Raw genomic sequence first — 57,671 nt, forward strand, 5'->3', positions numbered from 1 at the left:
GTTTGATAGGAGTTATGTGACAAACTTGGAAGATGAAACCACGTATGCTATGCTACACTCTTTAATCAATATGGCAAAAGAGTTACACGTACAGACGGTGGCCAAGTGGGTCGACAATGAAACCCAGGAGAACAAACTCAAAACGCTGGGTATTGACTACATACAGGGATTTGGGGTAAGCAAATCCATCAATGAAGAAACATTAATCAATAGATACAACTAAAGGAAAAACAATGAAATACGGTGAAAAAGAGATACTGGAATTTGATATTCACAGTGAAGAGAATTACTGGCCTAATGAGCATCAAAAAAATTATACGATCAATATTGAACTGCCTGAGTTCATGTGTATGTGCCCCCGCTCAGGATATCCTGATTTTGCTACGATCAAACTCAGCTATCAACCAGATCAGAAGGTGATAGAGCTGAAAGCACTCAAACTCTACATCAATTCATTTATGAGAAGATATATCTCTCATGAAAACTCTGCCAATGAGATCTATGATACTCTTTACAGCAAGCTGAAGCCTAAATCTATGAAACTTATCGCAGACTTTAACCCCAGAGGGAATGTGCATACCGTCATAGAGATAGACAGTACAAAAAACTAAAACATTACAATTTGACATACATTTAAATTCTCTTCAAAAAATCTATTATGATACGCTTATATGAACAGTAAGGACACCCATGATAGATTTTCATGAAGTGATGCAAAGAGTCAAACAGATCCTCTCTGCACAGACCAAGAAAGAAAAAATACTAGACCGAGATATAGCTGACTCTCTGAAACTCGATCCCCAATACTTTGCGGTCATCAAAAGACGCAAAAAGATCCCCTATGAATCACTGGCCCATTTCTGTGAGAAGCATAAGATCAGTCTGAATTGGATACTACTGGCACAAAAACCTCAGTATTTGACCTAAAGGGTATTTATAGCTATAATAAAAAGCGTTATAAAATCTTATTAAAGGGACATCATGAGTAAATTAGATGAAAAAATTGAACACTATGTGGCTGTTTCCAAAGAATTAGGTTTAGGTCTCCCAGAAGACCTCATTGCCAAAGTTACGGCTGGATTAGGGCCATCTATCTATCAACAGGATGCGGAAACGGTATCCTGTTCGGACCGCGCAGAACTTGACACCGTCAAAAAGAATTTTTTAGGGAATAAATTAGGGGTTGATGCAGATGATGTCACATTAGATGCTGCGATCACAAAAGTATGTGAAGCGATGGGCACATCGAACAGACATAAATACAGAGCGCTCTTCTATGCACTCCTTACCAAAGAGTTTGGCAAAGAATCTCTCTATGATTAAGTACTAAAAGAAGTTTTATATCTTGATGAACAAGATATATCTCTTCTGCGCATCATTTTTACCAAATCCAACGATCTCCATATCTTTATATTGGGCATTAACATCCATTTTAAGCTCAAATAGCATTGCCTCCATATCCAGTATCAAGATCGAGGGGATAAGCTCTCCTATCGTCAATTTCTTATCACTGCCGTCTATCTTGAATCTCAGTTGTCTTTTTTCTCTCTCTAGATCCACAGTGTTTAAAGGTGCTTCTCCCGCATAGATAAGTTTTTCACTATCGCGCGCATCTGTTTTAAGCAGGCCGGCCATCACCTCATAGGTTTCATGGTTACCTATCTGCTCTCTTACATCTTCTATAAGGTCAATAATTACTCTCATGGATATCCTTTAAATACTATGCTATGCCAATGCAAAAGATTAAAATAGAATAATATTTAGATAAAGTTTAAATTTGGTGTTAATTTGCTGTAGATTCGATTGAATGGATTTTGTGTAGTGAGGGAGCTTACAGATAGTAAGTGACCGAACGGAGTAAAATCCATTCGGTCAAAGATATCGTAAAGAAACGCTAAATTAGCTGTTTCTTTTTTCGATGATCTCTTTAGCTACGTTAGACGGAACCTCTTCATAGTGATCGAATTCCATAGCATACGTTGCACGACCTTGAGTCATTGAACGTAGGTCTGTTGAGTAACCGAACATTTCAGAAAGTGGCACGAAGGCATTCACGATCTTGTTACCAGCTCTGTCATCCATACCCGATACTTGACCACGTCTTTTAGCAACATCCCCGATAACATCACCCATATAGTCTTCAGGTACTTCAACTTCAACTTTCATCAATGGCTCAAGGATGACTGGATTCGCTACTTTACAACCCTCTCTGAATCCCATAGAACCAGCAAGTTTAAACGCCATTTCAGATGAGTCAACATCATGGTAAGAACCATCATATAGAGTTACTTTTACATCCTCAACAGGGTATCCTGCCTGAATACCTCTTGCCATCGCTTCCTGGATACCTTTGTTAACCGGCTGGATAAATTCTTTTGGAATAGCCCCTCCTTTAACTTCATCAATAAACTCATACCCTGCCCCTGCCTCTTGAGGCTCGATTCTAAGGTAAACATGACCGAACTGCCCACGACCACCAGACTGTTTCGCATACTTGTATTCTTTTTCCACAGATTTTCTAATAGTCTCACGGTATGCAACTTGCGGTGCACCAACTTCCGCTTCAACTTTAAATTCTCTTTTCATTCTGTCTACAAGGATCTCAAGGTGAAGTTCACCCATTCCAGAGATAATTGTTTGACCAGACTCTTCATCCGTATTCACACGGAAAGATGGATCTTCTGCAGCAAGTTTACCAAGTGCAAGTCCCATTTTTTCCTGGTCAGCTTTTGTCTTAGGTTCAACAGCGACAGAGATAACCGGCTCAGGGAAATCCATTCTCTCAAGTACTACTTTATCTTTATCAGAACAAAGTGTATCACCTGTTGTTGTATTCTTAAGTCCAACAACAGCACCGATCTCACCCGCATAGATCTCAGATACTTCTTCACGTTTGATCGCGTGCATTTTCATGATACGACCAATACGCTCTTTTTTCTCTTTTGTAGAGTTGAGTACATAAGAACCTGATTCTAAAGAACCACGGTATACACGGATAAATGTCAATTGACCAACAAATGGGTCTGTCATGATTTTAAACGCAAGTGAAGCAAATGGGCCATTATCAGTTGAATCAACAATGACCTCTTTCTCCTCATCTTCCATCATAGTACCCTTGATCGCAGGTGCTTCAACAGGAGATGGAAGGTAAGCAACAACAGCGTCAAGTAGTGTTTGAACACCTTTGTTTTTAAATGCTGTACCTGGGAGCATTGGTACGACATGCATACCGATCGTTGCAGCTTTGATACCAGCAATGATCTCATCTTGAGTAAGCTCTTCACCCTCCATGTATTTTTCCATAAGCGCTTCATTACCGTCTACTGAAGAGATCTCTTCGATCATCTTTTCACGGTACTCTTCAGCTTGTTCCTGAAGCTCAGGACGAATCTCTTGCTCACTGTATGCAGAACCCATTGCAGCTTCTGCATCCCATACAACTTCTTTCATCTTTACAAGGTCAACAACACCTTCGAAGTTCTCTTCAGCACCGATAGGAAGCTGGATAACCAATGGGTTACCTTTAAGTCTTTCACGGATCTGTCTCTCAACTTCAAGGAAGTCTGCACCTGTTCTGTCCATTTTGTTTACAAACACAAGTGAAGGTACACCATAACGGTTTCTTTGTCTCCATACTGTTTCTGATTGCGGTTGAACCCCGCCAACAGCACAGAATACTGAAACAGCACCGTCAAGTACTCTCATAGAACGTTCAACTTCAATAGTAAAGTCAACGTGACCCGGAGTGTCGATAATGTTGATCTGTTTACCTAGCCACTCACAAGTTGTAGCCGCAGAAGTGATCGTAATACCTCTTTCCTGCTCTTGTTCCATCCAGTCCATAGTCGCAGCACCATCATGTACTTCACCAATCTTGTGTTCAACACCTGTATAGAAAAGAATTCTTTCCGTTGTTGTCGTTTTTCCTGCATCAATGTGAGCAGCAATACCGATGTTTCTTACGTCTTCAAGTTTGTGCGTTCTTGCCATAACTTAGTTCCTTACCATCTGTAGTGAGCAAACGCTTTGTTCGCTTCAGCCATTCTATACGTATCTTCTTTCTTCTTGAAAGCAGAACCTTTTTCAGTTGCAGCGTCCATAAGTTCATTACTTAAACGCTCCATCATTGTTCTTTCATTTCTTTTTCTAGCTGCATCAACGATCCATCTGATTCCCAGTGATTGTTGTCTTACAGGTCTAACTTCGATAGGCACTTGGTACGTTGCACCACCTACTCTTCTAGATTTTACTTCCATGACAGGTTTCACGTTATCCATCGCTTTGTTGAATACGTCAATACCTTTTTCTCCAGATTTTGATTCAATTCTCTCTAACGCAGCATACATTACTTTTTGCGCTGTGCTTTTCTTACCATCAAGCATTACTGCATTGATGAACTTTGTTAATACTTTAGAACCGTGTACTGGATCTGGCAATACCGGTCTAACGGGAGCTTTTCTTCTTCTCATTATGTTTCCTTCTTCAATCTTATATGGTTGATTTACTCAAGTCTTGTCCCCTAAGGATAAATGACAACACCTGTTTCAAGTCTATTTCTAGACTAAACTTTACCTTTAATACGTTTAAATAATCTAGGATTATTTAGGTCTTTTAGTACCGTATTTAGATCTTGCAACTGTTCTTCCAGTTACACCTGAAGCATCTAGTGCACCACGTACAATGTGATACTTAACACCAGGTAAATCTTTAATTCTTCCGCCTCTTACAAGTACGATAGAGTGTTCTTGAAGGTTGTGACCTTCACCACCGATGTATGAGATCACTTCAAAACCGCTTGTCAATCTTACTTTAGCAACTTTTCTAAGTGCTGAGTTAGGTTTCTTTGGTGTTGTAGTATATACTCTAGTACATACGCCTCTTCTCTGAGGACATTTTACGAGTGCAGGTGATTTTGATTTTTTCACTTGCTTTTTACGTTCTTTACGAATCAATTGATTAATTGTAGGCAAATCGTTTCCTTTCTGGTTAGTTTGAATTGAGATCATATCTCTTGAATCTGGGTTCTTACACCACATCAAAGCACTCACTGCAAATGCTTTGATCTAGCTGTCCGCACAGATTTTTGGAGGCATATTATACTGAAATATTCTTTAGAAATTCTTATATAAAAAGAAATAGAGGAAGAAGAAAGTGTTACTGCTTCTAGTCTAAACTAGAAACAGTATGGAAAATTACTTTGCAGCAGAAAACTTGATGTCATTGTTATCTATCATCCCCGTACCCACTGGGATAAGACGTCCGATAACAACGTTTTCTTTAAGATCTTCAAGTGTATCGACTGTTCCTGCGATCGATGCAGATGTCAATACCTTTGTTGTATCCTGGAATGATGCAGCAGAGATAATACTGTCTGCCCCAACCGCTGAACGGGTAATACCTACAAGCATCGGCTCGGCGATAGAAGGTTCTCCTCCAAGTGCGATCACCCTTTCGTTCTCTTCTTGGAACTTACGACGAGATACGATATCTCCTGCGATAAACTTAGAGTCACCGCTCTCAACCACTTTCACTTGTCTCATCATCTGAGAAGTCACGATCTCGATGTGTTTGTCTGAGATGTTAACCCCTTGTCTACGGTAGACCATCTGTACCTCAGATACAATATACTCGTAGAGTGCTTTTTCACCAAGTGCTGCAAGGATATCATGACTTGAGACAGTACCGTCGGTCAATTTTTCACCGGCATGTACATACTCACCAGTGTGTACCAGCGATACTTTGTTCTTGTCGACGAACTGTTCAGTGACCTGACCGTTATCACCCGTAATGATCAGTCTCTCTTTACCACGTAATGGTTTACCGAAACTGACCACACCATCGATCTGCGCGATCAATGCGATATCTTTAGGACGTCTGGCTTCAAAGAGTTCAGAAACTCTCGGAAGACCCCCGGTAATATCTTTTGACTTGATCGCCGCTTTTGGTGTTTTTGCCAAGATATCCGCGATACTAACGTCATCTCCGTCTTTTACAAAGAGGATCGTTTTCGCATCAAGCTGATAACGGATCAACTCACCGCTTTCAGTTGCCAATACGATAGCCGGTTTATAAGCAGCAGGGATATACTCATTGAGTTCCAGTCTTGTATCACCCGTCACTTCGTCAAACTGCTCAACCACGGTCACACCCGGAATGATATCTTCAAACTTCAGTTTCCCTTGCTGTTCAGCAATAATTGGCTCTGAGTATGGGTCCCATTCAGCGATCACTACCTGCGTAGATGTTTCAGGTGCAGAAAGAAGATCACCTCTTTGTACCATCGCATCATTGTCCACTTTTACTACAGACCCTCTTGAGATATAGTGTCTTGCTGCTTCTCTGTTGTTTTCATCAACAACCACAGCAAAGAGACCTTTTTCTACTACTTTTGTACCCTCTGTGATACCTGTATGTGCCTCAAGATAGTCCCCTTTAAGCAAGAAGAACTTCACCGTACCTTTTGACTCAGAAACCACATTTTGTGTCACCGGCGCACCATCTTCTACTTTAAGTTCAGAAGCGAATGGCACACGGCTTGGTACAGACCACCCCTCGTTGATCACTTCAACAATAGAGTCACCCTCTTTTACTTTATCACCGTCCTGAAGCGGTAAGAAAAGTTTTCCTTCTACTTTACCTGCAACACCTGCAAGTTCGTTTGACTTCGCCACATCCGATTTTCTAAGGTTGTACTTGATCTCATCCGCACTGCCTGCATTCACAGAGATCACATACTCGTCATGTGTCACAACCAGAGAAACGGTACCGTCAACGGTTGCTTTGATCTTAGGTTCAACCAAAAGTACCCCGGCATTTCTTCTGTTGGCAACGATAAGGTTACCCTCTCTGTTACGGTATACATTCAGGTTATAGTATCGAATGAAACCTTCTTTGCTTGCGATAACCTGTCTGTCCTCTTTGCCTGCTGTTGCCGTACCACCCGTGTGGAATGTACGTAGTGTCAGCTGTGTACCCGGTTCACCGATCGATTGTGCGGCGATAACCCCTACCGCTTCCCCACGTTTTACCATTTTGTTGTCAGCCATGTTCAGACCATAACATTTTGCACAGATACCTTTTGGTGCTTTACATGATGAAGGTGCTCTCATAACCACTGAACGTACTCCTGCATCTTGTACTCTTGCAGCAGTCTCTTCATCTATCATCGTACCTTCGCTGACCAATACTTCAGAAGTGATAGGATCGATCACATCTTCAGCGAGTACTCTACCGTAGATACGGTCTGCCAATGGCTCGATCATCTCGTTACCCACAACGATATCAGATACTTCTACACCTTCGTGTGTACCACAATCTGTCATAGAGATCTTCACGTTTTGTGCCACATCGATCAGTTTTCTTGTCAAGTAACCCGCATTCGCCGTCTTAAGTGCTGTATCGGCAAGACCTTTTCTTGCACCGTGCGTTGAAATAAAGTACTCAAGTACGTTCAGACCTTCACGGAAGTTTGACGTAATAGGCGTTTCAATAATTGACCCGTCTGATTTCGCCATAAGACCCCTCATACCAGAAAGCTGTCTGATCTGCGCTGCCGAACCTCTCGCTCCCGAGTCTGCCATCATATGCACCGAGTTAAATCCGTCTTTATCTTCTTTGATAAGAGACATAAGCGCTTCTGCAATACCATTGTTCGCATCCGTCCAGATATCGATAATTTTGTTATAACGTTCCTGATCCGTTAGAAGACCCGCACCATATTGTCTCTGGATCTCTTTTACTTCTTCTTTGGCAGCATTTACATTTTCTGCTTTTATCTCAGGTATCTTAATATCATCAATAGAGATTGATACCCCTACTTTGGTAGCATATTTGAAACCCATATCCTTAAGATTATCAAGGAAACCTGCAGCTTCAGACACACCGCCTATTTTATAGATATAGTCAACCAATGCACCGATATCTTTTTTCTTCAAGATCTTGTTCCAGTATTTTTCCGGTACATAATCAGGAATGATCGATTTTAAGATCAGTCTACCTGCAGTCGATTTAGCAATATGCCCATCGATCACGGTTCTGATACGTGCGTTCAGATCCAGTGACTGTTGTTCAAATGCGATCTCTACCTCTTCTACGTTGGCAAAAAGTTTATGTTCACCTTTCACATCATTTTTTTCAAGTGTCAGGTAGTATAGCCCTAAAATCATATCCTGTGAAGGTACGGCGATCGCCTTACCTGATGCCGGAAGCAAGATGTTCATTGATGCAAGCATCAATACTTTTGCTTCAGCGATCGCTTCATCAGAAAGTGGTACGTGTACCGCCATCTGGTCCCCATCGAAGTCGGCGTTGAACGCAGAACATACCAGTGGGTGCAATTGGATCGCTTTCCCCTCGATCAATCTTGGGTGGAACGCCTGGATCGACAATTTGTGAAGCGTCGGTGCACGGTTCAGTAAGATAGGATAGTTATCAACTACTTCTTCCAGACACTCCCATACTTCATTCTCTTGTTTTTCGATCATCTTTTTAGCTTGTTTCAGTGTGGTTGCATACCCTTTTTCTTCAAGCTTTGCCATCAAGTGCGGCTTAAAGAGTTCGATCGCCATTTTCTTAGGCAATCCACACTGATCCATACGTAGATCCGGACCGACAACGATAACAGAACGACCAGAGAAGTCAACCCTTTTACCAAGAAGGTTCTGTCTGAAACGTCCCTGTTTCCCTTTGATCACTTCAGAGAGCGACTTCAATGGTCTTTTGTTCGCACCCTTAACCGCATTCCCTCTTCTACCGTTATCAAAAAGTGCATCTACCGCTTCTTGAAGCATACGCTTTTCATTTCTAACGATGATTTCAGGTGCATCCAGTTCTACCAGTCTTTTAAGTCTCTGGTTTCTGTTGATCACCCTTCTATAGAGGTCATTCACATCAGAAACTGCGAACTTACCGCCATCAAGACTTACAAGAGGTCTTAGATCCGGTGGAAGTACCGGAAGTTGTGTCAACATCATCCACTCTGGTCTGTTTCCTGAATGAAGGAATGATTCGATCACTTTAAGACGTTTAACGATCGTCTTTCTTTTGGCTTCAGATTTTGTCGCTTCGATATCAAGTTTAAGCTGGTTGAACATATCCACAAGGTCAAGGTCTGCAAGCAGTTCCTGAATGACCTCTCCGCCCATTCTTGCATCAAGGTCTGTACCACCGAAACGTTGCATGATCTGTTGATACTGCTCTTCGTTCAGTACATCATATTTTGCCAGCGGTGTTAGACCTTCACTGTCATAAGATGCTTCACCAGGGGTTTTAACGATATAGGCTTCATAGTAAAGTACTCTCTCAAGGTCTTTCATCTTGACACCCAAAAGTGTACCGATACGTGATGGAAGCGAAGAGACATACCAGATATGTGCAACAGGAGCGATAAGATCGATGTGCCCCATACGGTTTCTTCTTACTTTAGAAGTCGTGACTTCAACCCCACATTTTTCACATACCACGCCTTTGTATCGCATCTTTTTGTATTTACCGCACAGACACTCATAGTCTCTGATTGGTCCAAAGATCTTCGCACAGAAAAGTCCGTCTCTTTCCGGTTTTAGGGTTCTATAGTTGATTGTTTCCGGTTTTTTTACTTCACCGTAACTCCATGAGAGTACCTTTTCAGGACTTGCAACTCTAAGCTGTAGGGCTGCGATATCATTTGGTCTCTCTTCACTGTTAAGATCTATTGGTGTTAAATTCTCTAAAAACTTACTCATTTTCACCCTCCACTTCTTTTGTGTTCTCATATAATTCTGTATCAAGACCCAATGCTTGAAGCTCTTTCGTCAATACGAACATGGTTTCAGGTACACCTGACTCCGGTACAGGTTCACCTTTTGTGATCGCTCTGTATGCTCTTGCTCTACCTTCAACATCATCTGATTTGATCGTCAACATCTCTTTGAGCGTATGTGCCGCACCATAGGCTTCAAGTGCCCATACTTCCATCTCTCCGAATCTCTGCCCACCGAAGAGTGCTTTACCACCTACCGGCTGCTGTGTGACAAGTGAGTAAGGTCCAGTGGAACGTGCATGCACTTTCTCATCAACCAAGTGGTGAAGTTTAAGCATATACATATATCCTACATTGACTCTTTCGATCATCTCTTCACCTGTTCGACCATCATAGAGTTTCATTTTCCCGTCAGAGTCCATCTTCGCCATTTCAAACAGTTTGTCGAATTCAGCCTGGTTCGCTCCTTCAAATACCGGTGCAGCAAATTTCACACCTGTTGACCAGTCTCTACCATATTTGATCAACTCTTCATCGCTCATACTCTCTAGTAGCGCTCTTGCATTCATCAGTTTTGCTACATCTGCGATCGCGATCATTTTCTCTCTGAGGTCTTTGATGAAACTTTCTTGTTGGTTTTCGAACATTGCTTCGATCTGCTCACCAAGGTTCTTACCGACCAGTCCCAAGTGTACTTCAAGGATCTGTCCGATGTTCATACGAGACGGTACCCCTAGCGGGTTCAAGATAAGATCTACCGGTCTTCCATCTTCCTGGTATGGCATGTCGATCTCTGGTACGATATTGGAAACGATACCTTTGTTTCCGTGACGCCCTGCCATTTTATCACCTACTTTGAGTTTTCTCTTTGTAGCGATGTAGATTTTTACGAGCTTCGTAACACCTGAAGGAAGAATGTCATCTTTTTCAAGTACGCTCAATTTCTCTTCATGTTCTGTCTTCAGTCTCTTCTTCTGTTTCAAGAAGTAGTTTTTCAGTGACTCATACTCATTTTGTACTTCATCTGTGAAAGACTGTACCACACCTCTGAGTGCAAATCTGTTCACACCTTTGATCGTCTCTTCATCAATCTTGGATCCTGCTGCATACTCAGTTTCACCGATCGTTACAGCTTTCATCAACTCTTGTTTTGAAAGATAGTGTGCGATACGCAATATCTCTTCCCTGTCTATCATCAGAAGCTGGTCATGGTGGTCACTGTCCAGGATCGCTTTCTCTTCTTCATAGGCTTGGATCGCACGTGCGTCTTTTTCATACCCTTTTTTCGTAAAGACCTTGATATCAACGACCACACCTTCCATGGATGCCGGGCAGTAGAGCGATTTATTGACCACATGTCCTGCTTTTTCACCGAAGATCGCTCTTAGGAGTCTCTCTTCCGGTGTTGGTTTGATCTCACCCTTAGGACTTACTTTACCTACAAGGATCATACCAGGTTTTACATAGGTACCGATCTGAACAATACCGCTTTCATCCAGGTGCAGCAACTCATCTTCACGGATGTTCGGGATATCACGCGTGATCTCTTCCGTACCGTGTTTGAGTTCTCTAGCTTCTACCTCTTTTTCATAGGTATGCACAGAAGTAAAGGTATCTTCACGGATCAGTTTTTCAGAAATAATGATCGCATCTTCATAGTTGTACCCATACCAAGGCATAAATGCAACACGGATATTTTTACCGATCGCAAGTTCTCCCTGATCCATATTCGCACCATCGGCGATCACCTGTTTGGCTTCGATCTTGTCACCTAATTTTACGATAGGTGTTTGCGTGAACGTTGTATTCTGGTTGGTTCTCATGTTCTTTTCAAGCGGATAATGGTCTATGAATACACCGCTCTCGTCTTCACCCATGATATAGATGTTCTTCGCATCGATCTTTTCAACGGTACCGGCTCTCTCTGCCTTCACACATTCCCATGCATCACGGCTCACGATCGCTTCCATACCTGTACCGACTACCGGTGCTTCAGTTTTAAGAAGTGGTACCGCCTGACGTTGCATGTTCGATCCCATCAGGGCACGGTTCGCATCATCGTGTTCCAAGAATGGGATCAATGCCGCAGCAGAACCTGAGATCATCAATGGAGAGATATCAATAAGGTCAACCCTTTTTGCTTCATTAAGCTCGATGTTCCCGTTCAATCTTGTCTCGATAAGATCTTCAACGATACGTCCATTCTCATCAACCACAGTGGATGCAGGTGCAATACATTTATCTTCTTCCTGCGTCGCAGTAATGTAGACGATCTCGTCTGTTACCTGGCAATCTTTTACCACTTTATACGGTGCTTCAATGAATCCGTGCTCATTTACTTTCGAGTAGGTAGCCAATGTATTGATCAGACCAATGTTCTGACCTTCCGGAGTCTCAATTGGACAGATACGGCCATAATGCGTAGGGTGTACATCCCTTACTTCAAATCCGGCTCTCTCTTTGACAAGTCCACCCTCACCCAGGGCTGAAAGTCTTCTTTTGTGTGTCACTTCTGAAAGTGGGTTCGTCTGATCCATGAACTGTGAAAGCTGTCCGGATGAGAAGAATTCCAAGATCGTATTGGTGATCATTTTAGAGTTTACCAGATCATGCGGCATCAACTCATCCAATGTTCCAGATACCGTTGTCATCTTATCTTTGATCGCTTTTTGCATCTTCACAAGACCACTGTGAAGTTCATTCCCAAGAAGCTCACCGATCGCTCTGATTCTTCTGTTACCCAAGTGGTCTCTGTCATCTATGTGACCTTGCCCGTTCTTTACTTTAATAAGGTATTTCACGGTATTAATAAGATCTTCTGCAGTCAGTACCGTAGCATACTCAGGGATATCCAGACCTAACTTGTGGTTCATCTTCATACGACCGACTTTAGTCAGATCATATCTTTCCGGATCAAAGAAGAGTTGCTGCAAGAATGCTTTTGCTGCATCAGGCGTAACGGGTTCACCAGGTCTCATGACTTTATAGATACGGATCGCTGAAAGCACATTTTCATCATCGATCTGTTCTGTTTGCTTTAAGAGTCTTAAACTTTCATTATCTGCGATAAATGCATTAATGATAGACATATCAGCACCCTCAGCAAGGTCATTGATGATCTCGATCGTATCAATACCCTCTTCGATCATCTTTTTAAGTTTGTTCTCATCTAGGGGTGTCACTACATCATAGAGTACTTCACCGCTCTCCTGGTCAATGATAGGCTTAGCAAGGTGTCTTTCCATCAATATCTCAAGTGGGTATTCTATCCATTCTAAACCATCTTCGATCAGTTTTTCTGCTTTTTTCTTCGTCAGTCTTTTCCCTGCATTGACAACGGTATTACCATCGATGTCCTTGACATCATACTCTGCTCTACCGCCAAAATCATTCGCATCAAATTTTACAAGGAATCTGTTGTCTTTGATATGGATCTCTTTTGTTGCATAGAATAGTTTTACAATATCATCTTTAGAGTAATCCAATGCTCTGAAAAGGATCGTTACAGGGATCTTTCTTCTTTTGTTGATACGTGCATAGAGGATATCTTTAGAGTCATACTCAAAATACAACCATGAACCGCGGTCCGGGATGATCTGTGCAGAATAGAGCATACCGCTACCCGCAGTCGTCCCTTCTTCTTCTTTAAAGATAACACCCGGAGATCTGTGAAGCTGATTGACGATAACCCTTTCAACACCGTTGACGACAAATGAAGTTCTATCTGTCATCAATGGAATATCACGTACGAACACCGCCTGCTCTTTGATCTCTTTTGGATCAAGTTTTTCACCTGTTTTTTCATCTCTGTTCCAGATCGTCAATGCAATGTTCATCTTAAGAGATACAGAGTAGGTCAAACCTCTCTCCATGCACTCTCTAACGGTATATTTCGGTTTAACGATCTCAGAATTCTTATAGGTAAGGGTAAGCCTGTTTTGTTGGTCATGGATAGGGAAAGAAGATCTGAAAACTTTCTCTAATGTAGAGTTTTTTCTGTCTTTTTCACCTAACATCAAAAAGTTTTCATAACTTTTTTGTTGAAGCTGGAGTAGATTTGGGATTTCAATTTCTCTTGGTGTTTTGGAAAAGTCAACACGAAGTCTGTTACCAGAATGTAAAGAATTTAACATGGGTTATCCTTATTTCGGTTTTAGTTTGGTTTATGTAGTGTGTTTAATGTGTATATTGGGTATACAAAAAAACTATTGCCATGAGGGTATGAAAATGTCTCCGAATAGTTTATCGCTATATCCAATGAGGTTAGTAACATGAGCTTAGGCAAACTGCCTAAGCTCTCTTAAATAATAGTAATTATTTAAGCTCGCATTTAGCGCCAGCTTCTTCAAGTTGTTTCTTGAAGTCTTCTGCTTCTTCTTTAGAAACACCTTCTTTAAGTACAGATGGAGTCTCTTCAACAGCAGCTTTCGCTTCTTTAAGACCAAGACCAGTGATCGCTCTTACTGCTTTAATAGCGTTGATTTTTTTATCACCCGCATCAGTAAGTACTACGTCAAACTCAGTTTGCTCTTCAGCAGCTTCAGCAGCTACTGCACCACCACCGGCTACTACTGTAGCTTGTGCAGATACACCAAATTTCTCTTCAAATTCTTTTACAAGCTCAGAAAGCTCAAGTACTGACATGTTTGAGATAAACTCAAGAACATCTTCTTTAGTTGTTGCCATAATTAATTCCTTCAATTATCATTATATGAGATGAAACATTTTACAGTTTCAAATTAAAAGAGCCTCGTGGCTCTCACCACTCTACGCCTCTTCTTCTTTTTTTGCTGCTAATGCATTCAAACCAATTGTGAAGTTTTGTACCGGTGCATTCCAAACATTAAGGAGCATACCGATAAGCTCGTCTCTAGTAGGAAGTTTAGCCATTGCATTAATGGTTTCCAAACTAGCAACTTCACCCTGGATCAAACCAGTCTTGATTGCAAAACTATTTTTAAAATCAGTTGCGGCTTTATCAGCGATCTTACAAGGTGTAACTTGTGCATCACCCCAGATTACAAGGTTTGTATCTTTAAAATCAATTGCTTCACAACCTGCATTCTGCAATGCGATCGCAGCAAGTTTGTTTTTAACAACTTGGACTTTGATGTCTTCATCTTTAGCAAGATTTCTTACTACTTCAAGATTCTCAACAGTCATACCTTTGTAATCACAAACGATAATGGCACCAGCGTCTTTAAACTCTGCTGTCATCTCTGCAACTAGTTCTTCTTTTCTAGTTCTAGTCATATAATTCTCCTTCCGATCTCTAAAAGGGTTCCCTAAGGACCATATATTCTTTCAAATATATTAATTAAGCTTTCGCCCCTCTTATCTTTGACCTAAGATTAGTGAGTAGTAAACATTACCCTCAAACAAAAACTAAATATAATTTTTGTTTGAACATAATATAAAGAAGGCTTCTGCCCTCTTTATGAATGGATTATTTTATCTCCATTAATTCTGCTGTGTCTAAAGTAATAGACGGGCTCATTGTAAGTGATATTGCACCATTTGTGATATATTTACCTTTTGCCGATGCAGGTTTTGCTTTATTGATCGTTTCAACAAGTGTCACAAAGTTCTCTTTGATTTGCTCTTCTGAAAAAGAAACTTTACCGATACCAGCATGGATGTTTCCTTTTTTGTCTACTCTGAAGTTTACCTGTCCACCTTTGGCATTTTCGACTGCTTTAGCCACATCCATCGTTACTGTACCTGTTTTAGGGTTAGGCATAAGACCTTTTGGCCCAAGGATTCTTGCTACTTTACCAAGAACACCCATCATGTCTGGTGTTGAGATCACGATATCAAAATCAATGTTACCTGCCTGAATTGATTCGATAAGATCTGTAGAACCTACCAAATCCGCACCTGCTGCTTTCGCTTCATCTGCTTTAGCATCTTTTGCAAACACTGCTACTCTTACTGTTTTACCAGTTCCGTTAGGAAGAACAACTGATCCTCTTACCATTTGATCTGCATGTCTTGGGTCAACGTTCAAGTTCAATGCAACTTCAACTGTCTCGTCAAATTTAGCCGATTTAAGGTTTTTAAGTGTAGCCATTGCTTCATCAACACTATATGTTTTAGTCACATCTACTACTTTAAGTAGTGCTTCTCTTCTTTTGCTTGGTTTTTTTGCCATTTTATTCTCCGCTTTATATGCTCCCACATTTAAAAATCATGTGGTTATGATTGTCTTCAAAAAGACTAGTCTACGATATCAACACCCATACTTCTACAAGAACCAGTGATAATGTTCGCTGCCATTTCTCTGTCGTTCGTGTTAAGGTCAGCAATTTTCTGATCGATAATTTCGTCAAGTTTTGCTTTAGTGATAGTTCCGACTTTGTTAAGAAGTGGATTATCTGTACCTTTTTTAATGTTTGCTGCTTTTTTGATAAGGTCACTTGCAGGTGGTTGTTTTGTTTCAAATGTAAAACTTCTGTCTGCATATACTGTAACGATCACAGGGATCTTGAATCCCATTTTATCTTTTGTTTTTTCATTAAAAGCTTTACAAAACTCCATAATGTTTACACCACGTTGTCCAAGTGCAGGACCTACCGGCGGTGATGGATTTGCTGATCCGGCCGGGATCATCATTTTGAACTTTTCAGTTATCTTTTTTGCCATCTGTTCTTCCTTTGTTTGATTTGACCCTGAGGTCTTATAGTATTTTTTCTACTTGTGTGTAGAGGATTTCAACCGGTGTATTTCTACCAAAGATTGAAACATTCAACTTTAACTTGCCATGGTCAAGATCATACTCTTCCACCATACCTGTAAAGTTTGCGAACGGACCATCTACGATACGTACCATTTCGCCTGTTTCAAAATCAACTTTAGGTCTCGGTGCAGCTTTTTGCTCCATTTTGTCTAAAATCACTTTGATATCTGCCTCTGAAAGTGCAGTAGGTGTCTTTTGTTCACCGATAAATCTAGATACTCTTGGCAATGACTGTATCTTATGCCAGAGGTCAGTATCCAGGTCTATATGTGCGAAAGCATACCCAGAATACAATGTTCTCTCAGTAATCTTTTTCACGCCGTTTTTAACTTCGATCACTTCTTCGGTAGGAACGACTACACGTTCAAGCTTCTCTTCAATTCCATGATCTTTTACAAGTTGTTCTATCGCTCTTTTTACAGCTTGCTCAGAACCTGAATATGTTTGAATTGCATACCATTGATAAGCCATTGTCTATCCTATAAAACTGATGATACGATTGATGACATGAGAAAGTCGACCAACGCTAAAAATATTGATATTACAGTTACTACGAGAACAACTGCTAAAAATGCTTGTCTTACTTGTACTTTTGTTGGAAATATAACTTTATGAATCTCCGCTTTCGCGTGTGCTATAAATGTTGAAATTTTTCCCATATATGTTACCTTTACTTATGGCAGGCCAAGAGGGACTCGAACCCCCGGCACCTGGTTTTGGAGACCAGTGCTCTACCAACTGAGCTATTGGCCTAAAAATCATACTATGGGACAAAGCCCGATAGTATTTAACAAAAGTCTCCGATTACAGCTTCATCTCTTTGTGTACTGTATGGCATTTACACCATTTACAATACTTTTTAAGAGCAAGTTTTTCTGTTGTCGTTTTCTTGTTTTTATTGGTGTGATAGTTACGTCTAGTACATTTCTCACAACCTAAGTGAACTGTTTCTCTCATTGTTATCTCCTATGATAAGTGCGCAAGAGGCAAGCCTCTCGCAGCGTGTTATTAAGCAATAATCTTAGAAACAACACCGGCACCAACTGTTCTACCACCTTCACGGATAGCGAATTTAGTACCTTCATCAAGTGCAACAGGAGCGATAAGCTCAACATTGATTTTAACGTTGTCTCCTGGCATAACCATTTCAGTACCTTCTTGAAGTTGAACTGAACCTGTTACGTCTGTTGTACGAACGTAGAACTGTGGTCTATAGTTGTTAAAGAATGGAGTGTGTCTACCACCCTCTTCTTTAGTAAGAACATAGATCTCAGCTTCGAATGAAGTATGTGGAGTGATTGATCCTGGCTTACAAAGAACCATACCTCTTTGTACAGCATCTTTATCGATACCACGGATAAGAACACCACAGTTGTCACCAGCTTCACCACACTCCATCTCTTTACGGAACATTTCAACACCAGTTACAGTTGTTGTTTGTGTATCTTTAATACCAACGATCTCAACAGTGTTACCAACACATACCGTACCTCTGTCAACTTTACCAGTTACAACTGTACCACGTCCTTGGATTGTAAAGATATCTTCGATCGCCATTAGGAAATCTTTATCAGTTTCTCTTACTGGCTCCGGGATGTATGCATCTACTTCGTCCATTAATTTATAGATCTTTTCAGACCATTCACCTGCTGTACCAGCTTTAGCTTCTTCAAGTGCTTTAAATGCAGAACCAGATACGATCGGAGTATCATCACCTGGGAAGTCATACTCAGAAAGAAGTTCACGTACTTCCATCTCTACAAGCTCTAACATCTCTTCTTTATCTTCTTCATCAAGTTGGTCTTCTTTATTCAAGAATACAACGATGTAAGGTACACCTACTTGCTTAGAAAGAAGGATGTGCTCTCTAGTTTGTGCCATAGGACCATCAGTCGCAGCGATAACTAGAATAGCACCGTCCATTTGAGCAGCACCAGTAATCATGTTTTTAACGTAGTCCGCGTGACCTGGACAGTCTACGTGAGCGTAGTGTCTACTCTCTGTTTCATACTCAACGTGAGAAGTAGCAATTGTAATTCCTCTTTCTCTCTCTTCTGGAGCATTATCAATTTGGTCATAATCCATTGTTGCTTGACCATTTTTAAGTCCTAAACACATTGTGATTGCAGCAGTCAATGTAGTTTTACCGTGGTCAACGTGACCGATAGTACCGATGTTAACATGCGGTTTTGTTCGTTCGAATTTTTCTTTAGCCATGCTATTCTCCTAGCGTAAAATGATTTAAAGGCAGTATTATACCTAAATTTTCTTAGACCCCATACCCATATGGACAGAACTATTACAAAGCTGTAATACTTTTGTCCATACCATCATGGAGAGTGGAGCCCATAGTGAGACTTGAACTCACGACCTCTTCCTTACCAAGGAAGTGCTCTACCCCTGAGCCATATGGGCAACTCAATTGTATATAATATCATGCGTGCGTTAAAGTCATAAATGAATAAAAAAGGAAAGCTTTTATATGTGAAGGTATGAGTCTGTTAAATACATAATTCACACAGCTCCCAGTTTATGGAGCGGGCGAAGGGATTCGAACCCTCGACAGCCTGCTTGGAAGGCAGGAACTCTAGCCACTGAGCTACGCCCGCATCTTTTATGCGATTTAACATATGGTGGTGAGTGAAGGATTCGAACCTTCGAAGACATAGTCAGCAGATTTACAGTCTGCCCTCGTTGGCCACTTGAGTAACTCACCTTAATGTTTAAATCTTTACTGGTCAAACACTGATAATTATATTTGTTTCATGGAGCTGGTGAAGGGACTCGAACCCCCGACCTGCTGATTACAAATCAGCTGCTCTAGCCAACTGAGCTACACCAGCACCATCATTAAAAGTTATTACACTTAAAATGGACGGGAATTATAGACAAAAAAGTTTTTAATGTCAAGGATTTTAGGTAAATTTATAAAAATTTCTCTTTTTTAGGTAATTTCTATAGAATACACCCATATATAATGAAGATCATAGGCGACATATAATGAAAATACTACTGGCACCAAGTGAAACCAAAAAATCGGGTGGAGAACGCTCTTTCGATCCTGGCACTCTACTCTTTAAAGAGCTTTTACCTTACAGAACCAAACTCTTGCATACCTATACCAATGTGTTGCAAAAAGGTGACATACCTACACTATCAAAAATGTTCGGACTCAAGAAAGAAGCAGATATCCTTACCCACAAAAAAGATATCATACATGAACTCACGATGAAAGCGATAGAAAGGTATACGGGTGTCGCTTTTGATTACCTGGGCTATGAAAAGCTGGATAGAGAGGCACAAGCGTATATCGACAGCCATGTCATTCTCTTTTCAAATCTCTTTGGTCCCATCCGTGCTTCTGACCTCATCCCTGAGTATAAACTCAAGCAGGGAGAGCCTGTCGGTGACATCAAAACAGAGAAGTTTTACCACGAACACTCCGCCGCACTGATGGAAGCATACCTGGCTGAGGATGAGATACTGGATCTTCGTGCAGGTTTCTATGACAAATTCTACAAACCCGCCAACCCCTACACCACGCTCAAGTTCATCAAAGAGGGGAAAGTGGTCAGTCATTGGGCAAAGGCTTACAGGGGTATCGTTCTGCGTGAGATAGCCAATGCGGGGGTAGAAACCCTCGACGCGTTTATGAAACTGCCTATAGACGGGCTCAGCATCAAAGAGATACAAACGAAAAAAAATAAAACTGAAATTATCTATGAGATAGGATGAATATGAAACTTCCCAGTGATGCAACACTTTACAAAGTATTTATCTTCTTGCTTGTTCTCATGGTAGTGCTTGGCATACTTTTTGATACAGATTATAATTGATAAGGAGAAAAGTGATGAAAGAAAATCTATTTGAGATGGGTGCAAATTTTAAAGAGGGGTGGTCATCGGACAATAAAGAGAAACCCTCTGCAAAGACCTCTACAGAGATCAAATTACCAGAAAAACATCAATTGCATTGTGCAAAAGAGAAACGACGTGGTAAAGTGGTCACCATCGTCAAACCTTTCTACTTAGAAAAAACATCTCTTCAGGCACTGCTTAAAACGCTCAAAAAAAAGCTTGGAACCGGCGGTACGCTCAAAGAGGAGAGTTTAGAGTTCCAAGGGGATATCTCCGAATTGTTACGTACCCATCTGGAAGCATTGGGGTATCGGTTTAAAAACTAGTATACCCCTAGGAGCTATTTACCTATCGCCAAAGCGTACAGTACCATTTCATCATTCTCCACAAATGCATTGACCTCATCATCATAATAGGCACCGATACCCGAACACCCTATGCCCATATAGAGCGAAGCCGTATAAAGTCTATGCCCTATGATACCGGCCTTCTGGTAGAGCGCCTGATAGTTCTTTGCTTTGGAAGTAAGAAAAAAGGCCACCGCTCCCTGCATGGAGAGACTATACTGTTCCAAACTCAGATACCCTGCTTTTCTGGCAAAGTCTCCGTACTTTAGATATTGGCCTTCTTTATAGAGCCCCAACGGCATGTCAAGCACCCGGTTGAGGACCACATACACTGAGACCTCTTCGTCACAGTCACTAAGCACAGGCTGGTGTATCGCTTCCATAATATAATTGAACTGCCCCTTGGTGATCGCACCTTCCTGGAAACCTCTTTGGGATCTGCGTGTAAAGATCGTTTCTCGGAGTTTTGTCGTATTATAGGTAAACATCGGGCTCTTCACTTCCCGTCTGCAGGATTCCAACTGCATCGTTTCATGGTACGCCTGTTCGATCAGCGGGTTGGGCTCAAATGTTCCGCTCCCGTCCACATAAGGAAGTGCAAACTCTATGGGTGAGACTTCCTGGTTTTCTATCGGTACCGCCATAGCACATCCCGACAAGAACCACTCTCTCTCCTCAAATCCGAACATCCGGTTGAGCTTCTCTCTGTCTATCGTGTAGACCATCTCTACAGTTTGGGACTTGAGCAGTGCAGAGGCTTCTATACTCCCCAAAAGATGACCCGCATCTAAAAGACAATACCTGAATGCACGGTTCTTATATTTCCACGAAGAACGAAAATAGACTGCCGAGACCAGGAACAGGTACCCTTTCATCGCTGTTTGATACCCAAAATAGGCCTCCAGCCCTTCATTATCCGCAATGCGCTGAAGCAGTGTCAAAGAGGAAGAACTCACCTCATAATGGTAGACACCATCTTCTACACCCTCTACATCCCGTGCCTGAAAATAGAGCTCGTTAGGGTAGAGTGCCCCTGCAGAAGGGTTGATACGCAAGTAATACTCTCCGCTGGGATAACTTTTCTTTGCCGTCAATCCTGCGATATGGTATAGGAAATGATCCTCTTCTTTTTCCAGATCCAGTTTTCGTTTTTCATAACTTGCAGGGTAGTTCTTATAGGTACTGGGCTGATCCTCCCAGGAAAGCCTGTTAGGGTTGGTGCGTACAGAGTTATAGGAGTGTTTGGTCGTACTATGGTACCAGAACATCAAATATCTCGGCGTGTTTTCGTTTCAAAGCTTCTATCTTTTCACAGGCTTTCTGAAAGAGCTCTGCATGTTCGATATGCTCTGTACACAAATGTTTATATCTTTCATAGGAAGCTATGACCTTCCGGGCTTTGTCTCCAACGTTTTTACGGTTGCGTTTAATATGTTCGAACGTCACTGCTCCGTTGATCAACCCTTTTACCAGGTTGGCCAATGGATGCTTGCTTAATCTTAAGGGGTGCCACGCTTCTTCCAGGACTTCATGTGCTTCAAAATACTCTTCTTCATCCAGTAACGTAAGGTATGCTTTGAGTGCACCTTCTAGATCATCATTCATTGTTAACATAATTTACTGTTGCTCCTTCTCTATATGGTTGATCAAAGCTGTGATGTTCGTATCGTAGGCAAAACAGCTGTTGACTCTGCATGCAAGATACTTGTCACTCTCTTCGACCTTGCTTAAAACAAAAGGATAGATCATCGCTTCTATCTCTTTGCTGCTTTTTCGTAAATTTTTCATGTTGGACTTTAGTATTATATCCCCCATCTTAAGACGCAGAAAGACATGAAGCAGTTTGGGTGCTTTGGCGGGTGATTTTTTCAGAACCGCTCCACTATTTTCAATGGTCTCTTTGACGATCTCATTATACGAGAGGTCTTCAGTGAGACTGGAGAGTCTGACCAGGTTCTCCAACATAACACTTAAGGCAGACGTATAATACCTGTCGTCAAAATCGGCCACTGCTCCTATACCGTCATCGCTCAGGTACCATTGTTTCTGCTTGTAGAACTTCTCTATGGCTTCTTTAGCCAAATTGCGGAGTAGACTGAGATACGCTTTATTGTATGTTCTCGCATAGCCCTCTATCAAGGCATCCATCAAAAAAGCATAATCTTCAAGCAGTCCTTCTTGTTTTGGCTCTTTTCCCAAAAGCATTTGATGGTAGAGTCCCTCTTTGATTCGCATACGTTTCAGAAGTGCTTCCACCCGATGCTCGGCCAAAGTAAGATAATGGCTCTCAAGCCTGGAAGCGGCAAAAAGTGCTTTGATCATCATTGCATTCCATGCGGTGATGATCTTGCTGTCTATAAAAGGGAACGTTCTTTTAACGCGGACTTCTCTTAAATATGCTTTGGCCTCTTCTATCTTCAAAGGAACATGATCCCCTGTGATATGCGTATGGGAAAAATCCCCGTCGATATTTCCATCTTCTTCTATCCCCAGGTATGCCAATACCTCTTCTATCTCATCAGGTTTCCACCCCTGTCTCTCTAAATGATTTTTTACTTCCGCATATTCATAGATAAAATACCCTCCCTCTTCTCCGTCACTGTCTGCATCACTGGCAGAGAGATAGACACCCTCTTTCATAAAAGATTTTTCCATTTGGGCAATGGTTTCATCAACCACTTTTTTATACAGGGGATCAGTCGTCAATGCATACATGTGCACATAGACAGGGAGTAGTTCCGCATTGGTGTAAAGCATCTTCTCAAAATGGGGGATCTGCCACTGCCTGTCCGTGGTATAACGGAAAAAACCCCCGTCTATCTGATCATAAATACCTCCCCGAGCCATCTTCTTCAGTGTAAGCTCTACCATATGCAGTGCTTTTTTGTTCCCGCTTAACTTATAGATATCAATCAAAAGAGCCAATTTAGATGCCTCCGGGAATTTCGGTCTTGAAGCGAACCCTCCGTTCTCCGGATCGAACTCTGCAGAAATGTCATGGACAGCTTGGTCCATCACCCCTACATTCAGCTGCTCATTTAAATTCCCTTTGGCATTTACTCTTAATGCCGCTTGTTTGTGCTCTTCGACCAATACCTGCAATTGTCCGACGTTCTCTTGTTGCAATCTTGTAAAAGATGGCAGTAGGTTCATCATCCCCATAGCACCGTACCCGTCTCTAGGAATATAGGTAGCCAAATGAAAAACCTCTGCTTTTGGGGACATAAAAACACTCAAAGGCCATCCCCCTCTCTTGCCATGCACAGCCATATACATTTTTTGATACTTTTTATCTAGTTGAGGGAACTCCTCCCTATCCACCTTGATCGATACAAACCCCTCATTAAGCAATGCAGCCACTGCCTCAGAGGTAAAACTCTCTTCCTCCATCACGTGGCACCAGTGGCAGGTACTGTACCCTATAGAGAGAAAAATAAGTTTGTTCTCTTTTTTTGCTTTATTAAAAGCCTCTTCTCCCCAAGGGTACCAGTTAACAGGGTTATGTGCATGCTGCTGGAGATAAGGAGAGTCTTCTCCTATAAGTGCATTGATATAAGTATCTTCTGCCCATAAAAAACCAAAAGTGATGATGAGAAAGAGTACCTTTCGCATTGTGTCCCATTTCGTGTATAATTATTCCAATATACCATAAAGTGGGATAGAAACGAGAAAAATACACTCAAAAAGATCATAGAAACGAACATCCGTACACTCAAAGAGCAGATCGCTACACTTGAAGAGAAAGTAAAACCTATTGCTCCAGACTGTTCATTGGGTAGACTCACACGTCTGGAAGCCATGGGAGAACAACATGTCAATCACAAAATACTGGATGAATCAAAACTGCGTCTTACAAAGCTTGCCAATGCCCTTTTACGTCTAGACAAGCCTATGTTTGGTATCTGTATCGAGTGTGAGGGATCCATAGATATAGAACGTATGCGTATACGTCCGGAGAGTGTACGGTGTGTGGAGTGTGCGAATAACCTATAGACTTCATCATAAAGGACACTTTTTGAACAAAGTCCTAAAAGCTGCGCTTGTCGCTGAGACTACTTGCGCTTCGACATTTAGTGCCTCACTTGCACTGCAATTTATTTGCTTGTCAGCAGTAGGCTCTCGCAACTTGTTGCTCTTTATTGCTTTGTAATATCGGAAACTATAAACTTTCTATATTTCCTACCACTTTGCCTACGATCGTCACTTCATCAGGAGAGATCGCCTGGGGCGGATACATACTGTTATCGGAGATAAGCGCTATCATCCCATCGGCGCGCTGCTGGATACGTTTGATGAACAGCCCTCCCGTAGTGGATGCGATGAAGATGCCGTTTTTGTTGATGTTGGTTTGTGTTCTATCGATGAAAACGATGCTTCCATCCTGCAAAGTCGGCTCCATCGATTCGCCATCCACATGGATCGCTTCAAGGTCAGTATTCCCCAGTCCTACCATATTGTGCATGATCTTCTCATCGATATTGATCACTTCATAGTTCTCATCAAAGACCTCTGCACCCCCTCCCGCGCTCGCACGGATATCTGAAAAGTAGTGCACCTGGAAAAATTTCTCAGTCTCCTCTTTAAGCATATCCACAGCCTGGTCAAAAAAGAGCCAGTTCACAGAGATCTTCTTAAGCGCACAGAACTCCAGTATCTCTTCATAAGGAATGGAGTTTCGTTTTTTCATGGTCGCAAACGTTGCCTGAGGGATATGCAGCGCATTAGCCACATCTTTGTCAAACACTTTTTTACCTATAGTACTCTCAGAGAGCACATCTTTTAACTTTTCGATAATTTCGCTCAATACTAACATTTTAACTCCTTTTTTTATTATATATGACAAATTATAAGATATTTTTCTTAAAAGTATGACAATTTGACATATTTTTAAAATATTTTACTATTTATTTATACAATTTGACATATTTAAATGCAAAGGATTGACCATGATCTACTCAAAAAATAAAGAATTGTTAAGCTATGCGATCAAAATGGGATGTAAAACAGCGGCAGAGTTTGCCATGTTTTTGAAAGCAAGAGAGTCTATCCTCTCTCTATAATAGTAGGGAAGCGTAGAGTCCTTACCCAAAAAGCAGAACGCTCACCTCATCACCTGCTTCCTTAGAAGTGTCATCCTCAGAGGTCACAAGCAGTGCTGCATCGCCAAGCATATTTGTGAGGATAGCGGAGGAGCCTACTTTTTTACCCTCAAAGTCAACATAGTATCTTTCTTCTTCCAAAGAGACATTGCATGCAGTAAATTCTGCTTTTTTTGCACGTTTGACAAACGGCTCTTTGAGTGTTGCTTTGACTCTGTGCATCGCACATCTGCCTTGCTGCAACTTCTCGATGATCGGCACAAGGTAAAGCAGTGCGGTCACTGTCGAAGAATAGGCAAATCCCGGAAGTCCGATGATAAATTTATCATCCTTGCGTGCGACCATAATGTGCTGTCCGGGCTTCACACGTACGCCTTTAAACACGACATCGCACCCAAGCTCATAGATGACATCTTTCACAAAGTCAAAGTCACCCACACTCACGCCACCGGTGGTTACCACAATATCCGCTTTATCCAATGCAGCAGAAATGTTTTTTGTGATGGTCTCTTTATCATCCTTGATACACCCTAGCTGCAGAGGCACACCATCATACTTCTTGACAATCGCTTCCAGGATATAGTTATTGGATGAACGGATCTGCGCATCACTTGTCTGTTCTTCACCCAGCTCTAGTAACTCTGATCCTGTAGAGATGATAGCCACTGTTGGCTTCTCATACACTGTGACGGTTGGGATATTCAGGCTTGCCATCACCCCGATCTGTGGGAAATCTATTTTCGTTCCTTTGGGAATAAGCATCTGCCCTTTCGCATAGTTCTCACCCGGTTCACGGACAGAGAACCCTTGCGGCACTTCTGTCTTGATGATGATCTCATCACCGTCCACTTCCACATTTTCTATCGGAATGAGCGTATCCGCACCATGCGGCATCAGTGAACCTGTAAAGGTTTTGATGCACATACCGCTTACCACTTCTTCCTTCAGGTCAGATCCTGCAGGGTTGATACTCCCGATCTTCAGTCTGCCAAGACCTAGATCTTTATGGAGTACCGCATACCCGTCCATCGCAGAAGTGAGAAATTCAGGAGAGTTATGGTCTGCTACAATATCCTCTGCGAGTATATACCCCTGTGCATCCATTAAAGGGAGTTGTTTTGTTTTATAATTTTCGATAGCAAGATCGTCTATCATCTGCATCGATTCATCAAAGTGCATAAACATTATTGTCCTTCTTCTTTACATTGAACAAAGTTCAATCCACATTCATCTCACCGAAGCTTCGTCGTCGCCTCAGTATATATTTTATTAACTTAACAATCCAGCACCATCCATAGGGGTGCTTCTGTCAGCAGCGTAGATACGTTCACCGTTTTTTACGTCATACTTCCAGATAGGCGCATTGGCTTTAAAGTCTTCCACAAACTCATCTATGAGCTCCAGTGCGACTCTGCGTTTAGGAGAAAATACCGCACTCACATAAGAAGAGGTATGCACAGGCACATCCCCAATGGAGTGTGCCATCTTGACTACGGCACCGCGTCTGGCTGCTTTCTCTTGCCATGCTTCAAACCAACCCTTAAGCACAGGTTCATAGATATCGAAGCTGAGTGCTTCTATATCATCTTCTGCACGTATCGTGCCCACAAAAGGGATATAGGCGCCATAGTTTGACTCCGCCTCTTCATCGAGCCAGCGGCCAAATATCTCTTTGACATCTAAGGGACCATGATAAAGCTCCACGCTTATCCACCGCACACAGGAGGCAAGATAGAGATCCTATCGCCATCTTTAAGTTCAGTTGACAGATCGTTCACCATCGTATCATTCAGTGCTACGGCACATTTATCCAGCCATTGTGTCAAACTGGTGTCTTCTTTGAGTTGCGCGGAAACCTCTGCCAATGTCGAGGCTTCCATCTCCATGGATTCTTTACCGATGGGACCTAAAAATTCTACTTTTATCATAAATAACTCTTTCAAAATAAGGAGTATTTCATCCCCAATAATGACGCGATTATAAAAGTTGTTTGCTATAATTACGCTTAAAGAGGATTTTGAGAGGAGCTTCGTACTGTGCTATTTGGGTCTATCAGCTATCTTAATCTTCTCCCTTTCCAAGTCTTCTTAAAACGTTCTATCTCTCACAATGCTTCCAAGATGACCTTTGGTTATAAGCGTGCAGTCCCTTCACAGATCAACAAAGCACTCAAAAGAAGAGAGGTCAATGCAGCATTTATCTCTTCAGTCGCTTCAGTCAACTGTAAATGTACCGACCTTGGTATCATCGCAGATCAAAAAGTCTATAGTGTGTTGCTTTTAGCAGGAGAAAATGAAACCGACCCGGCATCAGCCACATCCAATCAACTGGCACGTGTGTTGGATCTTCAAGGGAAAGTACTGATAGGAGATGCTGCACTCAAACATTATCTACAGACAGGGGAAGGTATTGACCTGGCTGAAGCCTGGTACAAAGAGACCGGTCTTCCTTTTGTCTTCGCCAGACTCTGCTATAACAAACATGAAGAAGCGATACAAAAACTGGCTCGCAGATTTGCACAAAGCAAAGTCAAGATCCCCCAGTACATCCTCAAAAAAGAAGCAAAAAAAAGAGGTATCACGCCCAAGCAGCTCACCTGGTATTTGGCTCATATCCACTACACCATGGATGACAAAGCAAAGAAATCTTTGAAACTGTTTTTGAAAAAAAGCAGAAAAATTCGTCCTTCTCGGGCTTGACCCGGGAATCTACAAACTCTATCTAAATGCAACATATACATTTTATACGATTCGTGATCTACTTTTTTATAAAAATAGGCGCCCTGAAAGAAGTGCCCTTGGGGTGCAAAAAGCGTCATGGCTCTCGATGTAATCCCGCAGGAACCAGGACAATCGATTCACTTTTCTGGAACTAAATTCCGATACCCCCGTCACTAAAGTGTAAGAGGGGTACCTGGGCGTTCGCCATGACATTATTTAGTTTATACTGTTGCGATCGCTTTTTCTATACGTGCTATCGTTTCATCCACACCTAAAATGGCCATGATCTCATCAAGTCCGGACCCTGTCATAGAACCAAGAAGACTCACACGCAACGGCATACCTATCTTACCAAAGCCTATCTCTTTGGTCTCAACGATTTTTTCCATCACTTCATGGTAATCACAAGGAAGGTGCAGTGTCTTATCCCAGTTTTTCAACATCGAAGCAAAATCATTCAAGATCTCTTTGGCATCACCTTTAAACGCTTTTTGGGAAGCCTTTTCATCATACTGGGCTGGTGCCGTCAGTATGAGATTGATCTGCTCTGCAAGCTCCACCAGTGTTTTTCCTCTCTCTTTTGTTGCATCAAGAAGTAATTCGAGTTTATCGTGTCCATGAATATCTACACCAAAATCTTTAAGAAACATCGCAAGTTCATCGTTTGGTGTGTTTTTAATATAGTGCGCATTCAGCCAAAGCAGTTTATCCAGGTTATAGTTGGATGCACTCTTGTTAATGTTTTTAGGATCAAACAGTGCGATCATCTCTTCAATGCTAAAGATCTCCTGGTCTCCGTGGCTCCAGCCAAGACGTACTAAAAAGTTCAACAACGCTTCAGGAAGATATCCCAAGGCTTTATAATCCATGACATCCGTAGCCCCATCTCTTTTAGAGAGTTTTCTGCCCTGTTCATTGTTGATCATCGCAACATGGTTAAATCTGGGAATAGGAAATCCAAGAGCATTGTAGACAACGATCTGCTTGGGTGTATTGTAGAGATGGTCGTCCCCGCGGATCACATCCGTCAATCCCATCAATGCATCATCTATGGCAACCACAAAATTATACGTTGGCGACCCGTCTGCTCTTGCAATGACAAAATCATCCACTTCATCTGCGGAGATACACATGTCACCTTTGACACCATCTGTAAAACATATATTTCCTTCTTGGGGTGCTTTGATACGGATCACCGGTTGAACACCTTCTGGCGGGGTACCGGTAAAATCACGGTAACGGCCATCATAGCGTGTACGCTCTTTTCTGGCCATCTGTTCTTCACGCAGAGCATCCAACTCCTCTCTGCTCATATAGCATTTGTACGCCTTGCCTTCTTCAAGAAGCTGATCGATATATTTTTTATAGATATCAAATCTTTTGGACTGATACACCACTTCTCCATCATGGCTCAGCCCTACCCATTCGAATGCTTTAAGTATCGCTTCTGTTGCTTCTTCGGAATTACGTGCCATATCGGTATCTTCTATACGAAGTAAAAACTGTCCTTTGTTGTGTTGTGCAGTAAGCCACGAAAAAAGTGCTGTTCTAAGCCCACCAATGTGAAGATAACCTGTCGGAGAAGGTGCGAAACGTGTAACTGTCATGATCATGCCTTAAATAAAGTCTAAAAATAAATTAGTGAATTGTAGCGAAAATGTGGTTAAAGCGGATTATATTTTTAAAGAGAAGGACAAGCCGAAGAGCCAACGCACTTCTGCCTGAACATTTGAAATTTTCAATGTTTGAGGCTTATTTGACATGCTCTTTTACATTTGATGCAGCCTTTTCACCAATTCCTTTGACCCGTTGAAAATCATCAAATGAGGTAAACTTACCGTTTTCTCTCTCTGCAATAATAGCATCTGCTTTAGCAGCACCTATACCTTTCACTTCTATTAACTCTTCTTTAGATGCCGTATTAAGCTGATCCAGACTCATTCCAAATAGTGCCGATGTCGCAAAAATTAAAAATCCTGCTATGATTTTTCTAACCATGTAGTTCCCTTAATGAATTTATTTTTAGTTATAAATAAATATAACTTTATATACTACAATATAAAATATACTTAGCAGGTTAAAAAAGATGTGATTTCAAACAAAAAAGATTTTTAAAGTCGATTGTGATAGAATTAGCTCAAAAAGGTCAACTATGAATCAACTGGAGTGGTCCATCCTGGGTGCATTTGTGACTTCTTTCACTTTGCAATTTTTAATCATTTATTTTTCCCATAAGCATCAGCTATTCATTGACTCCCACACAGAAGAAAAACCACAGAATTTTCATCATTTTTCTACTCCTAGGGCAGGAGGCCTTGGAATCCTTGCCGGTATGGTCTTTCTTCTTTTCACTCCTTTAGGGTGGAAACTTCTATTTTCCATTTTACTTGCATTCCTAAGTGGTATTTTTGAAGATTTTCATCGTTCATTAAGCCCAAAATTACGTTTGATCTTACAATTTATTGCTGCTTTAAGTGCTGTTTTATTGACTGGTTCCGTTGTTACCTATTTGGGCCTCGGTTTCCATCTTCCTTATGGAGTAGGTATACTATTCAGTATTGTTGCTATCGTAGGGCTCATGAATGCTGTGAATATTATAGATGGCTTTAATGGTCTTGCATCAGGTATGGTATTATTGATGCTTTTCTCCTTTGGCATAGTAGCTCTGCAAGTAGAGAATCATGAGATCTTACATATATCTATGATCGTTTCTTCTGCAGTCCTTGCATTCTTTTTAGTCAATTTTCCAAAAGGTAAGATATTTCTTGGAGATGGTGGCGCCTATTTGTTAGGCTTTATTGTTGCTTTGACAGGGATATTCTTGGCAAGTAACTATGCCGAAGTCAGTCCATGGTATATTCTTGCCGTATTGATCTACCCTGTCTGGGAAGTACTTTTTTCTATTTACAGAAAAAGAAAGGCAAACCGATCTCCTATGCAGCCCGATGCTTATCATCTGCATATGCTTATCTATAAACATATCACGCATAACAATCCGCTCACATCCTTGTTCATTATTTTGAGCACGGCACCTTTTATTTTTTGTTCTACCCTCTATGCAAATAATTCCAAGGTAAATCTTCTGATTGTTTTCATTTTTATCAGTTGCTATACTCTACTTTACCGATATCTTTACAAAAAAGAATGTGCTTCAAACAAGTAGTCTATTCCCTATATCTTCAGTTTATAAATCTTACTATAGGGTGATGAAACGACCAGTTCAAAAAGATCTTTATCATATGTTTCAAGCATGAACATTTGCACATACATAGAATTGAATGTTTCTTTGTCCATGATAACAAACTGTCCATAACTTTGCATATAGACAACAACATATTCACCATCCGCATGATAGACCTGTGACTGCTTCTGCAACTTCCCTTCTTTTGTATGTTGTGTCACCACAAAATACTTCACAGCTACCTCTTTATTCCCGAGTCTAACCACACCCTTCTTTGTGTCAAACATAATACCATTGTTAAAAGCAATGGTTCCCTCTTTATTGCTTACCGCCTGTGTAGGGTAAAAAGCGACCTTTCGTTCTTCCTGTCCTGTTGTCAAATCCAAATTACCAAACACTGCAACCGTAGGAAAAATCCTCATCATCCTATATGGGAGATAGAGATAGATATCTCTTGTTTTTTTAGGAAGTGTATAGGTACCACTTGCCAATTCAGATAAAAGAAGGTTAGGGTCCAGCTGATCTTCTTGTCTGTTTTTGAAAATAGTATTGGCAATATTAGCATAGTTGGACTCGACATAAGTTTCAACGGCCAAACGGCTTAAATTAGCGGCAAGGTCAGAGGAAGAGGTCTGCATGATCTTAGAAATAATAAAATTGTCATTTTGATGTTTACCCCCATCTATGATGGTATTAGTACTTGAATAAAACCAAATAGGATAACCATAATCCCACCATGTAAGGGTATAGTCCTTAGGCTTAGATATTGCATCCAACTTCACCAAATCTTCTACTTCAGCCTTATTGAACACAGTAGGGACTTTATATTCGATGATATGTGTAATATTTGGATATAACATACTCCCAGTCAATAGTGTCATTCCAACAACATATATACTCTTTTTATCAGATATAGTAGTCGTAATGATATGAAAAAGGTAGATAGCAGACATTGCAGCAATAGGCACAGCATAAACCGTAAATCTAAGACCTCCCCATAAAGCAAAGGCCCCTATTCCTATAAGCGGTAAAGCCAAAATGAATGCCTTATGTCTTACAACAAGTACAATATACCCTATAAAGGATACGATCACTCCTATTTGTGAACCAGAAATACGATTAGCAAACGTTTCAAAAGGGATCTTTCCCGCCTCTCTAATCGTTTGATGGACACCATAAAAGTGTAATCCTTCTTTCGCTGTCCCCGTAGAAACATAACTCATAACTTTACCTAATATCAAACCAAATACGTTTCCAAAATACATAAAAAGCAAGAAAAGAATCGCTGAAATAAACATCAATTTTTTCTGCTCAACAGACGATCGTTTTAATACAAAATACAATCCAATCAGCACAACTATTTTTATAAGGTAGTTAAACGGTGCGACCAAAGGAAAAGGAACCAAAGCAACAAAAACCAAAACCATTGAAATGTAAGTAGTTCTATCATGACGATGGTAGAACATCATATAAAGCGCATAGATGATCCCCATTGCATAAACAATGGATTTCCCCGCATCATACAAAAATGGATACAGTGCAATGGCAATAGCTGCATATAAAGCAGATCTTGGAGTAAAATCCATCGTGCTCTTCATTAAAAAATAGAGTATGAACATAGGGGCCATCGCAGAGAACATATCGGTATCATAGTAACCAATCATGGTACGGTTATAGTAACTCCACGCTATCGCCCCTAGAAGCGCTGCAAAAAATCCCCAAATTGCTTCTCCATAAAGTCTGCTGATCAAGATAATAGGTATCACCACCAAGCTAGAGATCATTGCAGGCATATACAAAATAATTGTTTCTAGGCTAAAAGGTGTTACCTTTGTAAAAAGTACAGTAAAAAATATGATCCCATTAGCCCACATGTCACGTATACCTGAATTGTACTCATGCATGCCATAAAGGATATTTTGCGCACCTGCTGCCCATGTATAGCCATCATTAGTATTGATCATTAATTGATCATTCCAATAAAAATTTGGGTTATCCTGCAATTGCCATACCCATATCATACGCATTGTAAAACTAAATATATATGCAAAAAACATCATTAGAAATAGTTGTTTGGAACTTACTTTTTTCACTATTTTACCTCATCCATTTCAAATTTATTGACAGTATAACATCTATATTCATTCATATCGCCTAATTATATTTCCTTAGTCCAAAATATATATAATGCATAAAATAATAAAGACTTTTTAAAAATGATAAATGTTCCACATCCCTATATATCTTCCATTGCCATCGTGCTGTTTTAAATTTATTGCCAGATAGACCATTTGAAGTGATTCTGTATTTTGCCAATGGTTCATCTATCCCCTTGGCATAATCTATTGTTTTTAATATCTGCAGTTTCATAACATAATCTTCATGCCCAATATCATCAAAATAATATTTCCCCAATTTGTCAGCATTATAGACTGTGGTCAAGGTACCTATTGTGCTTGTTTTTAACATATCTTTATATGAAACTCTTGTTTTCGCATGAAATATACCTATTATTTCATTTGTTTCACCTATCGTATAATAAGATGAATAACTCAAAAGAATATTTTCTTTTTCCATAAAAGTAATTTGTTTTTCAAGTTTAGACGGTAACCAAAGATCATCACTATCTAAAAAGGCAATATATTTACCCTGTGCCTTTTCAATAGCATAATTCCTTGCCAAAGCTGCGCCATGATTATGATCCAATCTATATAATTTGATACGAGGATCTTTTAATGCAAATTCTTGCACCAATAAATAAGAACTGTCAATTGAACAATCATCGATTAAAATGAGTTCCCAGTTTTTATAAGTTTGATCCAAAACGGACTCAACCGAATTGATAATAAAAGATTCACTGTTATATATAGGCATAATAATAGATACTAGCCCTTCTTTACATCCTAAGGTAAGGGTATCATCAATCAAGCTATCATTTATAGTATTAGGGCTTTCCGTAAAATTTTCTTTCAAACTATTTTAACCTTATAAAATTTTTAAATGACATGAACACAACTTTTATCCAAACTATAACTCAAAACAAGCTTTCTGAACAAATTTTTTTTCAAAATAATCTGTCAATTTTTCTATAATTAGTTCTGCTTCCTCTTGTTTATAATCATCAAAAATTGCTACAAAGTCATACTTCCCCGTTTCCAGTTGTCTTAAGATATTGTTTAATGATTTTAAAGATCTGATCCTAGCAATATATCCATCATTATGATAATAAGGATAAAAGTTCTCTTGAGTCAAATGATAATAGCGATACATATACTGATTGAGATTTTTATCACCTCGGAACCTATTCTTTGAACATACTTTCATAGAGTCTGAAAACAACTCATGAACTTTTTTAATCGTTGAAAGAGTATAGGGTTGATGAAAATGCCAATGTGAAATAAAAAAGTATTTTCCCCAAATTTTTAATAATAAATAATTACTTATTTTCCCTAAAAAAGGGTACGTATGATGAAAAAATACGTCTTTCTGATTAATTATTTTTTTTGGCTTTGATATCTTATTGGTCAAAGCAATATTGTTGTTTACTGACTTCACAAATCCTGAACTATCTCTTAACCTTTGATAGAGTTTATTACGTGGTATCCATCCATGTATCAAAAAGTCAACTGGTTTACCATTTTTAAAAAATCGCTCTTTTGTAAGTGAGCTTAATATAATAAAGTCATCATTTAGGTAAACAAAATGCTCACTTAGCCCTTTTAAATTTGCCAAATTCATTTCAATAGACTCTGAACTGAATGTAGGAAGATCATACACATCAAAATATAGCTCTTCATGGGTAACAAAGTTGATCTTTGGGTGCTTTACATTTAACCAGTCGGGTCTATGCCCTTCTGTAATTATATGAATTTTATTGTACCATGGACAATATTTTTCTATACTTCTTAATGCATATTTTAGTGTATTGGTATCACGATATCTACTTATCCCTGCATCATTATCATACTTATTTAACAAGGATTTGGCATATTTTCTTTTTTTCATTTTCCATTGTGGATCATTGCCATCAACCCAAGGTAATACAAAATCTATTTTATTCACTTATCTACTTTCTTTTATACCTATAAAATTTGAACAAGTAATACTGTTTAGTCAAATTTAACACTAATCATCTCTTATATCTATTTCAGTTTTCATCTTTTGGAAATTCATCAAATAATAAAGTTCGGTTTGTCAGGATTTCCAATCAACCAATGATATAATAATTCATATTTCTTATTGACAACCTCCATTGAAAAGTTCGACTTGCTCCACTCATGACCCTTTTCTCCCATTACTTCTAATTTTTCCTTGCTCATTTCAGCGCTCTGTTCCAAAGCTTCCTCCAAAGCACTTACATTTGGTGAAATATACCATCCGCAGCCGAGCTTTTCTACTTGGTCAAATGGAGTTGTATTGGTTGTTATTACGGGTATCTTTTGCCTAAATGCTTCTAACACTGTTAAGCCAAATCCTTCATTAAAGGAAGGGAGGACAAAGATATCTGCTACATCATAAACCGTATTTTTCACCTTCTCTCTTACATCACCAAGAAAAAAAACTTTATCTTGAAGGTTGAATTGCTTTACTTTTTCCAAAAGAGAATTAGTATACATTATATTTCCTTCACCAGCTATGAAAAGCACATAGTCACAATTTTTGTTATTTAATCTATAAAAAGCTTCTATAAGTAGATCTATACCCTTAGAAGGATCAAGTCTAGACAAAGACAATATGACTCTACGACCTCTTGAAAGTACCAGTAATTCCTCTTTTTTCTTCTTATCAATATATAGTTTTTCTTCAAAATCTATTCCGTTTGGTATTATTGCGATAGGGATATTTTGTATCCCATAATCGACAATATCTTTCGCTTCTTGCTTTGTAAGTGCATGTAGACAATCTGCACTTGTATATGATTTTTTCATATACAAAAATTTAGCAATATTTTTTTTTAATCTACTTTTCTTAAGTGATTCTTTATGTAATGCACCATGCGGAGAAATAACTGTTGGAATACCTTTAACAAATTTCGACAACAAAATATGAGGTGTCCAGGCACCATGAAAATGTATGATATCTGTAAACTTTTTATATCTTTTAAACAAAAATATAAGTTTTATAAATTCGCATGCTAGATGTATTTTCCCCTTGCCAAGTTTAGTATTTAATACAATACTGTTACTTTCAAAGATTTTATTCTTCTCAAAGTACCTTTGCAGCCCTGAAACAACTGTCGCTATACCGCCTCTGGGAGTTCCAGAAATATATAAAATTTTTATTTTCTTATGATTCATGACTTACTTGACTTAATCCGCTGAATGAACCATGAAAGGGCCGAAACAAGATTTGCGATGAATAAACTATGCTTCTTTCGAATTTGAAAGTTCTCTTGTCTTTTCAATTGTGTATCTGTCATACTGATACCTCCTTCCCTAAAGCTTGCAAGTACTTTTGGTATATAAGAAAACGTTGCTTTTTTTATATAAAACCTCAAAAAAATATCATAATCACCTGATATTTTATATGAAGAATCAAAAGTTCCATATTTTTTATATGTACTTCTTTTCACAAAAGAGGAAGGATGGGGGAATAGCATATCAACCCAAATCCATTTAAAACTATAGGAGAAAACGCCATATCTTTTCCCTGTTGCATTGGCTGTAGAAACTTTTTTTTGCTTCCCATTGATAAAGTAGATATCTCCATAAATAACATCCGCATCGTTTTTCTGATAAACATCAATTATACTCACAAATATATTTTCTTCATAAAAGTCATCAGCATTGATAAGACCTATAATATCACCTTGTGATAAACTAATACCTTTATTCATGGCATCATAGATACCTTCATCTTTTTCACTCACCCAATAGTCGATCTGATCTTCATATTTTTTGATGATATCAACAGTCCGATCAGTAGAGCCCCCATCTATGATGATATATTCCACATTCTCATACCTCTGATTGATTACACTTTGTATCGTTTGCTCTAAATGTTTTTCTCCATTAAATACAACTGTGATGATACTTACTAAAGGCTTATCATCATAAGACTTTTTAAAATACCCTTGAATGCGTAATCCTCCTTCACCTTTTCTATTTTCGCCCTCTGGCAAAAATAAAACCGTTTCAAACTTATCTTCAGGACTATTTTCTATAATAGGTTTTTCTTTTACTAAAAGCCTTGTTGTACTATACTTTTCATCTAAACATACTGCCTTAGTCATTTTTTAAAATATCCTCGTAAAGTTCGATATATTTTTTACTAACCACAACACTATCAAATTCTCTTAGTACTTTCTCTCTAGCATTTTGGCAAACTTCATCATAGTTTGGAGCATTTAGTACCCACTCTATTCCACATGCCAAATCATCAGTGTCAAATGGTTTTGCTAAGTATCCATTTTGTTTATGTTCCACCATATCACGATTCCCACCTATGTCAAATCCAACTACAGGAGTGCCACATGCCAAACTTTCCATAATAGCATTTGATAGATTTTCTTGTAAACTCGGCACTACTATTACATCTACTGCACTATAGAGTGTCACCAGACTCACATCATCAGCCAAGCTTCCCAAATAGTGAGTTTTAAATCCAAAATCAGGTGCATTTTTAGGTTTACTACTTCCAAAAACTACAAACTCTATATTATTAGTTTGTTCTATTTTAGCCATAGCTTCGCTTAATTCTTTAAAGCCTTTTCGTAGGTCACTTGTCGTACCTATAGCCCCAAAAAGCACGAGCTTTTTATTTTGTGGCAGGCCCCAAAGGTCTCTTGCTTTCTGCTTGTCAAATGGTTTAAAAGTATCTGTATCTATTGGATTGGGTAGATTAATATGGTTCTTGTCTTTTAGTAGTGTGCTGTTTTTCGAACATTCATTGAGCCATTTACTCAGTCCTACTATTGTCATCTCTTTTTTAGCAGCAAATACTTTTTGTTTTCGTTCAAAAACTCTTTTGCTCAGATCGTTTTCCTTACCACTTCCTAGCACTTTGCAGTTTCCACATGCAGATTTATATCCTTCACACTCTTCATCATAATGACATCCACCCGTAAATGCCCACATATCATGAAGTGACCAAACAATGGGCGCTTTGATCTTTACAATATCTTCTATGCGCATCATCCCTCCACATATCCAGTGTAAGTGAACGATATCTGGATTTATCTCGTTGATCTTATCAACCATTCCGCTAAAACCTATCCATGAAGTGCTAAAATCTGTTTTAGTTCGTTCTTTGTAAAGTCTTACCGGCAAACTATCTAAAAATGGTCGAAATTGATTGAGATTTTTTTTGACTTTGTTTGTCTCAGTTATCGCCGTATAGTCATCACTGATTTTATTTTGCACCAACATCTGACTATCTATATTTTGAACCAATAGGGCTTTATGCAGCCTATAAGCTGCTCTTGCTGCTCCACCTTTTATGTCATATGTATTCACTATTAGAATTTTCATTTTATAACTAATCTCTTGATAGGTCTTAAAATAGATTTCGTTATTTCAATAATTGGAAAAGTGATTTTTGATAATTTTTCATAAAATCTTATCTTCTTCCAATTTGGTTCAACTTCCTCGACTTTTCTAAAAATAGTTGCATGACTACCTTCTAAAATTCCAATTACTTCAAGCCCCATCATTTTTGCAAACTGATTAAAGCTATATCTAAAATGAAAATCTTGTGGTAAATGACACTTTATCATTGGATAGAAAGCATTTGCAATAACTAAATATCCGTTTAGCTTTACACTTTTTATCATATTGGCAAAATCACTTAACGGGTCTGGTACATGTTCTAAAACATCCGTACTCATTAAACAATCATAATTGGACTCAAGTTTTCCAATAATATTAATATTTTCAAACTCTTTTGCCCTTTTGATTCCAAATTCACTGGGATGTGGCTCATATATATTCATTTGTACTTTTGTATCTTTTCCTGCAACTAATCTCGCCAATGTTCCAAATCCACCACCATAATCAACCACTTTTTCAAATTGGTTTTTGACTATCCAGTCACTAATCTCATGACGATGCCCCATTGAAACTTCATCCTGCTCTATAAACAACCCATTTAAAAGCCAAACAGGATGAGAATAAAATTTCCCAATATTGTCCCAATTTAAATTTTTATTATCACAATTATAATCATCCCAGATTAAGTCCATTAAATACCACATTTGCTCCAAATCATTAGAAATGTTTATATTTTCTCTTTTTAAAAGCTTTTCAATTTCATTTTTTTCTACTTCTGTTAAATTTTTATCTGCTAAAGTTATTTCCATACCATTAGCCTTTTTAATTTACTAAATAAACTTATTTTCATAGTCTTTTTAATTAATTTCAAATATTTTTTCGATTCTTCAATATTGTCTGTAAAATTAAAGCTACTTTTCACATTAAGTATATCTATATAATTTTTTTTATCCCCACAATGTACTCCACTTCCATCATGGCCAATATTCTCTACAAAAGTTTGAACAGGATTTAAACAAAGTCCATTTTTTTTAAAAATAGTTACGTACCAGAATATTGCCCAAGTGTTTATTTTCTTATCTTTATTTGCAATTACTTGACTCCAGAAATCTTCAGCACCTTCAAGATTGAATCTTTTTATATCATCATGACTAAATTCATTTATCGTTTGATCAACATCTTTTTCATAACATTTCCATCTATCGTCCCAAGTAGACCATCCCCAGCAATTCATAGCTCTCCATAAGAAAACATCTTCTTCTCCATCACTTTCTATAGGATAATTCCATCCGCTTATATGCCAAACCTTTTTTTCAGCTTTGTAAAACTCCAAAGCCTCATTCATAAACTTCAAAAAATAAGGGCTTGTCACCAAATCATCCTCAAGAACTATGATTTTCCCATATTCATTTATGATTTTAGTGACACCATCTATGATAGAGTTTGCAAGTCCCCAGTTTTTTCCTCTTTTTATAACTGTGACTTTTTTAAAACCATTTATTGTATCTATATACTCCCGTACCTCATCTACACTTTTTCGGGCATCTTCATTTTTAGCTTCATCACTATAGATAAAAAGTTCACTATTTTTTGCTAATTCATTTTTTTTTAACGCTTCAACTGTTTGTTGTGTATGCCAAGGACGATTATAGACAAAAAGAACTATTGGAGCAAAATTGTTATTTCTCATTTTAATCTTTCAAACAAATCAAAATCAAAATAAAACCCTTTAAGTTCACCTTCTTGATGATAATTAAATCCAATTTTATTATAAAGTGTTTTTATATAAACTAACATTCTTCTACTTTTATTGAATATATTTGAACAATTTAAAATAATTAAAAACATTCCTAATTTGTTCATCATTTTTATATTCATTTACATTCACATGCCACAAAGCATCATCTTGAGAACCTTGAATCGTAGGAAACTCGGTACTTTTCTCATTAACCATTACTGTTTTAGTGTTGTTTAACAATGCCATTGCTTTAAACCAAATATCATCACCTATAGGTGATAAGTTTAGAAATAATTCTTTATCCAATACTTTATTATGCAACGAATTAGATGGATATAGGATTCCTCCTACACCTGTAGGGAATAAGTTAAAAGATGGTTGATTATTTTCAGGAGGACCCCAATTTAAATATGTTTCCAATTGATGATCATTAACTTTTTTCATGAAAGCACATCTATAAGCAATTATAGCATTGGGAAACTCTTTAAATTTACTATATAGTCCTTCTATAAAAAACTTAGGATATATAACATCGTCATCGCAAGTTATAATATTACTTTCTTTAAATTCCTTAATTGTATAAATAAGTTTTTTGTATGATCTTAGATTTTCATTAACAATCCTTATTTCTAAGCCCCTTGATTTCAATTTGAAGATTTTTTGTGGAATTTTTCCCTCATTTAATTCATCTTTTGCTAACCATAATATAATTTTATCAGGTTTAATTGTTTGATTCATTAAAGATTCTATCGTTAAATAAACAATATTGAATCGCTTTGGATATGTTGTTAAACTAACTATTAACGGTTGATTTCTTGAATAAAAATTAACGCCAGAACTTCTCTTTACTAAGTTGTATAACCTATATTTGACAACCTCTAATTTATTTTTTAATCTATTCATTTTATTTATTAATCTACTTTTTATTTCCATAATTTTTTACCTATTCTTATGAAATTAAACGCTTGCGTTTGTTGCCAAAAACATCTTTTAGTTTTGCTATAAAAGAATAACCCAAAATAATTTGCGATAAAATAAGAAATCAATGTAGCAACTGCAGCACCCTGAATATACATTTTTTGGATAAGAACATAATTCAAAAATACATTGATTATTGCACCTACTGTAGTTCTAATCATCCCGTTTATCATCAAATTTTCAGAGATAATCCACTTAGCATTAGCTACCCCTAAAAATGTAAAAACACCTGCCCAAATATGTATCATCAATACACTGCCAGCTTGATTATATTGATTTCCATAGAGGAGATTCACCACCCAGTCAGACAGGTAGGTCATAGGAAGTGCAATAGCTACCGCCATCCACACCATAAGGTCATACAACTTTTGAAGTCTGACATAATAAAGCTCTTCACTGATTTTTTTGGCATTAATAATAGCAGGGAAAAGCGATGAAGTCATCACCATAGGTATGAAGTACCAAGCTTCACTCAGTCTTACAGCTACAGCATATTGTCCCACCGCGTGACTGTCAAGCATCTCTTTAATCATCACCTGGTCTATCTTCATATAAATTGTTACAACTATTCCACTTAATATAAGTGGCCAACTAGCTTTTAACAAACTAAAAGCTACATTTTTTTCAAACTCCCATAATTTCAAAAAAAGGTGATTATGTAAATAAAAATACAAAAAACCCATAGCTAATACAAAACTGTCGAACATTACTACCCAAGCAAATGCGATTAAAGGAGCCTCATTGAGAAGGAGTATGATTTTTATCATAGTTGAGATGAAAAGAGTTATGATATTTGCATAAACTACATACTTACTCAATACTTTACTTTGAAAATACATATCTATTACATTAAAACTTTGAAATATGGTTGCAGAGGCAATTATAAATATCAGTATGTTTGTATAGTGATCATTAGACGTAAAATTAACAGCAATGGCCAAGAAAAGTAAAACTCCAAAAGCGCCAATTAATTTAAGTACAAACGCTGTTCCTAATAGCACATCCCGTTTACTCTCATCCTTCACAAGTTCTCGTATGACAATCCCGTCTAATCCCAATGTAGCAATAGGCGTAAAAAGTCCTACAAAACTTTGAGCATAAGAAAATAGACCAAATTGTTCTGGACCAAGGTACCTTGCCACCCAGATCCCGACAAAAAGCCCCACAACCATGCGCAGGATTTTTTCCGCAAAAAGCCATGAAGTATTTTTAAAGTACCTCATAAAGCCTTGATGATTTTTAAGAGATTTTAATTTTGTGATCATTTTATTGTATCTCGATACAGCAGCATATTGTCTATTCTCATTTTACATTATTTAATTTTGCAATATTATATCTAAATAAAAACTCTTATCTTTAAACTATTCTTTGTATATACTTAATATTCATATAACTTGCCTATACGCCTATCCTTCCTATCACCATTAACACCTTTTACTCATAAATAACTATTATATCCCAAATACACCCATTCATATAATATTTACCCGATTATGCTATAATTTTCCAACTTATTAGGGAAACGAAAACTATATGAAAAAACTTATTCTACTTGGACTTCTTACATTACTGACACTCTCACAGGCTAAAATGGTGGATGCCATTGCCATCATCGTTGAGGGAGAACCTATCACCACTGCAGAGATACGTGCGGTACAAACACAAATGCAGGTTTCCAAAGAGCAGGCCACTGATCTTCTTATCCAGGACCGCCTACAGAAATCGGCCATGAAAGATGTACAGATCGCTGAAGCAGATGTCGATGCAAAAATAGCAACGATCGCAGCACAGAACAACCTTACGGTTCCTAAAATGCAAAAGATACTGAAAGAACAGGGTACCACATGGAACCAATATCGAGCAAGTGTCAAAGAAGCGATGAAAAAAGAAAAGTTCTTTCAGGAAAATGTGGTCAGTTCTATCCCGGCGCCAAGCGAAGATGAACTCAATCTTTTTTACAGAAACCACCAGGATGAATTTACCATTCCTGCCTCTGTCAACCTGATCGAATACTCTGCACCTACAGAAGATAAGATAAAGCACTTTCTTCAGACCAAAGATCCAAAAGGTGTAAAAAGCCGCTCTGTCACAAAGCAGACCAAGGACCTCAACCCTGCTTTGCTTGGCAGTATCTTGCAAACACAAGACGGTTCCTTTACGCGTCCTTTTAATGCAGGAGACCGGTATATAAGCTATCAGGTGCTTTCCAAGAAGGGCAAGGTGAATATGTCTTTTGAAGCAGCCCAGGGTGCCGTTGCCGCAAAATGGAGACAACAGCAGCAAAGTAAAGCGCTCAAAGACTATTTTGAAAAGATCAAAACAAACGCTGATATACAAATACTCAGATAACATCTTATTTATAAACGAAGGAAGAACATGGGACTAAAATCCGATAAATGGATACGCGAAAAATCACTGAACGAAGCAATGATCACCCCTTTTTGTGAAGGACTGGTAGGAGAGGGAGTCGTCAGTTACGGGCTAAGCTCATACGGCTATGACATTCGTGTTACGGATGAATTTAAGATCTTTACGAACATCAACGCCGAAGTGGTGGATCCAAAAGATTTTAATGAGAACAATGTGGTGGATTTTAAGGGGGATGTCTGTATCGTGCCTCCTAACTCTTTTGCCCTTGCAAGAACCGTAGAGTACTTTAAAATGCCAAGCGATACTTTGGCGATCTGTCTGGGGAAAAGTACCTATGCACGTTGCGGTATCATCGTGAATGTGACACCGTTCGAACCTGGTTTTGAAGGGCATATCACGATAGAAATATCCAACACCACACCCCTGCCTGCGAAGATCTACGCCAACGAGGGTATCGCGCAGGTCCTATTCTTGCAGGGCGACGAACAGTGTGAGACGACATATAAAGACAGGTCAGGTAAATACCAAAGTCAAACAGGTATCACGCTCCCGAGAATCCTCAAGAAAAGCTAGCCCCGAAGCACGCCATTTTCCTTCACGCCAAAGTTAAGCTTTGGTGTGAAACCACTTCATCGTTAAAAAGACCATACTACAGAAAAATACAGCTATAATTCCGCATCTATCTATAAAGGATGTGCATGCGTTATTTTTACAGTTCTTTTGTCATTTTGGCACTGGGCATTGTCGGAGCTTATTTTTTGGGCGGTATAGCCGCTGTCTATATCACTTTTCTGCTGATCATTCTTGAGGTCTCTCTTTCCTTTGACAATGCCGTGGTCAATGCAAAAGTGCTTGAGACCATGGACCCTGTCTGGCAGAAACGGTTTATACTTTTCGGTATTCCGATCGCCGTATTCGGTATGCGACTGGTTTTCCCTCTGGCCATTGTATCCGTAGCATCAGGCATGGGGTTCTTTGAGACGCTTGACGTTGCGATACACCAGCCCGGGAAGTATGAAGCGATACTGAAAACCACGGAGGCAAGCATCTTTGCATTTGGTGGCGCTTTTTTGTTGATGGTCTTTTTGGATTTCTTTTTTGAAGAACGGGAGATCAAGTGGGTCAGGTTCATTGAAGGCTCGAAGATCATGAAGCATTTTTCGGCGGTAGCGAACATTGAACTTATCCTGGCCATTCTTACCGGGATAGTTCTGGGGCACATCACTCAGGATTTTACTGTGCTTTTAGCCTTTATGTACGGCGTGCTGCTTCATTCTCTGCTTGGCATGCTCGATCACTTTCTTTCTACAGAAACAGTCAGAAGCGGTATTGCAGGATTTGTCTATCTAGAGGTACTTGATGCAAGCTTCAGTTTCGACGGCGTCATAGGGGCGTTTGCACTGACAAGCAATATCTTTATCATCATGATCGGTCTTGGTGTAGGAGCCATGTTCGTGCGGAGCCTCACCCTCTATTTTGTCGAACACAAGACCCTTTCGGTATTTCGCTATCTGGAACACGGCGCGCATTATGCCATTGGGATCCTGGCCTTTATCATGCTCATCAAGATCAATCTGCACATCAGTGAAGTGATCACGGGGACGATCGGTATCGGGCTGATAACCCTGGCTTTCCTTCATTCTATATGGGAAAACAAAAGAGCACAGGATAAAACACTATAACCCTTTTTGCTCCAGCCATTTGCATAGCATATAGAGAGAGAAGAGATGTTGCTTGAACATCCCCTTCTCCCCTTTTTCCAAATACATTTCAAGTTCAGGTTCATTAAAGAGGTGCATCTTTTCCTGTATCCGTCCGATGACCTCCAGCTCTCCACTCTCCTGCAGCCACTCCATATAAGGATAGTTAAATCCTTTTTTCTTACGATCGACGATCTCTTCGGGAAGGTACTTTCTGGCGACACTTTTCACCAGTGCCTTGGAAGGTTTCAGCATACGAAGCTCCGGGGTACAGGAGAATGCTGCAGCGACCACTTCTTTGTCCAGAAATGGACTTCTTGCCTCGACACTGTGCGCCATGCTCATACGGTCAAGCTTTTGCAGAAAGACATTGCCCAACATCACCTTGAGATCTACAAAACTGTACCATTCTATAGGCGAGATGTGCCCACTCTGCTCAAACTCTTTCCTATAGGGTTCAAGTGCTTCTAAAGAATGGTTATCTTTCACATTCATACGCAGTAATCTGTTTTGCTGAAGGTCGGTAAACAGTTCTGCAGTGGAGCGGAACAGTGTACTCCCTTCAAAGATACGTTTGTACCACTCCCACTCTTTGTGCATAGAGAAATGCGACTTGAAATAGTGTTTCAGCCATCCTTTGAACTCCAGTCCTTTGGCCAGTTCCAGATCATAAAACTCTTTATAGGTTCTGTATCCCATGAAGAGTTCATCGCTTCCATCACCGGTCAGAACTACTTTAAAGCCCTCTTGATGGACTACCTTCATCAAGTGGTAAAGAGGCAGCATCGCAGGGTCAGCCAAAGGCTCATCCAGAGAAGACACCACCTCCTCTATCGTTTGCAAAAAGTCTGCTTTACTGAAGCATACTTCATGATGGTTGGACTTTATATGTTCTGCTGCCGTTCTGGCAAAAGGACGCTCGTCATACTTCTCATATCCTTCATACCCAATACTGAAGGTATCTACCCGCTGCTTCAAAGAAGCCATTGCAGAGATAAGAGAAGAGTCCACCCCTCCGGAAAGCAGACAGGCGAACTTGACCTCTTTGGGCAAGCGCAATGTTACAGACTCCAGAAGTGCTTTTTCCAAGGTCTGTACTGCATGATCTTCGTTTTCTATGACTTCTGTCTTCTTAAGTGGTGTATAATACTTTTTCTTTATTATCCTCTTCTCTGCCAAAACAAAGGTGATCATTTCGGCTGCATCGACTTGATAGATATGCCTATCAAACGTCCGGGGAGAAAGTGGTGTCTGAAAAGAGAGGTACTGTGTCAGCATCTCTCTGTTAAATGTAAGCGGAATAAGCGAATGGATGGCTTTCATTTCACTGGCAAATACCAATCGCTGGGTATCCAAACTGTAATAGACCGGTTTCTTTCCAAAGGGATCACGGAATAATTTGACCTCTGCCTCTGCGATGACGGCAATGGCGAACATGCCCCGAAGATATGTGACAAAATCATCTCCCCAGACCCTGTATGCTTCATGCAGGACATCTACCTCACTTGCTGCATGAAGACGAAGTGTTTCCGCCAATGCTTCATAGTTATAGATCTCACCGTTAAAAAGTATCTCTACGCCATTACGGCTGATGATTTGAGTGGGTGTTTTCGTTACATTTGTCACAGCAAGCCGATGGACACCAAGAAAATAGCGGTCCCTCACAGAGGTAACCTGTGCATCTATTCCCCGATGGGCCAATGTGTGAAAAGCCTCTTTGGCTTTTGCCTCCTCATAGGTTCCGATAATTCCAAATATTGCACACACCTATCGAACTCCTTGGTTCTTACTGGTTTTCACCATTCTGCTTGCTTAAAATAATACTCTTCTCTTGCTTTTACTCTCTTTTGTGTTACAATGCCAAAAATTGTTCAGTATAAAGTAAGTAAATATGAAAAACCTAATTATAGTAGAATCACCTGCTAAAGCACGTACCATTACCAGTTTCCTCAATAAAGACTATAAAGTCATCGCCTCAAAAGGGCATATTCGTGACCTTCCGAAAAGTACTTTTGGTATTACGGTCGATGATGAGAACGGTGATCTTATACCCAAATACTCCATCCCAAGAGATGCGAACCCCACGGTCAAAGAGTTAAAGAAACTTGCCAAAGAAGCGGAAACGGTCTTTATCGCAACGGATGAGGACCGCGAGGGTGAGGCGATCGGGTATCATATCGCCAAGGCGATCGGAAGAGAACCTACTGAACTTCCGCGTATCGTCTTTCATGAGATCACCAAAAATGCCATACAGCATGCACTTGAAACCCCGCGTAAGGTTGATATGGACTCTGTGGATGCACAGCAGACAAGAAGACTGCTTGACCGTATCGTAGGGTACAAACTTTCACCTCTGCTTGCCAGCAAGATCCAAAAAGGTCTGAGTGCAGGTAGAGTACAAAGTTCGACACTGAAACTGGTAGTAGACAGGGAACGCGAGATCAAAGCGTTCGTGCCTGAAGAGTATTGGACGATCGATGCACTGTTTGAAAAAGACATCGAAGCATCTATCTATGATTATAACGGTCTCAAGATAGAGAAACTGACGGTCAAAACGGAGGCAGATGCCACAGAGATCGTTGCTTCGGCCAAAAGTGAATCCTTTATCGTGGCTTCATTGGAAAAGACCAAAAGAAAGACCAAAACACCTCCACCGTTCATGACTTCAACCCTGCAGCAGACAGCCTCTACCCAACTGGGATTTTCGCCTAAAAAAACGATGATGGTCGCACAAAAGCTCTATGAAGGGGTGAAAACCGACAAAGGTACCATGGGGGTCATTACCTATATGAGAACCGACTCACTGAACCTTGCAAAAGAGGCGGTAACCGCAGCAAGAGAGTACATCCAAAACACTTACGGGGAGAAATATCTCCCCGCTAAAGCAAAGAACTATGCCACAAAGTCCAAAGGTGCACAGGAAGCCCATGAGGCGATCCGCCCTACGATGATCGAGTTTGACGGCAAGACCGCGGCAGACTATCTCTCTGTCGATGAACTGAAACTCTATAGACTGATCTACAACCGATTCCTGGCCTGTCAGATGACAGAAGCAGAGATGGAGTCACAGACACTCCTCTTCAAAGGGGATAAATGTACCTTCAAAGCCAGCGGAAGAAAACTTCTTTTTGACGGGTTCTATAAGGTCACAGGGTATACCGATAAAGACAAACTCTTGCCGGAACTGGCAAAAGGTCAAGCGGTTAGTCTGGATCAGATCAAGCAAGAGCAGCATTTTACAGAACCGCCTGCACGCTACAACGAAGCCAGTCTCATCAAGAAGCTGGAGTCACTGGGTATCGGGCGTCCGAGTACCTATGCCCCTACTGTCACCACACTTCAGACACGTAAATACATTGAAATAGAGAAAAAACGTATCCACCCTACAGAGATCGCCTTTACGGTCACAGAGATGCTTGAAAAGCATTTCCCTGAGATCGTAGACAGCGGGTTTACGTCCAACATGGAAGAGACACTTGATGAGATAGCGGAAGGAAACACCGACTGGCAAACGGTTCTCAAAGCATTCTACACCCCGTTTTTACAGAAGGTAGAAGAGGGGAAAAAGAAGATCAAAAGTCTTAAGGTGGCCATCCCTACTGGGGAAAAATGTCCTAAATGCGACTCCGAACTACTCCTGCGTAAAGGGCGTTATGGCGAATTTATCGCATGCAGCAACTTTCCTAAATGCAAATACACCAAAAATCCGGACGGTACAGAGGTCGAAGGACCGGAAGAGACGGATGAAAAGTGTGAAAAATGCGGTTCGATGATGGTGATCAAAAACTCTAAAAGAGGAAAATTCCTTGCCTGTTCTGCCTACCCGAAATGTAAAAACGCAAAGTCTCTTGAACCTGCGAAAGAACTCACCGTTCCCTGTCCGGAATGTGGAGGAAAAATTCAGGAGAGAGAGGGGAAAAGAGGGAAATTCTTCGGTTGTGTGAACTATCCGAAATGTAAATTCATCGCCAACTTTGAACCTATAGACAAAAAATGTCCGGAGTGCGGATATACTATGGGGATTAAACATCTCAAAAGCGGTGATGTCTATGAGTGCTTTAAATGTAAACATAAAGAGGAGGCAAAGTAATGTCTAACCCTAAACAACAAATATTTTTATGCGCGATCAACAACATCCTCAGCGGCACCTGTAAAGAGGACTGCAAATTCTGTACCCAAAGTGTGCGATACCATGCAGATATCGAACGTTACAGCTACAAGGATATAGGACAGATCGTCTCTGAGGCGAAAGCCGCAAAAGCCAACGGTGCTTTGGGCTACTGTCTGGTCACTGCCGGCAAAGGTCTGGATGACAAAAAAGTGGATTTTGTTGCACGTGCTGCACAGGCGGTCAAGGCGGAGGTCAAAGAGCTCAACCTTATTGCATGTAATGGTACCGCCAGCAAAGAACAGCTTCTCTACCTGAAACAGCATGGCATCGACAGCTATAACCATAACCTTGAAACCTCTGAACGTTATTATGCAGATATCTGTACCACCCATGCCTGGAGTGAACGTTATGAGACGTGTGAGAATGTCAAATCAGTAGGGTTGGCACTCTGTTCCGGAGGGATCTTCGGTATGGGAGAGACAAAAGAGGACAGAGACGCACTTCTGGACGCGATCGCATCTCTGAGCCCTGAATCAACGCCGCTTAACTTTTATCATCCTAATCCTGCACTGCCTATCAAAACAAGGAACATCGAACTGGATGAAGCTATGGCTATCATTAAAAAGGCCCGTGCGCTTCTGGGAGAAGATAAGCTGCTTATGGTCGCTGGTGGACGTGAACTTGTGTTCAACGGAAAAGAAAACCTCATGTTCGAATCGGGTGCAAATGCGATGGTCATAGGGAATTATTTGACCACCAAAGGTATCGAAGCAAGCAGTGATCAAGAGATGCTTGATAGACTTGGCTACAAGGTAGCAACAAGCTGTGATACACACTAATATTGTCCATATACTCACGCTTTCACTGCTGATATGGGGAAGCCCTTTTGTTGCCAAATTTCTGCGTTTGCCTATGCCCCCTGTGGAAATTATATTAGGGTCTATTGTCGCCTATTTCGGGTTTGTCGGCCACAACCCATACTTTAGCCTCATCGCAGAGGTCGGATTTCTCTATCTCATGTTCCTAGCGGGAATGGAAGTCGATCTGAAACAGATCACAAAAAGCCCTAAGAGCGTAATACAGAGATCTATGCTATTCCTCTTCTTCATGGTCGTTTTTTCTATGATCTTTGGTTTTATCTTTGACCTGAATGCCATTGTTATTATCTCTATGCCGCTGATCTCCATAGGATTGCTGGCTTCTTTATCCAAAGTATACGGGAAAGAGGAGTCCTGGATACGTTTAGCCTTTATTGCCGGTGTACTGGGTGAGATCTTAAGTATCGCAGCACTGACCATCTTCGATGCGTACATTACTACGGGATCACCTCTAGAACTTATTTTGAAGGTTGCTTACCTTCTTCTGTTTATTTTTGTGATCTATATCCTCTATAGAATGTTCCATCTGCTCTTTTGGTGGTACCCCGAGCTCAAGAGTGTTTTGGTTCCAAAACTGGACACTTCCGCACAAGATATACGTCTCTCCATGGCCCTGTTCTTCATCATGATCGCTGTCATGCTCTCACTGGAGTTAGAGGTAGCCTTAGGAGCATTTATTGCAGGGATAGCGATCTCTGCATTCTTTCATCATGAGAAAGAGCTTGAAGAAAAAATGTCCAGCCTCGGCTTTGGTTTTCTGGTGCCCCTCTTCTTTATCCATGTCGGTGCATCTTTTGATCTGAAGGCGCTTACACTGGAAGGGATTGTTCCCGGAGCACTGCTGATTACGGTTTTGATGATCGTTGCCAGACTGTTTGCTGCGATCGTATTGCGGGGGATTAACGGAAGTTCGAAGGATGCTATACTTATAGCGCTTTCTCTTTCTATGCCATTGACCCTTCTTGTGGCTGTTGCAACCATTGGATATGACACAAAGTTATTAGACCAGTTGACCTATTATCAGTTGATCTTGGCCAGTATATTTGAGATATTGATCGCTATGACCGTTATCAAGGCTTTACAGGTAAAGAATCGCCCCAATAAAAAAGAGGTCAACCACGATTAAAAGAGCAGATACGCTTACTCAGCATCTGCCTTTCTCATCTCTTGTACTGCTTCCCAGTATGCCTTATCTGCGGCTTCTTTTGTTGCCTTCTTTTCCGCATCAAGATCAATCTCTGTACCTGTCGCTGCCGTTTCAGCTTTTTTTGCAGCTGCTTCTTTTTCAGCTAACGCTTTTTCCGCTGCTCTGGCTTCTGCTGCTATTTTGTCTAATTCCGCTTTTTCTTGTGCTTCTTTAGCAAGTTTCTCAGCTCTTTTTTTCTCATAAGCTTCTACTTCACGCTTCTCTTTTTCAGCCTGCTCTTTAGCTTTTTTTAACTCTTCTTCTTTCGCAGCGATCTGAGCCAGTATTGCTTCTTTTTCTTTTTGAGCTTCAGCTTCTTCTGCTTTTTGCGCTTCCACTGCCTCTGCCTTTTTCACTGCTTCAAGTTTTTCAGCTTCTTCTTTTTTTTTGGCCTCATCCATAGCCTGTTGACGTATAGCCTCAGCGCTGTCGGTTTCAGACCCGTTTGCTTCGTCTACTGCGATCTCTTCTTCCGCTGCAGCCTCTTCTACTTCCACAGCTTCAGGAGCATCCATTACATCTTCTTCCTCATCTGCGAACTCATCATCAGAGCCTGCTGCATCTCTCAGGTCTGAAAGGAATGAATGTGTCTTGATATCAATATCTCTAAAACCCGATGCATTCGCACTCATAAATAATACCGCCATTACTGCCCATAGATACTTCTTCATCCTTACTCCTTAGGTTCTAACTGTTTTAATTCAAAATACTCTTTTTGAAGTCTTTGATTTTCTACTTTTAATATTTTCTCTTCAAGAGACAAGCCTTGTTTTTTCTCTTTTAACTGATTCAAAACAGTTAGTGAGTTCTCCCCATAGACCAAGACACCAACATAGATGCCAAAGAGAAGGATACCCAGGACTGTCACTAAAAAAGTTTTTAGTGACAGCCCGGCTATGCTATCTTCCTCTCTCGGACCTGCCATATATTATACCTTCATTTACTTTGTAAAAATTGACGCACCCAAATACTCAAACTGACCGAGTTCCGCTTCGATCTCAAGCAGTCTGTTATATTTGGCGATTCTGTCGCTTCTTGCCGTGGATCCCGTTTTTATTTCACCGGTATTCAATGCGACAGCAAAGTCTGCGATAAACGTATCTTCGCTCTCTCCTGAGCGGTGAGACATCACGCACGTATACCCGCTTCTTTGCGCAAGACGTACCGTTTGCATCGTCTCAGAAACCGTTCCTATCTGATTTGGTTTGATCAGGATAGAGTTTGCGATCTCTTTTTCGATCCCCTCTGCCAGAATAGATACATTGGTTACAAAGAGGTCATCCCCTACAAGCTGTACTTTATCTCCCAGTACTTCTGTTAGATGCTTCCAGCCCTCCCAATCATCTTCACTTAATCCATCTTCGATCGAAACAATAGGGTACTTCGCACACATATCGGCATAGTATGCGCTAAGCTCTTGAGATGTCAATTCTCTGTTCTCTGACTTAAGGACATACTTGCCTGCATCATTGATAAGTTCAGAGGCAGCCACATCAAGCGCAATAGCGATCTGTTCACCCGGCTTGTATCCGGCTTTTTCTATCGCTTGCATGATGACCTGGATAGGTTCTTCGTTTGACTTAAGGTTTGGAGCAAAACCACCTTCATCACCGACCGCTGTACTCTCGCCCATCCCATCGATGATCTTTTTAAGGTTGTGGTATACTTCTGCACAGGCTCTCAGTCCTTCTGAAAATCTATCAAATCCTACCGGCATGACCATATACTCTTGGAAATCTACAGAGTTGTTCGCATGTTCTCCACCGTTAATGATGTTAAGCATTGGTACAGGCATCACTACGGCATTCGCTCCGCCAAGATAGCGGTAAAGCGGCATACCCATGCTTTTCGCAGCTGCACGTGCCACTGCCATAGAGACACCAAGCACCGCATTGGCACCCATGTTCCCATAATTATTCGTACCGTCTACCTCTTTCATCACAAGGTCAACTTCTGCCTGGTTGAAGGGACTAAGACCGACAAGTGCATCGCTGATCGGACCATTCACATTTTCACAAGCTTGCAGTACCCCTTTGCCCATATATCTGTCACCGCCGTCACGAAGTTCAAGCGCTTCACGTTTACCTGTACTCGCACCGCTAGGAACAATAGCACTTTCTACTGTCCCGTCACTCAAACTTACTGTTGCTTTTACTGTAGGGTTTCCTCTACTGTCCATCACCTCTGTTGCTACGATCTCATCGATAAAAATCATCTCTATCCTTTACATATTTACTATTTTACATTTACCTATTATTTTATCGAATTTTACCCAATACTTAAATGAGTATCGTAATCAAAAAACCATTAGGAAGTCAGAGTGTATCATAATGTGAAGTTTTGCTCTGCATCATCTCACAAAAAACCTAATTTAAAAAAGTATGAGGGAACCCTTAGAGGATTTAAACGTAGTGCAATGCGTAGTATTTTAGTATATTTGATGCTGACAGAAGTGTATCAGATCATCCTGGAACCTCTAGCAGTATGTGAGGTTCCAGGAGATAGGTTTCTATTTAGTCTTCGACCATCTCGCTCTCATCTACTGCCAGTGCATCACCAAAACCTAGGGCTTCTTTGATCTTGCCTTCCAACTCTGCCATCAGTTCAGGATTTTCTTTGATGGTGATCTTTGCATTTTCTTTTCCTTGTCCCAGTTTCTCACTGCCATAAGAGAACCATGCACCTGATTTGTCTATAATATCCATCTTCACACCATAGTCAATGAGCTCTCCCACAAAAGAGATCCCCTCTCCGAACATAATGTCAAACTCTGCCTGTCTGAATGGAGGTGCCACTTTATTTTTCACTACTTTTGCTTTAACACGGTTCCCTATGGAAGATTCACCCTGTTTGAGTGTTGCGATACGGCGTACGTCAATTCGCACAGAACAGTAAAACTTCAAGGCATTCCCCCCTGTCGTTGTTTCCGGTGATCCATATCCCATGGTACCGATCTTCATACGAATCTGGTTAATGAAGATCACCGTTGTGTTCGTTTTATGCAGGATAGCAGTGAGTTTACGCAGTGCCTGTGACATCAGTCTTGCCTGCAATCCGACATGTTGATCTCCCATATCCCCCTCTATCTCACTTTTTGGTGTAAGTGCGGCAACAGAGTCAACGATGATCAGATCAACCGCTGCTGATCTTGCCAATGTTTCAAGTACATCCAGTGCCTGTTCACCAAAGTCCGGTTGAGAGACCAGGAGATTATCCGTATCCACACCCAGATTTTTGGCATAGGCAACATCCAGCGCATGTTCCGCATCGATGAATGCACACACCATACCTTTTTTTTGTGCCGAAGCAATGGTCTGCAGCGCAAGTGTTGTCTTACCTGATGACTCAGGACCATAGATCTCTATAATACGCCCTTGAGGTATACCGCCTATTCCTAATGCCATATCTAAACCAAGTGAGCCTGTTGAGATAGACTCGATAGGTTCGAATTCTTTGTCTCCCAGTCTCATCAATGTACCTTTACCAAACGTCTTGTCGATCTGTTTGATTGCCATATCCAGTGCTTTTTGCTTGTTCGCATCCATTGCCATTGTCATATCCTTAACCTTAATGTTGAATTCTAGCACCATTCTAGTACGTTTCTCTTGCAACTTTAAAAAATATGTCAAATTGACATGTTTTTTATAATATTTTCTCAAAAGTTGCCACAAATACAAACAATGATAAAATACACCATCCCAACAAAGAGAGTACCCCAGACTATGAATCCTATACAGTTAGCCCATTCCCCGGATGCAGATGATATTTTTATGTATTTTGCCATTAAATTTGGCTGGGTTGATACCAAAGGCTATACCTTTGAAAACATTGGACTGGATATTGAAACACTTAATGTGGAGGCACTGAAAGGAACCTATGATGTCTCTGCCATCAGTTTTGGTATGTACCCGCTCATCAAAGATGAGTATGCGCTGCTTCGTACTGCAGTGAGTTTCGGTGAAGGGTATGGACCCAAGCTCATACGACGCAAAGAGACAAAACTAAAACGAAATTTCAAAGTGGCCCTTTCCGGAAAATACACGACCAATGCCATGCTTTTCAGAATCTATTACCCAGATGCAAGGCCTGTCTATATGGATTTCCTTGAGATAGAAGAGGCTGTGGTTTCGGGTAAAGTGGATGCAGGGGTGCTGATCCATGAGTCCATCCTGGATTTTGATGCAAGTTTGGAAGTGGAAAAAGAGGTGTGGGATATTTGGGTAGAGTTGGCAGGAGAAGGTCTGCCTTTACCGCTTGGCGGTATGGCGATACGAAGAAGTCTGCCACTGAACCGTGCCATCGATATAGAAAATATTCTCATAGAGGGTGTCAAAGTGGCCAATGAGAGAAAAGAAGCGCTCTGTGCCAAACTAGAGGCAGAACATCTTGTGCGTATCTCAGATGAAATGCTTCAAAAATATCTTGATATGTATGCCTCTGATGACTCTGTCCAGCTCTCTGACCTTCAGATCAAAGCACTGGACAGACTCTACGAGTTAGGCTTTCAGCATGGTTTATGGGAGACACCTATCAAAACGGAAGCGTATTTGATCCCTAAAGAGTATGAAGCCCTGCGGTACAGTTAAATGTTTTTTAAGACCATAGACTTCTCCAAATACTCCAGTATCAAAGTGGGACAGCCTACACAAGTACTGATGATAGAAGAAGAAGACACCCTGCCCACTGACAGATACCTCATCGGAGGTGCGAACAACCTGCTTGTCTCACCCACACCTCCGCCACTGATGATGCTCTCTAAAGATTTTGCTACGATCGCGCACGAAGGGAACATGTTGATTATTGGTGCAGCGACGCCTACGGGACGCATCGTATCCTATGCGAAGAGACATGATATCGGCGGTTTTGAGTTTTGTGCCAAACTCCCCGGTACACTGGGCGGTATGCTTGCGATGAATGCAGGGGTCAAAGCCTATGAGATATTTAATATTTTACACTCTATAAAGATCAATGGCGAATGGATTTTAGCCGAGGAGATAGAACACGGCTACCGTTTCGCCAAGCTGGGGGGTATTGCAACCCATGCAAAGTTTGAGGTACAGCATGGTTTTAACCAGAAGCTTCTGGATGAACTGCTCACACTGCGATCCAATCAGCCTCTTGAACCCAGTGCGGGTTCCGTATTTAAAAACCCTGAAGGTGATTATGCCGGACGACTGATAGAAGCTGTGGGACTAAAAGGTGTAAGAAAAGGTCAAATGCGGTGGAGTACGGTGCATGCCAATTTCCTGGTCAATTTAGGGGGTGGAACGTATGGGGAAGCCAAGTCGCTCATAGACTTGGCAAAAAGTGAAGTGCTACATAGATTTAATATAGCACTAGTAGAAGAGATAAAGATCCTCTAAAACTATTTTACCTCTTTCGATCCAGAGAAGACATACCCTTCACCTAAACAACGGACACATCGAATATAATTAGACTCACTAGGTTTTCTTGCATATTGCATTGCGTCTGCTGTAAACACCACATAATATCTGTTCTCTGTAGTAGGTGTAGTTGACCAGAAGTCTGAAGCACGAGAGTATG

The 57,671-nt window shown here is 40.3% G+C and carries 56 protein-coding genes and 5 tRNA genes (2 of these 61 cut by a window edge); 17 read left to right on the top strand and 44 right to left on the bottom strand.

Annotated features, from left to right (window positions below):
* The 4 genes from LDM98_RS10720 to LDM98_RS10735 form a co-directional block, all read left to right on the top strand.
* On the top strand, nucleotides 1–223 hold the 3' end of the coding sequence (locus LDM98_RS10720) for an EAL domain-containing protein (protein WP_223899409.1). It extends 1,205 nt beyond the left edge of the window; the window shows 223 of its 1,428 coding nt (coding positions 1,206–1,428); its start codon lies beyond the left edge, outside the window; the stop codon is at nucleotides 221–223.
* Between the two features lie 10 nt (nucleotides 224–233).
* Entirely contained in the window at nucleotides 234–611 is a 378-nt protein-coding gene (gene queF / locus LDM98_RS10725) for a preQ(1) synthase (RefSeq protein WP_223899410.1), read from the top strand.
* A 79-nt stretch (nucleotides 612–690) separates the two neighbouring features.
* Nucleotides 691–927, top strand: coding sequence for a helix-turn-helix domain containing protein (locus tag LDM98_RS10730; RefSeq protein ID WP_223899411.1), 237 nt, complete (start codon nucleotides 691–693; stop codon nucleotides 925–927).
* Nucleotides 928–981: 54 nt separating this feature from the next.
* Nucleotides 982–1,323 carry a DUF2853 family protein gene (locus tag LDM98_RS10735; protein ID WP_223899412.1) on the top strand — a complete coding sequence of 114 codons (342 nt, stop codon included), beginning with the start codon at nucleotides 982–984 and terminating at the stop codon, nucleotides 1,321–1,323.
* A 15-nt stretch (nucleotides 1,324–1,338) separates the two neighbouring features.
* On the opposite strand, the gene LDM98_RS10740 is transcribed toward LDM98_RS10735, so the two are convergent.
* From LDM98_RS10740 to LDM98_RS10830, 19 genes are all read right to left on the bottom strand, one after another.
* Nucleotides 1,339–1,704: a hypothetical protein gene (locus LDM98_RS10740; protein ID WP_223899413.1), complete on the bottom strand. Its 366-nt coding sequence runs from the start codon at nucleotides 1,702–1,704 to the stop codon at nucleotides 1,339–1,341.
* Nucleotides 1,705–1,899: 195 nt separating this feature from the next.
* Complete coding sequence (gene fusA / locus LDM98_RS10745; protein WP_223899414.1) at nucleotides 1,900–3,990, bottom strand: elongation factor G; 2,091 nt, start codon at nucleotides 3,988–3,990, stop codon at nucleotides 1,900–1,902.
* 11 nt (nucleotides 3,991–4,001) lie between these two features.
* Complete coding sequence (rpsG, locus tag LDM98_RS10750) at nucleotides 4,002–4,469, bottom strand: 30S ribosomal protein S7 (protein WP_223899415.1); 468 nt, start codon at nucleotides 4,467–4,469, stop codon at nucleotides 4,002–4,004.
* A 129-nt stretch (nucleotides 4,470–4,598) separates the two neighbouring features.
* Nucleotides 4,599–4,970 carry a 30S ribosomal protein S12 gene (gene rpsL, locus LDM98_RS10755; protein WP_008245813.1) on the bottom strand — a complete coding sequence of 124 codons (372 nt, stop codon included), beginning with the start codon at nucleotides 4,968–4,970 and terminating at the stop codon, nucleotides 4,599–4,601.
* 222 nt (nucleotides 4,971–5,192) lie between these two features.
* The gene (rpoC, locus tag LDM98_RS10760; protein ID WP_223899416.1) at nucleotides 5,193–9,722 is read right to left on the bottom strand and encodes a DNA-directed RNA polymerase subunit beta'; all 4,530 of its coding nucleotides are present in this window, start codon (nucleotides 9,720–9,722) and stop codon (nucleotides 5,193–5,195) included.
* Nucleotides 9,715–13,872, bottom strand: a complete 4,158-nt coding sequence (gene rpoB / locus LDM98_RS10765; RefSeq protein ID WP_223899417.1) for a DNA-directed RNA polymerase subunit beta — start codon at nucleotides 13,870–13,872, stop codon at nucleotides 9,715–9,717. The genes rpoC and rpoB overlap by 8 nt, the downstream gene beginning before the upstream one ends.
* A 181-nt stretch (nucleotides 13,873–14,053) precedes the next feature.
* A complete protein-coding gene (gene rplL / locus LDM98_RS10770; RefSeq protein ID WP_223899418.1) occupies nucleotides 14,054–14,425 on the bottom strand; it encodes a 50S ribosomal protein L7/L12 in 372 nt (123 codons plus the stop codon).
* Nucleotides 14,426–14,506: 81 nt separating this feature from the next.
* A complete protein-coding gene (rplJ, locus tag LDM98_RS10775; RefSeq protein ID WP_223899419.1) occupies nucleotides 14,507–14,992 on the bottom strand; it encodes a 50S ribosomal protein L10 in 486 nt (161 codons plus the stop codon).
* Between the two features lie 193 nt (nucleotides 14,993–15,185).
* Nucleotides 15,186–15,890 carry a 50S ribosomal protein L1 gene (gene rplA / locus LDM98_RS10780; protein WP_223899420.1) on the bottom strand — a complete coding sequence of 235 codons (705 nt, stop codon included), beginning with the start codon at nucleotides 15,888–15,890 and terminating at the stop codon, nucleotides 15,186–15,188.
* A 65-nt stretch (nucleotides 15,891–15,955) separates the two neighbouring features.
* The gene (rplK, locus tag LDM98_RS10785; RefSeq protein WP_223899421.1) at nucleotides 15,956–16,381 is read right to left on the bottom strand and encodes a 50S ribosomal protein L11; all 426 of its coding nucleotides are present in this window, start codon (nucleotides 16,379–16,381) and stop codon (nucleotides 15,956–15,958) included.
* A 34-nt stretch (nucleotides 16,382–16,415) separates the two neighbouring features.
* Complete coding sequence (gene nusG, locus LDM98_RS10790) at nucleotides 16,416–16,946, bottom strand: transcription termination/antitermination protein NusG (RefSeq protein ID WP_223899422.1); 531 nt, start codon at nucleotides 16,944–16,946, stop codon at nucleotides 16,416–16,418.
* Between the two features lie 8 nt (nucleotides 16,947–16,954).
* Entirely contained in the window at nucleotides 16,955–17,134 is a 180-nt protein-coding gene (secE, locus tag LDM98_RS10795) for a preprotein translocase subunit SecE (RefSeq protein ID WP_223899423.1), read from the bottom strand.
* A gap of 18 nt (nucleotides 17,135–17,152) precedes the next feature.
* Nucleotides 17,153–17,228 (bottom strand) — tRNA-Trp (locus LDM98_RS10800).
* A gap of 51 nt (nucleotides 17,229–17,279) precedes the next feature.
* Entirely contained in the window at nucleotides 17,280–17,432 is a 153-nt protein-coding gene (gene rpmG, locus LDM98_RS10805; RefSeq protein ID WP_008245833.1) for a 50S ribosomal protein L33, read from the bottom strand.
* 51 nt (nucleotides 17,433–17,483) lie between these two features.
* Nucleotides 17,484–18,692 (bottom strand): elongation factor Tu, encoded by a 1,209-nt coding sequence (tuf, locus tag LDM98_RS10810; RefSeq protein ID WP_223899424.1) that lies wholly within the window; start codon nucleotides 18,690–18,692, stop codon nucleotides 17,484–17,486.
* A gap of 123 nt (nucleotides 18,693–18,815) precedes the next feature.
* A tRNA-Thr gene (locus LDM98_RS10815) sits at nucleotides 18,816–18,890 on the bottom strand.
* A 118-nt stretch (nucleotides 18,891–19,008) separates the two neighbouring features.
* A tRNA-Gly gene (locus tag LDM98_RS10820) sits at nucleotides 19,009–19,084 on the bottom strand.
* 22 nt (nucleotides 19,085–19,106) lie between these two features.
* Nucleotides 19,107–19,191, bottom strand: a tRNA-Tyr gene (locus LDM98_RS10825).
* 50 nt (nucleotides 19,192–19,241) lie between these two features.
* Nucleotides 19,242–19,318, bottom strand: a tRNA-Thr gene (locus LDM98_RS10830).
* A 157-nt stretch (nucleotides 19,319–19,475) separates the two neighbouring features.
* On the opposite strand from LDM98_RS10830, the gene LDM98_RS10835 reads away from it, so the two are divergent.
* Entirely contained in the window at nucleotides 19,476–20,210 is a 735-nt protein-coding gene (locus tag LDM98_RS10835; RefSeq protein ID WP_223899425.1) for a YaaA family protein, read from the top strand.
* Nucleotides 20,211–20,325: 115 nt separating this feature from the next.
* Nucleotides 20,326–20,658, top strand: a complete 333-nt coding sequence (locus LDM98_RS10840) for a translation initiation factor (RefSeq protein ID WP_223899426.1) — start codon at nucleotides 20,326–20,328, stop codon at nucleotides 20,656–20,658.
* A gap of 14 nt (nucleotides 20,659–20,672) precedes the next feature.
* On the opposite strand, the gene LDM98_RS10845 is transcribed toward LDM98_RS10840, so the two are convergent.
* From LDM98_RS10845 to LDM98_RS10855, 3 genes are read right to left on the bottom strand one after another with little or no spacing between them, the layout of a single operon-like run.
* On the bottom strand, nucleotides 20,673–21,947 hold the full coding sequence (locus LDM98_RS10845; protein WP_223899427.1) for a SagB family peptide dehydrogenase: 1,275 nt from the start codon (nucleotides 21,945–21,947) through the stop codon (nucleotides 20,673–20,675).
* A complete protein-coding gene (locus LDM98_RS10850; RefSeq protein WP_223899428.1) occupies nucleotides 21,931–22,293 on the bottom strand; it encodes a DUF309 domain-containing protein in 363 nt (120 codons plus the stop codon). The genes LDM98_RS10845 and LDM98_RS10850 overlap by 17 nt, the downstream gene beginning before the upstream one ends.
* Before the next feature lie 3 nt (nucleotides 22,294–22,296).
* Nucleotides 22,297–24,291, bottom strand: coding sequence for a thioredoxin domain-containing protein (locus LDM98_RS10855; RefSeq protein WP_223899429.1), 1,995 nt, complete (start codon nucleotides 24,289–24,291; stop codon nucleotides 22,297–22,299).
* A 159-nt stretch (nucleotides 24,292–24,450) separates the two neighbouring features.
* Here LDM98_RS10855 and LDM98_RS10860 point away from each other — a divergent pair, with 159 nt between their 5' ends.
* On the top strand, nucleotides 24,451–24,672 hold the full coding sequence (locus LDM98_RS10860) for a TraR/DksA C4-type zinc finger protein (protein WP_223899430.1): 222 nt from the start codon (nucleotides 24,451–24,453) through the stop codon (nucleotides 24,670–24,672).
* Nucleotides 24,673–24,838: 166 nt separating this feature from the next.
* On the opposite strand, the gene LDM98_RS10865 is transcribed toward LDM98_RS10860, so the two are convergent.
* From LDM98_RS10865 to LDM98_RS10880, 4 genes are all read right to left on the bottom strand, one after another.
* Complete coding sequence (locus LDM98_RS10865; protein WP_223899431.1) at nucleotides 24,839–25,492, bottom strand: LexA family transcriptional regulator; 654 nt, start codon at nucleotides 25,490–25,492, stop codon at nucleotides 24,839–24,841.
* 268 nt (nucleotides 25,493–25,760) lie between these two features.
* The gene (locus tag LDM98_RS10870) at nucleotides 25,761–26,963 is read right to left on the bottom strand and encodes a molybdopterin molybdotransferase MoeA (protein WP_223899432.1); all 1,203 of its coding nucleotides are present in this window, start codon (nucleotides 26,961–26,963) and stop codon (nucleotides 25,761–25,763) included.
* Nucleotides 26,964–27,047: 84 nt separating this feature from the next.
* A complete protein-coding gene (locus LDM98_RS10875) occupies nucleotides 27,048–27,482 on the bottom strand; it encodes a molybdenum cofactor biosynthesis protein MoaE (protein WP_223899433.1) in 435 nt (144 codons plus the stop codon).
* Nucleotides 27,483–27,484: 2 nt separating this feature from the next.
* A complete protein-coding gene (locus tag LDM98_RS10880; RefSeq protein WP_223899434.1) occupies nucleotides 27,485–27,706 on the bottom strand; it encodes a MoaD/ThiS family protein in 222 nt (73 codons plus the stop codon).
* Between the two features lie 108 nt (nucleotides 27,707–27,814).
* Between LDM98_RS10880 and LDM98_RS10885 the strand changes: the two genes are divergently transcribed.
* Nucleotides 27,815–28,477: an MqnA/MqnD/SBP family protein gene (locus LDM98_RS10885; protein ID WP_223899435.1), complete on the top strand. Its 663-nt coding sequence runs from the start codon at nucleotides 27,815–27,817 to the stop codon at nucleotides 28,475–28,477.
* A 242-nt stretch (nucleotides 28,478–28,719) separates the two neighbouring features.
* Here LDM98_RS10885 and gltX read toward each other — a convergent pair whose 3' ends face one another.
* Entirely contained in the window at nucleotides 28,720–30,105 is a 1,386-nt protein-coding gene (gene gltX / locus LDM98_RS10890; RefSeq protein ID WP_223899436.1) for a glutamate--tRNA ligase, read from the bottom strand.
* A gap of 145 nt (nucleotides 30,106–30,250) precedes the next feature.
* Nucleotides 30,251–30,496 carry a helix-hairpin-helix domain-containing protein gene (locus LDM98_RS10895; RefSeq protein WP_223899437.1) on the bottom strand — a complete coding sequence of 82 codons (246 nt, stop codon included), beginning with the start codon at nucleotides 30,494–30,496 and terminating at the stop codon, nucleotides 30,251–30,253.
* A 154-nt stretch (nucleotides 30,497–30,650) separates the two neighbouring features.
* On the opposite strand from LDM98_RS10895, the gene LDM98_RS10900 reads away from it, so the two are divergent.
* Nucleotides 30,651–31,661 (top strand): glycosyltransferase family 4 protein, encoded by a 1,011-nt coding sequence (locus LDM98_RS10900; RefSeq protein ID WP_223899438.1) that lies wholly within the window; start codon nucleotides 30,651–30,653, stop codon nucleotides 31,659–31,661.
* A gap of 8 nt (nucleotides 31,662–31,669) precedes the next feature.
* On the opposite strand, the gene LDM98_RS10905 is transcribed toward LDM98_RS10900, so the two are convergent.
* From LDM98_RS10905 to LDM98_RS10950, 10 genes are all read right to left on the bottom strand, one after another.
* Nucleotides 31,670–33,739 carry an STT3 domain-containing protein gene (locus LDM98_RS10905; RefSeq protein ID WP_223899489.1) on the bottom strand — a complete coding sequence of 690 codons (2,070 nt, stop codon included), beginning with the start codon at nucleotides 33,737–33,739 and terminating at the stop codon, nucleotides 31,670–31,672.
* A 94-nt stretch (nucleotides 33,740–33,833) separates the two neighbouring features.
* Nucleotides 33,834–34,652: a glycosyltransferase family 2 protein gene (locus LDM98_RS10910; RefSeq protein ID WP_223899439.1), complete on the bottom strand. Its 819-nt coding sequence runs from the start codon at nucleotides 34,650–34,652 to the stop codon at nucleotides 33,834–33,836.
* A gap of 54 nt (nucleotides 34,653–34,706) precedes the next feature.
* Entirely contained in the window at nucleotides 34,707–35,741 is a 1,035-nt protein-coding gene (locus tag LDM98_RS10915; protein ID WP_223899440.1) for a stealth family protein, read from the bottom strand.
* Between the two features lie 110 nt (nucleotides 35,742–35,851).
* Complete coding sequence (locus LDM98_RS10920) at nucleotides 35,852–36,976, bottom strand: glycosyltransferase (RefSeq protein WP_223899441.1); 1,125 nt, start codon at nucleotides 36,974–36,976, stop codon at nucleotides 35,852–35,854.
* On the bottom strand, nucleotides 36,973–37,911 hold the full coding sequence (locus tag LDM98_RS10925; protein ID WP_223899442.1) for a glycosyltransferase family 2 protein: 939 nt from the start codon (nucleotides 37,909–37,911) through the stop codon (nucleotides 36,973–36,975). The genes LDM98_RS10920 and LDM98_RS10925 overlap by 4 nt, the downstream gene beginning before the upstream one ends.
* Entirely contained in the window at nucleotides 37,904–39,148 is a 1,245-nt protein-coding gene (locus LDM98_RS10930; RefSeq protein ID WP_223899443.1) for a glycosyltransferase family 4 protein, read from the bottom strand. Before LDM98_RS10930 ends, LDM98_RS10925 begins: the two co-directional genes overlap by 8 nt.
* Nucleotides 39,145–39,975 (bottom strand): bifunctional 2-polyprenyl-6-hydroxyphenol methylase/3-demethylubiquinol 3-O-methyltransferase UbiG, encoded by an 831-nt coding sequence (locus tag LDM98_RS10935; RefSeq protein ID WP_223899444.1) that lies wholly within the window; start codon nucleotides 39,973–39,975, stop codon nucleotides 39,145–39,147. Before LDM98_RS10935 ends, LDM98_RS10930 begins: the two co-directional genes overlap by 4 nt.
* Complete coding sequence (locus LDM98_RS10940) at nucleotides 39,966–40,856, bottom strand: glycosyltransferase (RefSeq protein WP_223899445.1); 891 nt, start codon at nucleotides 40,854–40,856, stop codon at nucleotides 39,966–39,968. The genes LDM98_RS10935 and LDM98_RS10940 overlap by 10 nt, the downstream gene beginning before the upstream one ends.
* A 117-nt stretch (nucleotides 40,857–40,973) precedes the next feature.
* Nucleotides 40,974–41,837: a glycosyltransferase family A protein gene (locus tag LDM98_RS10945; RefSeq protein ID WP_223899446.1), complete on the bottom strand. Its 864-nt coding sequence runs from the start codon at nucleotides 41,835–41,837 to the stop codon at nucleotides 40,974–40,976.
* Entirely contained in the window at nucleotides 41,828–43,147 is a 1,320-nt protein-coding gene (locus tag LDM98_RS10950) for a flippase (protein ID WP_223899447.1), read from the bottom strand. Before LDM98_RS10950 ends, LDM98_RS10945 begins: the two co-directional genes overlap by 10 nt.
* A 268-nt stretch (nucleotides 43,148–43,415) precedes the next feature.
* On the opposite strand from LDM98_RS10950, the gene LDM98_RS10955 reads away from it, so the two are divergent.
* The 3 genes from LDM98_RS10955 (at nucleotide 43,416) to LDM98_RS10965 (ending at nucleotide 45,934) form a co-directional block, all read left to right on the top strand.
* Nucleotides 43,416–44,231 (top strand): peptidyl-prolyl cis-trans isomerase, encoded by an 816-nt coding sequence (locus LDM98_RS10955; RefSeq protein ID WP_223899448.1) that lies wholly within the window; start codon nucleotides 43,416–43,418, stop codon nucleotides 44,229–44,231.
* Between the two features lie 27 nt (nucleotides 44,232–44,258).
* The gene (gene dcd / locus LDM98_RS10960; protein WP_223899449.1) at nucleotides 44,259–44,825 is read left to right on the top strand and encodes a dCTP deaminase; all 567 of its coding nucleotides are present in this window, start codon (nucleotides 44,259–44,261) and stop codon (nucleotides 44,823–44,825) included.
* A 125-nt stretch (nucleotides 44,826–44,950) separates the two neighbouring features.
* The gene (locus LDM98_RS10965; protein WP_223899450.1) at nucleotides 44,951–45,934 is read left to right on the top strand and encodes a DUF475 domain-containing protein; all 984 of its coding nucleotides are present in this window, start codon (nucleotides 44,951–44,953) and stop codon (nucleotides 45,932–45,934) included.
* Here the strand turns inward: LDM98_RS10965 and asnB are convergent.
* A complete protein-coding gene (gene asnB / locus LDM98_RS10970) occupies nucleotides 45,929–47,719 on the bottom strand; it encodes an asparagine synthase (glutamine-hydrolyzing) (RefSeq protein WP_223899451.1) in 1,791 nt (596 codons plus the stop codon). The two genes, LDM98_RS10965 and asnB, sit on opposite strands and share 6 nt — an antisense overlap.
* 124 nt (nucleotides 47,720–47,843) lie before the next feature.
* Between asnB and topA the strand changes: the two genes are divergently transcribed.
* The 3 genes from topA to LDM98_RS10985 are packed head-to-tail and all read left to right on the top strand — an operon-like array spanning nucleotide 47,844 to nucleotide 52,067.
* Nucleotides 47,844–50,042 carry a type I DNA topoisomerase gene (topA, locus tag LDM98_RS10975; protein ID WP_223899452.1) on the top strand — a complete coding sequence of 733 codons (2,199 nt, stop codon included), beginning with the start codon at nucleotides 47,844–47,846 and terminating at the stop codon, nucleotides 50,040–50,042.
* Nucleotides 50,042–50,902, top strand: a complete 861-nt coding sequence (locus LDM98_RS10980; RefSeq protein ID WP_223899453.1) for a biotin synthase — start codon at nucleotides 50,042–50,044, stop codon at nucleotides 50,900–50,902. The genes topA and LDM98_RS10980 overlap by 1 nt, the downstream gene beginning before the upstream one ends.
* Nucleotides 50,889–52,067, top strand: coding sequence for a cation:proton antiporter (locus LDM98_RS10985; RefSeq protein ID WP_223899454.1), 1,179 nt, complete (start codon nucleotides 50,889–50,891; stop codon nucleotides 52,065–52,067). Before LDM98_RS10980 ends, LDM98_RS10985 begins: the two co-directional genes overlap by 14 nt.
* Before the next feature lie 14 nt (nucleotides 52,068–52,081).
* Here LDM98_RS10985 and LDM98_RS10990 read toward each other — a convergent pair whose 3' ends face one another.
* The 4 genes from LDM98_RS10990 to recA all read right to left on the bottom strand — a co-directional run bounded on the left by LDM98_RS10990 (nucleotide 52,082) and on the right by recA (nucleotide 55,678).
* Nucleotides 52,082–52,798, bottom strand: a complete 717-nt coding sequence (locus LDM98_RS10990; protein ID WP_223899455.1) for a hypothetical protein — start codon at nucleotides 52,796–52,798, stop codon at nucleotides 52,082–52,084.
* 2 nt (nucleotides 52,799–52,800) lie between these two features.
* The gene (locus LDM98_RS10995; RefSeq protein WP_223899456.1) at nucleotides 52,801–53,052 is read right to left on the bottom strand and encodes a hypothetical protein; all 252 of its coding nucleotides are present in this window, start codon (nucleotides 53,050–53,052) and stop codon (nucleotides 52,801–52,803) included.
* A 15-nt stretch (nucleotides 53,053–53,067) separates the two neighbouring features.
* On the bottom strand, nucleotides 53,068–54,342 hold the full coding sequence (gene eno / locus LDM98_RS11000) for a phosphopyruvate hydratase (protein ID WP_223899457.1): 1,275 nt from the start codon (nucleotides 54,340–54,342) through the stop codon (nucleotides 53,068–53,070).
* A gap of 298 nt (nucleotides 54,343–54,640) precedes the next feature.
* On the bottom strand, nucleotides 54,641–55,678 hold the full coding sequence (gene recA / locus LDM98_RS11005; protein WP_223899490.1) for a recombinase RecA: 1,038 nt from the start codon (nucleotides 55,676–55,678) through the stop codon (nucleotides 54,641–54,643).
* A gap of 171 nt (nucleotides 55,679–55,849) precedes the next feature.
* On the opposite strand from recA, the gene LDM98_RS11010 reads away from it, so the two are divergent.
* Nucleotides 55,850–56,713, top strand: coding sequence for a menaquinone biosynthesis family protein (locus LDM98_RS11010; RefSeq protein ID WP_223899458.1), 864 nt, complete (start codon nucleotides 55,850–55,852; stop codon nucleotides 56,711–56,713).
* Nucleotides 56,714–57,490 carry a UDP-N-acetylmuramate dehydrogenase gene (locus LDM98_RS11015; protein WP_223899459.1) on the top strand — a complete coding sequence of 259 codons (777 nt, stop codon included), beginning with the start codon at nucleotides 56,714–56,716 and terminating at the stop codon, nucleotides 57,488–57,490.
* A 2-nt stretch (nucleotides 57,491–57,492) separates the two neighbouring features.
* Here the strand turns inward: LDM98_RS11015 and LDM98_RS11020 are convergent, their stop codons facing one another.
* A protein-coding gene (locus LDM98_RS11020) for a DUF1566 domain-containing protein (protein WP_223899460.1) crosses the window boundary here: on the bottom strand, nucleotides 57,493–57,671 show its final stretch. It continues 346 nt past the right edge of the window; only the last 179 of its 525 coding nucleotides appear in the window; its start codon lies off the right edge, out of view — the gene reads right to left on this strand; the stop codon is at nucleotides 57,493–57,495.

The organism is Sulfurovum sp. TSL1, from assembly GCF_019972135.1.
GTDB lineage: Bacteria > Campylobacterota > Campylobacteria > Campylobacterales > Sulfurovaceae > Sulfurovum.

Coding starts and splice junctions, on each gene's coding strand:
- queF (WP_223899410.1), top strand. CDS start 234: ATGAAATACGGTGAAAAAGAGATACTGGAATTTGATATTCACAGTGAA.
- LDM98_RS10730 (WP_223899411.1), top strand. CDS start 691: ATGATAGATTTTCATGAAGTGATGCAAAGAGTCAAACAGATCCTCTCT.
- LDM98_RS10735 (WP_223899412.1), top strand. CDS start 982: ATGAGTAAATTAGATGAAAAAATTGAACACTATGTGGCTGTTTCCAAA.
- LDM98_RS10740 (WP_223899413.1), bottom strand. CDS start 1,704: ATGAGAGTAATTATTGACCTTATAGAAGATGTAAGAGAGCAGATAGGT.
- fusA (WP_223899414.1), bottom strand. CDS start 3,990: ATGGCAAGAACGCACAAACTTGAAGACGTAAGAAACATCGGTATTGCT.
- rpsG (WP_223899415.1), bottom strand. CDS start 4,469: ATGAGAAGAAGAAAAGCTCCCGTTAGACCGGTATTGCCAGATCCAGTA.
- rpoC (WP_223899416.1), bottom strand. CDS start 9,722: ATGAGTAAGTTTTTAGAGAATTTAACACCAATAGATCTTAACAGTGAA.
- rpoB (WP_223899417.1), bottom strand. CDS start 13,872: ATGTTAAATTCTTTACATTCTGGTAACAGACTTCGTGTTGACTTTTCC.
- rplL (WP_223899418.1), bottom strand. CDS start 14,425: ATGGCAACAACTAAAGAAGATGTTCTTGAGTTTATCTCAAACATGTCA.
- rplJ (WP_223899419.1), bottom strand. CDS start 14,992: ATGACTAGAACTAGAAAAGAAGAACTAGTTGCAGAGATGACAGCAGAG.
- rplA (WP_223899420.1), bottom strand. CDS start 15,890: ATGGCAAAAAAACCAAGCAAAAGAAGAGAAGCACTACTTAAAGTAGTA.
- rplK (WP_223899421.1), bottom strand. CDS start 16,381: ATGGCAAAAAAGATAACTGAAAAGTTCAAAATGATGATCCCGGCCGGA.
- nusG (WP_223899422.1), bottom strand. CDS start 16,946: ATGGCTTATCAATGGTATGCAATTCAAACATATTCAGGTTCTGAGCAA.
- secE (WP_223899423.1), bottom strand. CDS start 17,134: ATGGGAAAAATTTCAACATTTATAGCACACGCGAAAGCGGAGATTCAT.
- rpmG (WP_008245833.1), bottom strand. CDS start 17,432: ATGAGAGAAACAGTTCACTTAGGTTGTGAGAAATGTACTAGACGTAAC.
- tuf (WP_223899424.1), bottom strand. CDS start 18,692: ATGGCTAAAGAAAAATTCGAACGAACAAAACCGCATGTTAACATCGGT.
- LDM98_RS10835 (WP_223899425.1), top strand. CDS start 19,476: ATGAAAATACTACTGGCACCAAGTGAAACCAAAAAATCGGGTGGAGAA.
- LDM98_RS10840 (WP_223899426.1), top strand. CDS start 20,326: ATGAAAGAAAATCTATTTGAGATGGGTGCAAATTTTAAAGAGGGGTGG.
- LDM98_RS10845 (WP_223899427.1), bottom strand. CDS start 21,947: ATGTTCTGGTACCATAGTACGACCAAACACTCCTATAACTCTGTACGC.
- LDM98_RS10850 (WP_223899428.1), bottom strand. CDS start 22,293: ATGTTAACAATGAATGATGATCTAGAAGGTGCACTCAAAGCATACCTT.
- LDM98_RS10855 (WP_223899429.1), bottom strand. CDS start 24,291: ATGCGAAAGGTACTCTTTCTCATCATCACTTTTGGTTTTTTATGGGCA.
- LDM98_RS10865 (WP_223899431.1), bottom strand. CDS start 25,492: ATGTTAGTATTGAGCGAAATTATCGAAAAGTTAAAAGATGTGCTCTCT.
- LDM98_RS10870 (WP_223899432.1), bottom strand. CDS start 26,963: ATGTTTATGCACTTTGATGAATCGATGCAGATGATAGACGATCTTGCT.
- LDM98_RS10880 (WP_223899434.1), bottom strand. CDS start 27,706: ATGATAAAAGTAGAATTTTTAGGTCCCATCGGTAAAGAATCCATGGAG.
- gltX (WP_223899436.1), bottom strand. CDS start 30,105: ATGACAGTTACACGTTTCGCACCTTCTCCGACAGGTTATCTTCACATT.
- LDM98_RS10895 (WP_223899437.1), bottom strand. CDS start 30,496: ATGGTTAGAAAAATCATAGCAGGATTTTTAATTTTTGCGACATCGGCA.
- LDM98_RS10900 (WP_223899438.1), top strand. CDS start 30,651: ATGAATCAACTGGAGTGGTCCATCCTGGGTGCATTTGTGACTTCTTTC.
- LDM98_RS10905 (WP_223899489.1), bottom strand. CDS start 33,739: ATGATGTTTTTTGCATATATATTTAGTTTTACAATGCGTATGATATGG.
- LDM98_RS10920 (WP_223899441.1), bottom strand. CDS start 36,976: ATGAATCATAAGAAAATAAAAATTTTATATATTTCTGGAACTCCCAGA.
- LDM98_RS10925 (WP_223899442.1), bottom strand. CDS start 37,911: ATGACTAAGGCAGTATGTTTAGATGAAAAGTATAGTACAACAAGGCTT.
- LDM98_RS10930 (WP_223899443.1), bottom strand. CDS start 39,148: ATGAAAATTCTAATAGTGAATACATATGACATAAAAGGTGGAGCAGCA.
- LDM98_RS10935 (WP_223899444.1), bottom strand. CDS start 39,975: ATGGAAATAACTTTAGCAGATAAAAATTTAACAGAAGTAGAAAAAAAT.
- LDM98_RS10940 (WP_223899445.1), bottom strand. CDS start 40,856: ATGAGAAATAACAATTTTGCTCCAATAGTTCTTTTTGTCTATAATCGT.
- LDM98_RS10945 (WP_223899446.1), bottom strand. CDS start 41,837: ATGGAAATAAAAAGTAGATTAATAAATAAAATGAATAGATTAAAAAAT.
- LDM98_RS10950 (WP_223899447.1), bottom strand. CDS start 43,147: ATGATCACAAAATTAAAATCTCTTAAAAATCATCAAGGCTTTATGAGG.
- LDM98_RS10955 (WP_223899448.1), top strand. CDS start 43,416: ATGAAAAAACTTATTCTACTTGGACTTCTTACATTACTGACACTCTCA.
- dcd (WP_223899449.1), top strand. CDS start 44,259: ATGGGACTAAAATCCGATAAATGGATACGCGAAAAATCACTGAACGAA.
- LDM98_RS10965 (WP_223899450.1), top strand. CDS start 44,951: ATGCGTTATTTTTACAGTTCTTTTGTCATTTTGGCACTGGGCATTGTC.
- topA (WP_223899452.1), top strand. CDS start 47,844: ATGAAAAACCTAATTATAGTAGAATCACCTGCTAAAGCACGTACCATT.
- LDM98_RS10980 (WP_223899453.1), top strand. CDS start 50,042: ATGTCTAACCCTAAACAACAAATATTTTTATGCGCGATCAACAACATC.
- LDM98_RS10990 (WP_223899455.1), bottom strand. CDS start 52,798: ATGAAGAAGTATCTATGGGCAGTAATGGCGGTATTATTTATGAGTGCG.
- LDM98_RS10995 (WP_223899456.1), bottom strand. CDS start 53,052: ATGGCAGGTCCGAGAGAGGAAGATAGCATAGCCGGGCTGTCACTAAAA.
- eno (WP_223899457.1), bottom strand. CDS start 54,342: ATGATTTTTATCGATGAGATCGTAGCAACAGAGGTGATGGACAGTAGA.
- recA (WP_223899490.1), bottom strand. CDS start 55,678: ATGGCAATGGATGCGAACAAGCAAAAAGCACTGGATATGGCAATCAAA.
- LDM98_RS11010 (WP_223899458.1), top strand. CDS start 55,850: ATGAATCCTATACAGTTAGCCCATTCCCCGGATGCAGATGATATTTTT.
- LDM98_RS11015 (WP_223899459.1), top strand. CDS start 56,714: ATGTTTTTTAAGACCATAGACTTCTCCAAATACTCCAGTATCAAAGTG.